Raw genomic sequence first — 51,534 nt, 5'->3', positions numbered from 1 at the left:
GTCCTCCTAGATAGTGAATTTTAGGGTTATGACCCTGTGCATAATTCCATCTTACGGGGGCGCTTCACTTTTTTCAAAGCGGAAAATTAACGCTCTACAGGAATGCTTCGTCACACATATCTAAGGGGTGGAGGTCGGTCTTTCTAACGGAACGGGTCTGAGCCCTTTTGCGTAATGTATCCCGATACTCCGTGCTTTCTTTTGTCATCCTGCGAATACACCAAATCACGTAGAATGTGCTTGGATTAAGCGGCTAAAGTAAAGACTTTATTGGGGTTGTAGACTTCATTCTGCGTGTCAAACCGACTAAAAGGCGGGCCAGCTTGCCGATTAGCTTCATAATAGACTTCATTTTTTTAAGTTTCTTAACCTCGACATTTTGTTGATGTATCGCCTTAAACTCAGGGTTCGTCATAACCATACACATCGTGATTAAATAGAGGAAGTGCCTAAGACGTGGGCGGCCCCGTTTACTTAGTTCCATTTGACCCTTCCATTTTCCAGAGCTCGCTTCAGCTAAATTTAAACCTGCGTGACGCAATAGAGAATTCCCGTGAGCATACCCGCTAAGGTCACCTGACTCTCCTAGAACGCCTGCTAAAGCAATAGCACTTATGCCAGTAATGGCAAGGATTTTGCCTGTATAGGGGATCCGTTCGAGAACGCTTTTGACCTCATCTTCAATCTTCTGAAGCTGTTTATTCGCTAAGTCGTATTCCTCAAGAAGATGTTCAAGGTGGAGTTTGTAAGCGTGTGTTGCTTGTTTGGAACCAACAGTTCGCTTGGCAAGATCGATGAGCGACTGAGCTCTACGTACACCTGAGTGCCGTTTCATGGAATTCTTCCATCCTGCAATAACATCAGCTGTATTTAGCTTACATAAATCCTCGGGGAGAGGAAACAGTCGAAGAGTTGCCAAAGCACCCTTACAAGTTAAGATCTTAAAGACTTGCCTTAGTTCAGGAAACACAATGTCGACCCAACGATGGATCTGATTCACCGCACTTACAAGCCGTTTAACGACGGTTTCTCGATTTGCCATTAGGACCCGCAGTTCTTCGTATTCTGTGGAATGGAAGCGGACAGGGGAATAGTAGCCGTTTTTCATCATATCTGCGATAACGAGCGCATCCTTTTTGTCACTTTTAGATGGTGTATTGTCGCGGTTTTCCTTGTTCTTTTTAACTAAGTGAGGGTTAACGAGTACTGCTTCAATTGCTTTTTCCTTCAGCCAATGGGCGAGGCTGAACCAGTAGTGTCCTGTGGGCTCCATACCGACGATTACCTCAACTAACTTGTACGAGGCTAACAAGTCACTAATCCAGCGAGAGAGAGATGTGAAACCCGACTCATCATTACTAAATTCCAATGGATTACCAAGAGCAATGCCGCGGAAGTTAACAGCTCTAGCAACATGAGTCTCCTGAGCGATATCTACACCAACAACAAGGTGATTAGCGGTAATGTTTTCAATGAGTTGATTTTGCTTTGCTTGTGCTTTAAACTTCATAGTAAAGCGACCTCCTGATGTGGGATTTTAAGGGCTGTAGACCCGTTGTATACTCCCATCGTACAGAGGCGCTCTTTTTTATTCAAATTCCAAATTATTCGTTCCACAGGAATTCTAACGGATAACGTTACTTAAATTGGGATCGCCGGCTGCCGCGTGGTAACTCTTACTCCATAAAGGATTTTATAATCAAATGTCGAAATTATTAAAATAATTTTCTAATCAATATCGACTTGAGGTAGGTGTAGTTATATGTTTCAGGAATGGTATGATTCTCTTGAAGGTGAGAAAAAGGTTAAGGCTGATGATTTAATTGAGAAGTTCACTGCTTTAGGTTGTCCAGATCCACTTAATTGGACAAGATCAGAACTTGAAGAAAATAATCCATCACTTGCAGAATTCCGATTCTTAGCATTTCTAAAGAAATCTCTTACTTATTATGATCAAAATCAAGAATCAATTGTTCAGGGGTTATCCGAACGGGGCATGCCATTAATCAAAAATACCATAAAGAAAATGGTAGATGCAGGCATTCCAAATAATGAAATAACAACACTATTAAAATACTATACATACGCTGGCATGTCAGAAGTATTTGACAGACTTGAACATTATTACACAGATAACTTGCCTGATTATCCTACCTGGGTAATGCAAGAGACTGATCCTAACGGTGAACCAACGGGAAGACCGATGTATGGTCTTTATGGAAATCAATGGTTCCTTGAGCCTCACAACGATAAATAATGTTAACTATCTATTAATACTCAATACACTTGGGATTCAACTAACGAGAGTACTATAGCGTCATCACTTCAGGCTGCCGGTATTTATTGGCGGCCTATTGAAGTAACGGGCAGTAGAGCGTGGTAGGAGTTTGTGTTCCATCGCGGTTTGAAGCGATACGAAACATATAAATTCCAACATATGGTATAATGGGGGGCGGTAGTATATTGATGAGAGAGCAATTTTATGGATAGGAGGGCGTTCAAGCATTGAAGAATATTAAGTTAAGGACAGCTTGGATAATACCTAACATATTTATGTATATTGCTTTTGTAGTGATTGGTGTATTTGTACTTATTAATGCTTCGGCATTGAATGACATTAATCGTATGGGTATATGGATTGTAATAATGATATTGCTACTTTTTGTTGCTCTTTTTGGTACTTTTAGAATTATATCATGGATAAAACAAGGGAAAATATAGATAAAACATGGATTTCATTCAACTATCGGGCAGGATAGCTCCAGTATTCAGGTCCTGGCGTGAGGTATTGCGAATTATTTCTAAAGTATAGACAAGGGTTAATTTATTGGTTATTGAATTATTAGTACGATCGTGCTAAGTTTTTATCCATGAGTACTAAATTCGGATTGAGGCTGTCCGCTTCATTGCATATAATGAAGGTACCACCCTTCGGGGAGATCGTTAAGGGAGGCCGCGATGAACGAGACCGCATTTGACGAACCATTATTTGCAAGCTTGAAGCCGGGCTTAACCTCGTTCTGTTACCGAATGCTAGGCTCCATGGACGATGCGGACGATGCCGTTCAGGAGACGAGTATTCGGGTCTGGCAGAGCTGGAGCACGTTCAGACAGGATTCCTCGTTCAAAACTTGGGTCTATCGGATTGCCTCCAACCTGTGCTTGGACAAGCTGAGACAATCCAAACGCCGCGCGCTTCCCGTTGACCTGTTCGACCCGGCCGTCGCCATCGTCGAGCCGCGCGACACGCTGCCGGACTCTGCCTGGATCTGGCCGTCTCCCGACTTTGGGAGCAATCCGGAGGATCGGCTCGTCCGCAGAGATACCCTTCAACTGTGCTTCATCGCTCTCCTGCAAACCTTGCCTCCGCGGCAGCGCGCGGTACTCATTTTGAAGGATGTATTTGAATGGTCCTCCAAGCAGATCGCGGAAACGTTGGCGATGTCGCCGGCAGCGGTGAACAGCGCCTTGCAAAGAGCCCGAGAGACGATGGACCGGGCGCAGCTTCGCTCGGATGAGCTCAGCAGCATGGACGTTCAACCGGAGCAGCAGCTGCTGTCCCGGTATGTGGAGGCCTTCGAGCAATTCGATATTGCTGCACTCGTCGCGTTGTTCCACGAGGAAGGCTGCATGTCGATGCCGCCCTTCGAGATGTGGATCCGCGGCAAGGAAGATTTGTCCGCCTTCTATTCGCTTACTCGCTGGCATTGCGAAGGTTCGCGATTTGTGCCCATTACGGTGAATGGCGGTTATCCGGCGTTGGCCCAGTATATGCCGGGCAAAGAGGGCTCTGGCCTGGTACCCTGGGGCATCCACGTCATCGAAACCAAAGAAAATCAAATCCTGCACGTTCAAAACTTCATTCATACGCCATTATTTTCGCGATTTGGGCTGCCTGAGCGAATTGACCAATGAATTTCGTCATTGGCTTACGTCTATATCATTGAGAATAACCAAACGACGAATATCATGAGAGAGGTGTCTATTTAAAATGGAAACGAGTCAACCGACGAAAGTAACCGTGCAAGCCGTCATTCAAGCCCCTGTCGAGAAGGTATGGCGCTATTGGACCGAGCCGGATCACATCACGAAGTGGAATCAAGCGTCCGAGGACTGGCATGCGCCGAGAGCCGAAAACGATCTGCGGGTCGGCGGCAAGTTTCTGACACGGATGGAAGCGAAGGATGGCAGCATGGGCTTTGATTTTGGCGGCGTCTACGATGTCGTGAATCGGCATGAGGCGATCGGCTACACCATGGAAGACGGAAGAAGAGTGGATATTGCTTTCGTCGATCAAGGGAATGAGACGAAGGTCATTGAAACGTTCGACGCGGAAAGCTCCAATCCCGTCGAGTTCCAGCAAGCAGGCTGGCAAGCGATCATGGACAATTTCAAAGCCTATACCGAACAAAACTAATCATCGCGAAGAAGACGACGGGGAAGATGCCCGGCGTCTTTCTTTTTGAACCCTAGTACGAGCGTGCTCTCCGTTAGCCTTAACCTTGTGCCGCATCCATGTTCATGTAGTTAATGGCCCACAGATGGCCGTCCAAATCCACGAAGCCCCAATGATACATGAACCCATGATCTTCAGGTTCAGCGTGCAATTTCCCGCCCAAGGAGACCGCGGTATTCACGATTTCATCGACCTTTTCCCGGCTCTCGAAGGCCAATGCGATCGTCATCTGCGCATACTTGCTCGTATCGACGGATTCCTTCTCCGTGAGCGTATTAAAGAATGCTTGATTGATCAGCATGACCTGCAGGTTGTCGCCGATCACGATGGCTACCGAATTCTCGTTCTCGGGGAATTGCGGGTTGAGCTCGAATCCGAGTCCGGTGAAGAACGCTTTCGATTGTTCTACGTTTTTTACAGGCAGGTTGAAGCTCGTGAATGCGGACGTTAATGCCATTTTCAAAACACCTCTTCGTCAAATTAGTTTGTGTTCATTTATGCCTTCGTTTATATAGACGACAGCCGATCCGGGAATTCATCGGTCTCATGGATTCGGAAGCGTAAATTTTGAAAAATAACTTGGTATTTAGTTCGGATACCCGCCATTCCCGTAAGGTTGCTTATTCTTATTATGCAGGTTAAAGATTGAACCTCTCTAAAAAGGAATTCGTCTGAATATATGACAATTAAAGGGTGGGTATCGAGTGACGGAATGAGGAACGGTATGGAAATTAATGATAAAACCGAAGTGCGAAAGAAAAAGTTCGAAACCGTCGCCATTTCAGTATTAGGTTAAATGTCTTTTTCATGCTTACATTTCTCCTGTTCTCTTCACTAATCGTACGTTTTGCTTATCTACAGTTCGTCGAGGGTCCGAGTCTCTAGGAACGCCAGACAAGCATGATCACGAAGGGCGTATCCATCCCGCCCATCCGCGGCAATATTTACGATTCGGCGGGACAGCAGATCGCATATTCGATCTCAACTCAGTCCCTATACTTTACTTTCAAAACAGGCTTTAAGCAAGAAGCGGCGGAGGCGCTGGCTGCAAAACTCGTGCAGCTGTTTAACGAAAAAGGCGAAGCGAATTCCAAGCCGTTGACGACTGAGGAAGTTATCGAGGCTATGGACATCAAAGGCAGAGCGCATCTGCCATTCCAACAACGACGGATCAAATCGGGACTGTCAAAAGAAGAGATCGCCTATCTTAGCGAGCACCGCGACGAGTATCCGGACATGGAGATCGTGGAGGAGCGCATCCGCCAGTACAGTCCCGACCGGGTCGCAGTTCAATTGGTCGGCTATATGAACAAGATGAAGGGAGCCAAGGAGAATCTGGACTTTTACAAAGAAATCAACGCGGATCAATCGGATCCCACGCTTAAGTATTTGGATTCCGAGGAGGTCGGCTACGACGGCATCGAGTTGATGTATCAGAAGGAGATGCGGGGGCTTAACGGTTATAAATCCTATCAAATCGACAGCATGAGCCGGATCGTCGGCGACATGAAGCTGACCAAGCCGGTCAAGGGGCAGAATCTGTATCTAACGATTAATCGCAAGGTGCAGCTCACCGCGCAGCAAGCCATTCTCGGTCAGATCGCGACAACCCGGTTAATTACACAGCCTGCCGGCGAGATCCTGCAGGCTGTTCAGCTAACTGGGAACTTTAGCTCAATAGATATCAGAAGAAGGCTTCCAACGGTATAGAACGGCAGCCTTCTCAGCTTAACGGGCAGGTTAGCGTGGAATACGCGGTGAACTACACCACAAAAAATGGATCGTAAAGAAGACACTACAAACTGGTCTTGTTAAATGATATTCTTGTGACAGAATACTGAGAGAGTGAGTGATGGTTGATGATTATTAAAAACTGGGAAAGGGTGAGTGACTCACAAAAGAGGAGGTAATGGTTTTGTACAATAATGTAGAACTAATGAACATTCAAGCTGGGGTTCTATATGTTCATGATCAAACTGGACGTATCACGATAATAAATGAGCGTGTGTGCCAGCCAGCACCCCGATTTTTTTGGGGGCAAACGGATAATGGCCGAGTAATAAAATTCCGAAACGATGTTTCAAACAACGTAGTCCGTGACACCGTGAAAATAATGGATAGGTATGATCCAACTGAGCAACTGGCCAATGTGATTAGTGTATTAGAAATGGATAAGAAAATTAGCCGAATTTGGATTGGTCCTGCTTACACATTTAATGAAATCGATACGGATTACATTGATGCTACTTTGGTCACCGAGGATAATAAATTCTACTTGGAACATGGATTTTCCTCACTATTGTCGGAACTAGAATTTCGAGAACCTTGTTATATGGTGATGGAAAACAACATGGCGGTATCAGTATGCTTTAGCGCAAGAAGTAGCGACAAAGCTGCTGAGGCTGGTGTGGAGACATTGGAGGGCTATCAAGGAAAAGGATATGCAATTCGTGTAGCTTCTTCCTGGGCACAAGCTATTCGTCAATCTCAAAGAATACCTTTATATAGTACATCATGGGATAATTACTCTTCGCAGTCCGTTGCAAAACGCCTTCAGCTTCACCTTTATGGAACGGATATTTCTATATATTAGGATCTACAAACCGTAGTTTATTTGAAGAATAGATCACACCGCTAATGGATAATAACGTTAGTTGAACGATCCAGAGGGAGCAGTTCTGCTGTGGCAGCTGCTCCCTTTTCGCATTAAAGTAACGGGCAGGATAGTGCGGAAAGATATTTTTTTGAAACATATCGATAGGAGGTTTCGTCTTAAACTTAAAGTACTTCACACATTTAGGGGTTGAGTTGATTGAAGTTTAAAATTTGGATGTCTTTACTTATAGTTAGTCTTATTTTTCTTGTTTCCCCAAAAAATGATGTGAATGCATTATCTTGCGCTAAGGTAGATGGGCATAAGGAGAAAATGGAGACTTTCGGAGGAGCAATATATGGTGAAGTAATTCAGATTAAGGGAGATATCAAGCAAAAGGGTTTTATTGGTCCCAAGGAGTACGTTAAATACATACTGGTTGATGTTGAAAGAAGCTGGAACATTGAGGTCCCCTCACAAATAATTGTGGCAACAGATTATTCTTGGGGATTTCCATTTGAAAAAGGAAAATCATACTTACTTTATGCACAAAATCTCAATGGAGAGTTAGTGAATAGTCCCTGTGGTCCAGTTAAAGAAATACAATCACTTAACCAGATAGACAAGCAATTTGGTGAGGGAATTACTCCAATAAATCAGGTGAATATGGAATTTAAAATGTGGTTTATGACGGATAAGGACTATGATGTTTTGATCTTGGGTGGCATGTTGATATTGTGTCTTCTTGTGACTATATTCTATTTCAAAAGACGCCGAAGAATGAAGGCAAATGATAAATGACATATAATAGGGAAGTGCCTTTTTTGCCCAGTTTCGTACGAAATGTAAACATTGGACTAAGCAAACGCAGAACTATAACTTAATAAACAACTAAGACGCGGCTGCCGGCACTGTCGGCAGCCGCGTTATGCTAACGGGCAGAATTGTACAATTTTTACATTTATAAAGGATATTTAAGGTAGATAGCGAAAAGGGTACATCTTAGAGCTTTCCAAATTGAGGTGAAAAATGTCAAATATTAAATTCTTGAAGATTTGCTCATTAATTTTGCTCATACTCTTATTTTTGTCAGCCTGTCTTAATAAGAATAACATTACTGCAAATGAGCAAGAGGAAGTTAAAGAAACTATTACTAAATATTTAGAAGCCGTTATCAACAAAAATTTTGAGACAGTGTATGACTTAACAGAAAGTAATCAAAAAAAGTACGATTTATTAGATAATTTGAAGGAAAAACAAATGGGTATTAAGAGCCTGGAAATTAGCAATTTAAAACCGTATCACGGGCTTGATTTAAACGATAATACCCCGACCAGATTGTTTAAAGTTGAATTAAACATCACTCCAAATGATTATGGTTCTTGGAATGATGGGATAAATCCACGGTTTATTTGGGGGTAAAAGAAGGTGGTGTATGGAAGATATCTGGTTTTGCCGAATCCCCATCAGGGGAAATAAACGATTATCAAAAAGAACTTCAAGAATCTGCTTTCTCTTTTGGCAGAACGAGAGTTCAATCAACATGAGAAGGCAGTGGACCATATTGGATTAGCTGTCTATTTTCATTAAATTCCAGAATATGGTATATGACAATCTTACTCTGATGATTGGATAATTTTTATTTGATTTAAAGATTTATTGACATTATTGCAAAGGCAGAGTTGCTTAAGGAGGAATCCTGTGAGTATATTGTGGGATAACATTGAAAATATTTATACCCCTTTATCCGAAGAATTAAAAAAGGGAGATCAAGTAATATTGAAGATTCAATTCGATTCTCCAATTGATGAATTTAATAAAGTTATACTCAATAGTTTAATTAATTGGTGGTTTTATCCCTCTAAAGGGAAAAACATCAGACCTTTTAAACAGTTGAAAGTGAGCGTAACCGAGAATTTTTTTGAAGCAAGCATATTAATTCAAAAAAAAGATAAAGAGGTAGATGAATTCAAGCTATTTTGTCAGGATTTACTAGATATTTTGAATACTGATAATATTCATGTGAAGTCGTGGGAAATGAGCAAAGTAGATGCTAGCACTGAAGAAGATGAAACGATGAATGATAACCAAGATATAACTGTTCCCAGTTTGAACAAAATAGAAAGAATTGCCCTGCAATATGATTTTTCTTTAAATATGGATATTGACCCACATAGCGGTTTTGAGATCTACAATGAAAAAACACTGAGTGGATTTTCTTCAATGATGACAGAAGATTTCAGTCTTTTTAGTATAGATGTGTTTAATCCAAGCGATGATGAAATGGTCAATGTTCTTAACGAAATATTGGAGTGTTACAATTTACCAGTCGCACAACTCAAGCCAGATTTCATTAAATTTAACACTGACAAAAGAGAGATCATAACAAATTATAATAATTATTGGGTTCATTATATACCAATGGAAAATGAAGAGAATGTTTTGCTTATGCGTTATAGAAAGTTCGTTTAATTTAAAGGTGGTCTTTAAATGAAAACTTGTGTTAAGGGCGTACTAAGCTAACGGAAACAATAGTTCAATAAAACTGCGAACCAGCGGTCAGTCTAGGACTTTATTTTTCAGTCCATGACTGTCGCTGGTTTTCTTTTTTAGTTAGTCTAATATTAATTATCCGGATTCTGACGGTTTACAATTAAGAAATCCGCATAGGATCAACAAATCCAGTCTAAAACTTTATTATCCTCGGACACTTATTTGTAGTTAAGCTTACGGGGACGATTTATGTCCAAAGCAGTCTGATTCAAAGGTTTTTGAAGTGCGATTACCTACGCAATCATTCATGAATTTAAGAAAAATTTTATAAATACCTTACTTTTTATTTAAACAGTTTTCCTTATCCTAATTGGACGAAGAGGTAAGGATGAAACTGAAATGAAGAAGTAGTTTTTTTGGGTTATCCTCATTTTGCTGCTCAGTTTATAAAGCCCATCACTCCAGAAGCCGTAGTCGATTCGGAAGTGAATCTATCTGTTTCAGCATACGGAGCTGTTTAAGGATATCGTTTGAGTGTTGGCTGATAATCGTCCCTATGAGCTGTCAAGTAACAATATAGATTGTATTATAGTGACCGCAAACCTCGAGCAAGCATAAAACTCAAAAGTGAGGACAAGAAAAATGAAACTAACGAAACTAATGAATCGCATTGTGCTGCCAGCACTGTTTGTCTTGTATATGCTTACTTTATTTAGAATCATTTTATTTAAGTACGGTTCGATTGATACGGACTTTCTGTTGGATCGACTGCAGAAAAATCTAGAGAACCCTAACCCTGAGTATAGTATGCATCGAATGCTGTATGGTAATTTTATTCCGCTTAAAACAATTTCCGTTACCGTTCTAACTCCGTCAATACATGAAGTAATCAATTTGGTCGGGAATATCTTGGCATTTATGCCGTATGGAATTTTTATTGTATTATTGTCTAAAAGCAAAATGATTTCGCTTATTGGAGTATTTATCCAATCACTGGGATTGAGCTTACTCCTGGAATGCTTGCAGGTCTTTTTTTCCATCGGAAATTTTGATGTGGATGATCTGATCCTGAATAGCTTTGGAGGCCTACTGGGGTACGGTATTTTCCGGTTGTATGGCAAGTATGTAGGAATTAAACGATTGTAAGGCTCTTGTCTTAAGTTAATAAACTCACACAGAACGATAGTTAAACATGCGGAGGGTTGCCACATGGCAACCCTGCTCCGTTAACGGGCAGGATAGTTGAATGATTTCGCGAATAACTTAAGTCATGACGAATTTACGAAGTTCGCAAAAAAGACGTTAGCCGAAAGAAGTTCTTAGTTTAGGAGGAGTCTATATGATATTAGAAAAAGTTATAAATAGAATTGTAATACAAAGTGAATATAAGGATTTTGTTGATAAGTATATAGATAATATACTTACCGAATTTAAAGGTAAGATTCATAGCATTTATATGTGTGGCTCGATTCCAAAAGGAACTGCTAAACCTTTTAAGTCAGATGCAGACTTTACTATTGTATGTGTAAATCCCAAAGATATTGATTACGAAAGATTGTCAAATATTAAAGACAGGCTTTTGGAAGAATATCCAGTAGTAACTAAGATTGATACGATAATTTGCTCGATTGACGATGTATTAAGTAAACCAAATGAGTGGGGTTTTTGGGTAAAGATAATTTGTGTTTGCATATATGGTCATGACGTTGGTGAAAAAGTACCACCGATAATTATTTCTCCAGAGTTCATTTTAGACTTAAATACAGAGACCAAGGAGGAAGTAGATCGTATACATAGTTTACTTTCTAATGCTAGTGATAACACAATGAAAACTAGATATATTAAAGGTTACTCTAAGAGATTAATTCGTGCATTATACTCTTTGGTTTTAGAAGATACAGGTGTATGGCATGATGACATTATTAAGATGAAGAATGCCATATTAAACTATTGTGAGATTGACTCCGCTTTAGTTGATTATCTGTATGCTTGTTACTTGGATAGTAATGTACTTGTTGAAGAGTTTCTGGGAATTGCAGATGAAGTATATAGCTATTTTGAGAACGCCTTAAATGCAATGGCTGCTTCCAGAACTTCCTTCGGCTAACACCATATTGACGCTCCGGGTCACTCTGAGAAGCGAGTGACCACATCCAGCCCCCTAAGCCCGTCGGGACGTCACTGCATTAGGTGTTCGGCAAGCCTCACAACTATAAGCAGCGACTCTAATTAAAACATAAGACTATTGAGCTAACGAGGAACGATAGTTGAATAACACACATTAGATGAGCAGGCACTGCGGTGGCCTGCTCATTTTATTAAGCTAGCTGGCAGGGTAGCTTAATAACAAAGGAGAAATTGATTGATAACATCATAAAAGCGAGGACCCCGCGAATTATATCGCAGAGTCCTCTTATAGTGGGAAGCGGTTTATTTCAAAAATGCACTTCTAATGCTAAGTCTTACTCAAAAAGTATCGAAGCAGAAATCTCGATCTTTTTATCCTTCTTAGTGTTTTCATGGTGAATCAACAACCTTTCGAAAACTAAAATTGAATTCCGTTTTTCGCTGGTTTTTAATACCACTTCCCACTTATCGTATGTTTACCCTTTTCCTAATATTTTGAATCAATAAGGGTAATATGGCTCTCAGAAAATAAAGTTTTAGATTGACTTGCTTGATTAAGCTAAAGGGGAACGAATGCTGAATCACATTAATAGCATTATCTAATAGGAGAATATAATGAAAAATATCTATTTGGCTGGAATTTTTTCGATAATATTTCCTGGAACTGGTCAATTATATAATGGTCAAATTTCAAAATGGCTTAGGCTTACAAGTCTTCAAATACTTTTCATAGCAATCTTTCCTGTACTATTTAGAATAGTAGGAATGATTTCTGGTTATCTATTTGCGATAGGCATACTAACCATTATTTTGCTGCCAGTTGCATTCATTCCTATATTATTACTAATAGCCGGGTTGGTTCTTGCACCGAGATATTCAGCATTCAAAGATGCTATTAAAACAGATAATCAGACTACAAAATTGAATAAATATTTCAACAGAAAACAGCAACTAATAATTGTTAGTCTAGTGACAATTAACGAAATAATATTATCAGTACTCATTTATGAATACTTTTGGCGTATTACTGAACATATGTTATGGTAATTCAATATAAGAATATTGTGTGCAAGGGCTATTGAACAAGTGGGAAACGACAATAAGAACATGTGATGGCAACGGAACCGTTTGGTTCCGCTGCCTTTTCTCAAGTAACGGGCAGTATACTTCCAATATGTGTTAATATGTAATATGGAAAATAGTTCAAGAATTCGCTAACCGCATGAAAGAAATAAGACCGTAAAGTTGATCTAATATCCGGATGATGGTCACAGCTTAAAAGGTCAGTACCAAAATGAAAATGGTAAAGAGATTGACAGTTTATTAACGGAATATGGTTTGTCTCAGATATCCAAAAACCCGCAATAGTAGGTACCATCACAGATTAAGCTAACAGGGAATGATATTAAAAAATGGAGGGTAAAATGGAATTTAAATCAACTAGAGTTAAGTACCTACTTAGTAAAGTAAAGTTAATCCTTTTATTAGGCTCGATGTTATTTTCGTTTGTTCCACTTGCAAATGTTCAAGCAGGAACAGGATTATATAAAGATGTTAATCCTGGTGATTGGTATTTTGAAGATGTGAAATGGGCTACGGAAAACCAAATGGTGAGCGGATATGACGACGGTACTTTCGTACCTGATGCCAAAGTTACAGAAGCGGAATTTTTAAAAATGTTAATCGCATTGTATAAGGGAGATATTACTCAAAAAGCTGATCCTCATTGGTATGATGCATATTATAGATTCGCTGAGGCCAATAAATGGAATGTATATGGAATCTTATCGTATAAATCCCTATATTATCCATTTAATAATACTATTAAGGCAGTTGCCGATACGCCGCTAATTCGGCTTAAATCCGCTATGATTTTATTAAATGCAACTGGTCAGGAAGCGGATGCACCGGATGAATTGATCTGGGCACTATATAACAGTAATCTTTCAAATGGAAAAACTAGCAAGAGTGTTTATGGTTTTCAACCTCACGATCTGCTAACTCGAGCGGAAGCAGTTTCTTTTATAAGGAACTTTAAAGAAAAAAACGCAAGACATGATCTATTGTCAGTAAGTCAAATCATTCAGGCAAATCGTGATTTGTCCATAACAAGGATAATAAATACACTTAGCGAAATGACCGAAGAGTTTGGATATACATTTGAACCGCAAAGTAAATTATTAAACAGATACGTGAAAGAAGAAGGAAATATTGAAAAGGGTATAAAGATAGCAATAAATGAAGATCCATCTAAAGATATATATCTTCATGTATCAGCGCAACCTCATCAGCGGACAGTACTTCATATTGATAATTTGAATGATAAAAGCGCTCCAATAATGAGGGAATTATTAAAAAGAGTATTAGATGATAACTATAAAAGTTCAATTCTTGAAGCCTATGATATGATGCCAAAAGCAACTCCCCGAAGTATGGATATAAATATTCCGTACAACTATTCGCGTGTATATTTCAGCACTACGTCTTTTCAATTAAGTCTAGACGAATCAGATAAAAAACCTAACGGTTATGAAGGAAACTAGTAACAGATATCATTCGATTCACACAGTTTATATGAATAATGCTGACTCTGTAAATATTATTGTATATTGAGCTAACGGGAACTATAGTTCAGGAGCTGCATTAAGTAGCTCCTTTTTTGATTTCATTGAAGTAACGGGCAGGATAGTTAATTTACTTGGCGAATACCTCAAATATGGAAAGTTCTCAAAGAGGGGAAATACTATGACATCATATAAGTTTAGACCATATTTGAGTGTATTAGGATTTTGTTTATTTATTTTCACGATATTGGTTAATATTGCTTTTAGGTTAGCAACAGACCAAGGTTCAAAAATGCTTTTATCAACTTTTAGCGCAGTCTTATTAGTCTTTACCTTGCTGTGGGGGATTATGGGTGTTATTGAATTAATCTCATTAATCAAAAAAACAAGTAGGATGAAAGCCGATTATATAAATGAACAAATTGGTAGAGAAGATTATCGTAGGGGGGAAATTAGTTTTAAAGTTTGTTTCCTTGTAAATGTAAGTTATCTTGTTATTTTTTTATTTCAACTTTGGTATGTTATCAATAATTGGGATATGTTAAATGTATAAAATCATAAAAAACTCTTGTCCGATTGCAGTAAATCGTTAAACTAACGGAAACGATGGCGGAATAAAAGACAGTCAAAGACTTTAATTACTAGGGTCTTTGACTGTCTTTTTTGAGTAAATTTTGGTATATCACCTTCAAGATATGAACAGATTCTTCTGTGTTTTATAAATACAACTTTTTCCATATGTGTGCGTATATAGATACAAAAATCTATGGAGGTTATCACATGAAAAAATTTATTATGGGTGTAGTTGTAGGGGGAATTCTTTCACTAACTTCAGTTGTTGCAGCTTCTGATTCAATACAGGCATATTTATTTCCAGCATTTTTCACAATCAATGGTCTAAATGCCCCCTTAGACAAAGAATATGCTGTTCTTAATTATCAAGGGCACGCTTATGTCCCTGTCCGATTTTTGGCTGAGCAGCTAGGGGCTTTTGTTGATTATTCAGATGAAGGGATGTACAAGAACATTACCATTAATCATTTTCCTTCAAATGTAGCCATACTTACAGATGAAAAATATTCCAATATTCACTTTGGTTTGCTCGATTTGTACTTAGACGGCGGATATACGGGCATAAGAGGATTATTAGCTTTAGATCATGAGATGGATTCGAAAATCAAAACCGAACATGACATTGAGTTTAAACTGCATTTTTATGATGCGAACGATAAGTTGATTGGGACGGCATCAGGCACGTCAAAATCTGGTGGCTCTAACCAAAAGCAAACTATAAGCACGGGCGAAATTAAGTATGTTATGGCTGGCGAAGTCGGGGATTTCTCTAAATATGAAAGAGTGGGTTTTGAAGTCACAGCCTACAAATAATCCGCCTTGTCATTGAACTAACGGGCAGATTAGTTCTAATAGAGGTTTTGGGGAAAGTTGGAAGAATAAATTATTAAAAATCTATGTGGAGGGTAGGTTAAATGGTTGAATTGGACAAATTTGCCCCGAGAAAAATACATATAATAGGCTCCGTTGGGAGTGGTAAAACAACATTAGCCAGAAATCTATCAAATAAACTGAGTATTCCACATTACGAATTGGATAATGTTGTTTGGAAGAGACATAAACCGAGAGACATTAAAAGAACTGAGGAAGAAAGAGATCAACTTTTGAGTACTATTATTCATTCAGATACTTGGATTATAGAGGGTGCTCATTATAACGAATGGGTGTTCCAAAGTTTTCATAATGCCGATTTAATTATATTTTTGGATACTGATAATTCGAAACGAAAGTATCGAATTATCATAAGATTTATCTTACAGTTACTCAGAATAGAAAAATCAAACTATAAACCGACTTTTGAAATATTCAGGAACATGTTTATCTGGAATGATAATTTTGAAAATCGCATTAAACCGAAGGTTATAAATAAATTAGGACAATATTCTTCTAAGTCCATAACACTAAAAGATTCAATCGAAATTATAAGCTCGTTAAACTAATGGATAACGTTAGTTCAATATCAACAAAAGAAGGCAGCCGACCTAGTGATCGGTTACCTTTTCTCAACTAACGGGCAGGATTCTTCAAGTGATACATTGAAATATAAAACGAATATTTAGAAGTTTTATGCTAGAAGGGTGAAGAAATGGTGCTTTCCAAAGAAATACTATATTCATTTAATCTTAGTGGGGATATTGTACCATTGAGTGGCGGACAGAATACATCAATAAGAGTCAGTAATGCTGTATTAAAACCTGTGGATGACATACATCATTCTGAATGGTTACTGAGTATTATTTACAATATAGTCCCTCAAGGTTATAGAGTATCAAAGCCTATTAGAAGTAAATACGGTACTTTTGTAAATAGAGGATGGGCTTGCACTCAGTATGAGGTAGGTAAGGATGTAAAAGGGCGAATAGAAGAAAAACTTCTGGTATCGAAGTTATTTCACCGTGACCTATCTTCCATTGATTTTCGGAACTTCCCTCATACTGATAATCCTTGGTCCAAGGGTCATCGTATAGCATGGCAAATAGATGAATTGCCAGGGGAATTACCGAGAGAAACACAAGAAATTATTAATAAATTACTAAGTAGGGTACGCCTAAAAGAGCAATATAAAGTGCAGATTGTTCATAGTGATTTGTCGGGAAATATTCTTTTTGACCATGTTTTGAGTCCTTTAGTAATTGATTTTTCTCCAACAATTGCTCCAGTAGAATATGCAGAAGCCATTTTAGTTTGTGATTGTATAGCATGGCAAGGAAGCAATATTTCTGAGATAGATCTGCTACCAGATAATGAACTATATAAAGAAATGATTATTCGAGCTATCATTTTCCGTTTATCTGTTTCCGCTATATTTTCAAAAGGTGATTATCTTAAATTTTGCTAAGAGTATCAGGCATTCAAATCCATAATAGAGTATATAAAGTAGCATTCAACTATTGAACTCCCTCGGAAACTTTAGCTGAATAAAGACAGACAACAAAGCAGGTGCTATGGCGACCTGCTTTGTTCATTTTATTAAGGACAGGTTATTCTAATCTCTCCGTCGAATGAATGTAATGTGTTATTTCAAAATTATGGAGATGATTTTTTGAAACTATATGTTGTGAGACATGGTCAGACAGAATGGAACTATGAAAATCGAGTTTGTGGAATAACTGATGTCCAGTTAACGGATAAAGGTGAAGAACAAGCAAAAGAACTTTCTAAAATAGTATATGAGAAGCAAATCGACATCATTTTAACTTCACCGTTGTCAAGAGCAGTTAAAACAGCTGAAATACTTTCAAGAGCCATTAATAAAGATATTGTTATTGACCACAGACTTGTTGAGCAAAACTATGGGGAATTTGAAGGAACTAGTCGCGACAACCAAAATTTTAAAGAAGCTAAAAGGCATTTTTCGAATAAGCTTTCAGGTGGGGAGTCAATTTTACAATTATCACAAAGAATTTTTAATGTTCTTGATGAAATTAAAGAAAAGTATTTAAATCAGAATGTCTTAATTGTGACCCATGGTGGTGTCTGTAGGGTAATTAATGCTTATTTTAATGAGCAGACCAACGATGAATTTTATCATTTTCATATAGGGAATTGTGATTTGAAAGAATATCACATTAATAGATGAGATAATTTTGGATTCAACTAACGGATAACGATAGCTAAATGGAGGCTGATCGCATGAGCTCGCATCACCGATTGGATACGAATGTGCCCGGGCCGCTGTACGTCACATCCGCCTGTATTGATTGCGATACGTGCCGCCAGCTCGCGCCGAGGATATTCACCGAAGCTAAAGGATTCTCCACCGTTGCCCACCAGCCTGAAACGGGACTCGAGCAGAAGCAGGCACTGCAAGCCTTGCTCGCTTGTCCGACAGCGGCTATAGTGAGCGAGGAGAAGAGCGACATCGCCGAGGCAATGGCCGACTTTCCGTTGCTGCTGGAGGACGGTGCCCATTATTGCGGATATACGTCGCCCAAATCGTTTGGCGGCAGCTCGTATTTTATCATACGGCCGAACGGCAATTGGCTTATCGATGCGCCGCGCTTCGTGCCGTCCTTGGCTCGAAGGTTCGAGGAAATGGGCGGCATCGACACAATCTTCCTCACGCACCGGGACGATGTGGCGGATGCGAAGTTGTATGCGGAGCGGTTCGGCGCGAAGCGCATCATCCATGCGATCGAGAGGGAGGCTCAACCCGACGCGGAACATGTGATCGAGGGCTTCGAGGATGTACAGTTGGATAACGAGATGAAAATCGTCGTCGTTCCGGGCCACACACGTGGCTCGATGGTGCTGCTGTATCGGGAACGGTTTCTGTTCACGGGTGACCATTTGGCATGGGACCGGCACCGAGGGGTGCTGGAGGCGTTCGAGGATTATTGCTGGTATTCCTGGGAAGAGCAGGGGCTTTCTATGGAACGACTTGCTGCTGAAACTTTCGAATGGGTGCTTCCTGGTCACGGGGAACGGGTGAAGCAGCCGCCGGAGGACATGAAAAAGGCGATGCAACAGCTGGTCAACGAGATGCGGGGGCGATGAGCGGCATGAAGACCCCAATAATACTTCAGAGGAACTGTGACAGCAACCGGTATAAGAATACGGTGCTCGAGGCTGCAGGGGAAGATCCCGCCGCAAGGGGCTCGACGTATTTCTTGCGACGCTGAAGTCTATCAAGCATTCCCAAACCTTTAAACTGTGTTACGTTAGTTCATTCCGCTAACGAGGAACTTTAACATAATAATGACCTAAAGGCAGTAGGCCAAATAAGAGATATACTGCCTTTTCCGTACACATCAAAAACATCAGATACATTAAAGTTGATTCTAATTTAGTCTTAGTCTTTGTAGGTTACAAGTTGAGAGGATTTGTTTGCTTGTTGCTGCCAGAAGGAAATTACGTCCTTTGTATCAGCCACCATTCCAAAATATGTGTCAACGGTTTTTAAGGTCATATCGTGTTCTTCTTGAGAAAAAGCAGCACAGGCATCTTTCATGAACACAATACGATAATCTAACATAAAACCGTCTCTTGCGGTTGATTCTACACAAAGGTTTGTACTAACACCTGTCATTATAAGTGTTTCGATCTTTAATGTCTGCAAAACAGATTCCAGCCTTGTGTGAATAAAACCGCTATACCTATGTTTCTTTACAACAATTTCACTAGATAATGGAGCAACCTCGAAAAATTCTGCTCCCCAGCTACTCGTATGGCAAATAGGGTTTATGCCATCCTTAAATCGAGAAAGCCAAACTTCCGAATCGGTTGCTTTCTCATGATTTGTCTGTAGAAAAATAACGGGAATTGTATGTACTCGTGCTGATTCTAACAGGCCGAGCAAATTAGGAATCATTTTCTTTACAGAGCTAACATCAATTCCGGTTTTGGCTATCACTCCTTCAGGATGACAGTAATCATTTTGCACGTCCACAACGATCACAGCAGTATTTTCTGTTCTAAGTTCTCTTTCAATTTCTCCAACGCATTCACCTTCTTGTAAATTATTATCCTTGATAAATCAAAGCATCCATTTTAATGCTTATTTTTTCCATTTAGATGCAATTATTATTACAAGAGCATTAAAAATGAATGACGTTGTTTTATATACGGATTGCATTCTTATTTATGAAGAAATAGAGCTGCCGGCATTACACGGCAGCTTGTTGAACTAACGGGCACTTTAGTGAAGTAACATATCAGAGGAATCGCAGATCTGGTTGTTGCTATGCATCCTGTGGTGATTTATTTAACTCAGCCGAGTGTGGAGCAAAAGGGTTGGATTTCTTCCATCCGTCCAAGACCTCACTTCGCGTCTGAACAAAATATTAGGTTTATGGAAAACCGAAGCGGATCGAATAGGTTAAAGTTAGATAAAGTACCGATAACGAAGTAACGGCTGCCGCGTAGCAGCCGTTATTTCGTTATCGGGCAGCATATCTATAATAAGGAATGAAATTACCGAAATGTGACTACTTAATTTAATATTAAAGCCCAACAAACTCGATCATAGTGAAATCAAGAATATACTGCTCATATTATGGCAAAATAATAAAAACAATAAGGAGAGATTCCCTTGAAAAGAACGATAGCTGATTCCATCGTGGAATCCCTTCTGAACGCCGGCGTTAAGCGAATTTACGGCATTATCGGCGATTCGCTTAATGCCTTGCTCGATGCGATCCGTCGTTCCGGAAAAATAGAATGGATCCATGTCCGCCACGAAGAGGTTGCAGCTTTCGCGGCTGGCGCGGATGCCACCCTCAGCGGAGGAATCGCCATTTGTGCGGGTAGCAGCGGACCTGGTAATTTACATCTCATTAACGGATTGTACGATTGCCATCGAAACAGGGTGCCAGTGCTTGCGATTGCCGCTCATATTCCGAGCAGTGAAATTGGCAGCGGCTTTTTTCAAGAGACTCGTCCGGACATGTTGTTTCAGGAATGCAGCTTCTTTTGTGAAGTCGTAACCGGACCGAGGCAAATACCTCGAGCGGTTACGATGGCGATGCAAACCGCGACGGCAAGGTCTGGAGTGTCTGTCTTAGTTCTTCCTGGTGATGTAGCCGCTTTCGAATACGACGAAAGCCCGGTTCCAGAACGCGTCATCCATTCCACCCGGCCAATTGTCTGCCCTTCTACAGACGAATTGAAGACGCTTGCCGACTACTTAGACAAAGGCAAGAGGATCACCTTGCTGTGCGGTGCTGGCTGCTCGGGAGCTCATGCTTCGCTCATGAAGCTATGCGAGAAACTGCAATCCCCGATGGTCATAGCGCTGCGAGGAAAAGAATATCTTGAATATGACAACCCGTATTCCGTCGGATTAACCGGTCTCATCGGATATTCATCAGGATACCACGCCATGATGGAATGCGATGTCCTACTCATGCTGGGTACCGATTTTCCATACCGGCAATTTTATCCGCAAGAAGCGACCATCCTTCAGGTTGATTTGGATTCCTCCCGACTAGGCCGGCGAACGCCGCTCGCATACGGGGTGTGCGGAGACGTAAAGACGACGGTCGACATGCTGTTACCCTTTTTAATGGAACCGCACTCCCCTGATCACCTGCAGCACTTTGCAGCACATTATGCCAAAGTCCGCGAGGAACTGGACAACCTTGCAGCTCCTGGTCGAGCTCCTATTCATCCGCAATTCCTCATGAAGGTAATCAGTGATCTCGCAGATGAGGATGCCATTTTGACTTGCGATGTTGGTACGCCGACTGTGTGGGCTGCCCGATACTTGAGCATGAATGGAAAAAGAAGGCTACTTGGCTCGTTTAACCACGGGACAATGGCGAACGCCATGCCCCAGGCGATTGGGGCTCAGGTTGCGCAACCGGGACGCCAGGTCATATCGCTGTCTGGGGACGGGGGACTCACTATGCTGCTCGGAGATCTATTGACCCTTCGTCAGCATAAGCTCCCGATCAAGATCGTTGTCTTTAATAATGGCGCGCTTGGATTCGTGGAATTGGAAATGAAAGCAGCTGGCTTTTTAGAATTCGGAACGGAACTCGACAATCCAAACTTTGCGGCACTTGCTCAAGCCATGGGAATCGAAGGAATTCGCGTCGAGGATCCGAATGACTTGAAAAGCGCCGTTCGCCGAGCCCTCGAACACAGCGGTCCGGTAGTGCTGGACGTCGTCGTCAATCGTCAGGAGCTGGCGATGCCGCCGAAAATCAACCTCGAGCAGGCTCGCGGATTTACGATGTGGATGCTGAAAGCCGTTTTGAACGGGCAAGGCAACGAAGTCATCGAACTGGCGAAAACCAATCTCCTTCGGTAATAAATAGGAGTACTTGGACTCCTACAACTGACTGGTCACACTGCCTTAGTCGCAAGTTTAAAATAGCTAAACTAACGGAAAACGTTAGTTGAAAAGGATATCGCGGCAGCCGACCAAACAATCGGCTGCCGTTTTCATTAAGCTAAAGGGAGGATCGTTGAATCACTTCGGGGAAGCCTTCCATATATTCCCGCCAATCAATATTTGCACCACTTTCAACTGATCGCACTCGTTTTTTTATCAAAATAAAACCACTCTATCGGATTGTTTGAGCAAGTCAAGAAAGAGCGATTTATCGTTTGAATCCTGTATGCCGCCGCGTCTGACGGTCGAATCCGCCGGCTTTCGCGTGCCCGCCGATCGTATCGCGATTGGGCATGAGCATCTCCTTTGCAGATCCGTTTTTACTGACACCGTCTTAAGTTGCTCCGAATATTCTATAGCTATGAATAGTTGTAAAAGGGGGCAACGGTTATCAAATATTACGATCCCAAGTATGGATTCAGCATGCGTATCCCTGATTGGTGGAAACCATATTTGGTTATCAAAAGATCGGGCCGATCTGGCGATGAGGCATACGGCGTGCAATTTCTGTTCAAGTATCGCGGCAAAGTGTATACAGACATTTTCACCGTAAGTATGTACCGTATGACCCGAAAGCAATGGCGCGACAAAGGCTATGAAGACTCGCCCTCCATCGTCCTCTACGCGGGGAACGGGCGCCTATTCGCCTATTACACGCCGGAGGAGCCTCCCGATGAGTTTTTCGACAACAAATCAAAGGACGGCTTCAACAAAAAATACTCCAAGCAGCTAAACCTTCTTAGGCGCATGATCAATGACGATGTCCCCAAGATCGCGAAGACGTTTAAGCCCGCTAATTACAAGCCCCGTAAAATAGTTAAAGCCCGCTGAGCATCAGCGGGCTTTGTTGCTTAGTTATTAAATACGTATCTATGAGCACGCAGATGGATAGCTCAATAAATACAAAGAAACGGCAGCCTGCATATTGGCTGCCGTTTTCTCAACTAACGGGCAGTTTAGTGGAATAGAGAAGGCTTAACTCAGCTGGGGGAGCGCATTGCTGGTAGCGATGAGGTCAAGGGTTCTACGGTTCTGGTGCAAAGTTCTAATCCATGATAGCATTATTGAAATGAATTCATGGGATGGGGCAATTACGTTGGAAACAGAATTAGATTTGTTTAAGTGGAAGCAGTATGAATCTCAAGTTATCTTGCTAACAGTAAGATGGTATTTGAAATATAGCCTAAGTTATCGTGATCTAGTGGAGATGATGGAAGAACGAGGTCTTGGGATGGCTCATACAACCATCATGCGATGGGTTCATGAGTTTGGGCCAGAATTAGACAAGCGAATACGTCCCTATTTAAAGTCGACAAATGATTCCTTCCGAACTGATGAAACCTATATTAAAGTCAAAGGGCAGTGGAAATATCTTTACAGAGCAGTAGATTCAAAAGGAAACACGATTGATTTCATGTTGTCTGAAAATCGAGACGCTCTCGCTGCCAAACGATTTTTCAAGAAAGCATTGACTTCAACACACAATCAATCGCCTCGTGTGATCACTGTCGATAAAAACCCAGCTTACCCTATTGCAGTTCAGCAATTAAAGGACGAGAAGGCTATGAAACAAGAAACATTACTACGGCAAAAGAAATATCTTAACAATATTATTGAACAAGATCATCGGTTTATAAAGAAAATCATAAAACCAATGCTGGGATTCAAGTCGTTTGAAACTGCAGAATATACAATTGCGGGAATCGAAGTCATGCATATGCTAAGGAAAGGGCAGGTCGAATGCGTTCATTCGTCTGTCCTTTCCTTAGTTGAATTAATCAACAAATTGTTTGGTTTGACAGCATAATCAAACAACGAAATCGCGGATATCTTTGATCAATTTTAATTGTTGCACCAAAACCTTTTCGTTTAAGTAGTGCATCAGATCACTACCATTGATTGAGTTGGAAATTTTTATATTCTCAATTACCGACCAAATTGATTCGTAAGGCCTTTTCCATTCCTCGCGCCAAATAATAGTGCCCATATAAATATCCTCCTTAAATGAGATTCTGGATATATTTATTACCAACATATAGCACCAGATATACATGCATTTCTTTTATTAAAGTGATTTTTATGTCGTGAAAATTTGAATCTCCTTGATTTCTGGGGATTTTCTTGTCGTGAAAATTCGAATCTCCTTGATTTCTGGGATTTTCATGTCGTGAATATTAATCTTTTTTATGATGTCGGGATTTTCTTGTCGCTAATGGGGCTATTTTCTTGTCGTTGTACTGTTCTTTTTCTTATTTATAATAATTATTAAAAAGGATTGACTTTTATTATTATTTATTTATAATAATTATTATCTGATATGGATTCTCATTGGAAAGCAGTCACTATGGGTTGAAAGGAGTGCACAGCGATGTATGATGTCATTATAATTGGAGCTGGACCGGCGGGAGCCTCAGCTGCTATCTATACAGCAAGAGGAAATCTGAAGACACTCGTGATTGACAAGGCACCGAATACAGGAGCTTTGGCTATTACTCACAAAATTGCGAATTACCCGGGTGTAATTGGGGAGCTGTCAGGTAAAGATTTGCTTGATACGATGCGGGAGCAAGCCAAAGGCTTTGGGGCGGAGTTCATCCAAACAACAATTACAGCTGTAGATGTGGAAGGCGATACGAAGTATGTATTTACGGCTGACGGTATCTATGAAGGCAAGTCGATCGTTATCGCGACGGGTTCCAAAGGACGCAACCGAATGCTGCCCGGGGAAGAAAATTTGTTAGGGCGTGGCGTTAGTACATGTGCAACGTGTGATGGAGCCTTTTTCGATGGCAAAACAGTCGCTGTCATTGGTGATTCAGAGGAAGCCTTAGAAGAAGCACAAGCGTTAAGTAAATTTACGGAAAAAATTCACTTCATAGTTCCACGACCTGAACTGCAAGGCGTTCATCACGTTCCAGAATTGCCGGGCACTGACTTTCTCTACAAAGCCAAACCGCTTGAAGTGCTTGGAGACAAGCACGTAGAGGGAATTAGAATACGCACGAGTTCTGGTGCAGAGGAAGTACTCCAAGTGGATGGTGTGTTCGTCTTCCTATCCGGCAGTAAGCCTGGCACAGATTTCTTACAGGATCAGGTTCCGCTGGACGCGGATGGTTTTATGATTCTGGATAGCTCGATGCAATCATCTATTGCAGGTGTATTCGGGGCCGGAGAAGTCAGACGCACACCGGTGAAGCAAGCGGTTGTTGCAGCTGCTGATGGAGCTATCGCGGCCATGGCGGTTGATAAATTTATTAATAAACGGGCTCAACTGATCCCGCAGTACAAATAATCTTATACCCCACAAGGAGATGAATTCCGATGTCTAATGTCATTGTTTATTCCAGTACAAATTGCCCTTATTGCCAACAGTTGAAAAAGTATTTAACGGAACAAAATGTCTCCTACGAAGAAAGAAACATTGATCTGAACGATCAATTCGGACAAGAACTTCATGATTTAGGCTTGATGTCCTTGCCAGTGACTGTCATTGGTGAGCACAAAATTCTGGGTCTCAACGTTACTAAACTCAAAAAAGCTTTGGCCGAAATCGCAAGCTAATAACATACCATATAAATAGATAGAGGAGAGCTAACCATGACACAATTAACCGTACAACCCTCACAATCTTTTGCTAAAATAGGGCTTCCTGCGCCTTCATTTTCATTGCTTTCAACGAAGAATATGGAAACCTTAGAAGAGAAAATAGCGCTTGAAGATTATAGAGGAAAATGGCTTGTTTTCTTCTTCTGGCCATTCGACTTTACGTTCGTGTGTCCAACCGAAATTACAGCTTTCAGTGACAATTACGAGCAGTTCCTTGAATTGGATTGTGAAATCGTTGGAGCTTCTGTCGACAGTGTGTATACACACAGAGCTTGGACTCAAACGCCGCGCGACCAAAACGGCATCGGTCCTGTGAAGTTCCCGTTGGTCAGTGACTTCTCCAAAGAAACAGCGCGCGCATATGGCGTGTTAGACGATGAAAGCGGCGCCGCACATCGCGGATTATTCATCATTGATCCGGAAGGCGTACTGCGCTACCAAGTGGTCACGGATATGAATGTTGGGCGCTCTGTAGATGAGACGCTGCGTGTGCTGCAAGCACTACAGGCTGGTGGGCTTTGTCCAGCGAACTGGAAGCCAGGCGATAAAACACTTTAAGCCATAATTGTAAAAACGAGCCTCAATCGACTCTCACTCGATTGGGGCTTTTGTGTGTATTCGAAGTCTGTTTTGAAGTATAATAGAAGAACTATATAGGTGAAGACAGAGGAGTTAGATGCATGATGCAGTCCATATCGGACAAACTGTTTATGGGTTCTTTGATTTTACTCATGATTTCCATTGTGGTTAGCGGAATTGGCTTTCAATTCGTGAATTGGCGCACACAAGTGACAGATGAGTTAGATGGGGAGACGCAAGAAAGCGGCTCTCGCAAGAAAGCCGTATTGGACCGACAAGATAAGAGCTTGGGACGTGTGCTTCGTTCCTACTTATTTTGGATCGCGATAGCAGGCATTCTAATATCCATTGGACTTTCTTGGTTTAGCTCTAAATAAAAATATAAGGCGTATAGCCCTCGGGATGAGTGTTATACGCCTTTGTTGTATCCTATTTTAGCCGGAATCATGATCTAAACAATTTCTTCTACGCAGGAGCTGCAGACCAGCTTGCCTTTGAAATAGGTCATATTCTCGAAATTACCGCAGAATACGCAGGCTGGCATATACTTCTTGAGTGTAATGCGCTCCGGATCGACATAGACCTCGATCGCGTCACCGATATCGATATGAAGTGTTCGTCGCAGCTCAATCGGCAAAACAATCCGGCCTAACTCGTCTACTTTTCTCACTATTCCCGTCGATTTCATCTGAAAGCCTCCTCTTTATTTCATTAGACTTCGATCATGTATGTTGTATAAACAATTCCACATATAAACTTGAATTCCTTTTATTTACTTCAAACATTTTAGGCAATTATCTGATTAATGAATGAAAGTGGACGTCAAAAAAAGGGCTTACACATGTTTCATTGAACACGTTTAAGCCCTTTATACATATAAGAATCTAGTTTTTGTTCTCCTGTTGTTGTTGTTGTTGTTGTTGGTCTTTGGAGATTTGCTCTTTAAGCGCCGCATTTTTAATAGCCAACTGTTTGGATAATTCAACTTGTAAAAGGTTGATTTTATTAATCTCATCCTTTAATTTACTGAGTCGAGACATCTTGCTGCTTAAATCACTGGGTGAAGTACTTATTTTTATATCCCTTTGTAATTGATTTATTTTTGAAAGTGCTTTTTCCTTTTTTTTCTGTTCGTCGATACTTCTTTGTTGAGTTTCAGTAATTTCTTTTTTTAAGCGATTTATGATAGATAAAGTGAAACTTATAGCCATTCAAACACCTCTTAGCAGTTTAGTGTAGCTTCACACCATTCTACACTAAATACATGGCTCGTGCCAAAAGGGGATAAAAAGAGGGGGAGTGAAGCGGGGCAGCAGCTATGAATCGCGCATGGAAGGAACTACTCAATCAGCTTTACATCAACAATGACTTCCAAATCTTGCTGACCGGCACCGCGATAGACGCCTTTGACGGGAACGATATCGTTGTAATCGCGGCCGTGTCCGAGCTTAATATAGCGCCAATTGACCTCGCAGTTGTTCGTAGGGTCGTAGCCGAACCAACCCGTTCCCGGAATCAGGCACTCCACCCATGCGTGTGAGGCTTGGGTGAATTCCGTGCTGCCTCCTTGTAGATCGCCAACAAAGTGATAACCGCTAACGTACCTAGCAGGAATCCCTTTATCTCGGCAAATGGCAATCATGAAATGAGAGTAGTCCTGGCAAACACCACGCTTAAATTGAAGCATTTCTCCAACGGTGGTCTGCACGGAAGTGGCTGAGGGGTCGTAGGTGAAGTCGCGATGAATCGTTGTGTAGATCGTATGCAGTAATTCGTATAGGCTAATATCTTGATCGGAAATGGCATCTGAGTAAGCTTTAAGTTCAGGGGTCAAACCCGTATAACTGGTAGGCAGTAAATATTCCGCATGCTGATTTTGAAAGTCATCGCTAAATCTCATCGCTTTCTCCTCTAAGGGAGATGCGACGCCTGACGGGATGTTATCGTTGTCGTTCGTGACGACAGTGGACACCATTTTAATCGTTAGCTCGCGATGAAGTTTATTGACGGTAAAAGCATGTACGCGATTATGAAAAAAATCCGAGTACGTAAAGAAAGCTGAAGCAGGCTCCGTGGTGATGGCATGGTGATAACAGGCTTGACGATTGTCAGTGAGAGGCGTTAAACGAACTTCATTGACACTGTCCTGCGCTGTATCGGTGTAGGAATAGCGTGTGATATGCGTAATCTCCAGCTTTTTCATGCGATGACCTCTTCCCGGGAGGGAAAAAAGACTTTTGACATCCTTAAGCCCATCACGTTACAGGATTCCCGAAGTGCACTTAACGTCATTTCCAATTTGCCGGATAAAATATCATCTTCGTCCATGCAAGCAAGGTTAGCCTTTACTTTTCCTGCGAGCTTAGCCAGCCTAAGTATAGCAAGGTTTAAATCGGGGTCCTCCATTTGAATGCCCTGCAAGGAACGCTCCAAGGATTGGAAAGAGAAGCTAACCGAGCGTGGAAATGTTTCATGGAGCATCAGAAATTTAATTATGCTGCTTAGATTAACTGTATCTGCATGCTCCCTGCGATACGACTCATAACCGCTAACCGACTTCAATACGGATAGCATAAGCGGGTAAGAAGAGAGCTCTTCCCTAGCATAATCATGACATAACGACTGGAGTAAGCGCAGCAAGTTCTCGGCACGCTCCAAATATCTTCCGGCTTCCACGAAGTGCCATTCATTTTGACGCGGCATGACGGATGTGGCCGCCCCTTGAAACATAGACAAGGTGTCACGAATGAAACGATAGAACAAATGAGGCGAATCGTTTGTGATATCCCGAACTTCTTTTTCTTTTAGCCACAAATATAGGCCATTCATAATATCCCACAGCTCTGCGGGCATTTTCTCGCGAATATTACGAAGATTGGAGCGGGCATGGTTGGTACAAGCGAGCAAAGAATTCGAATTATTTTTATCGAGAGTAATATACTGGAGGACATGCTGCTCGGTGAAGCTCCCGTACTGCTCCGTAAATGCGGCACGATCGCCAATCGTATCAATTAATCGGCTCCACGATTGATCGCTGCTAGTCTCCTTCTCCTCGCGAATATGATAATACACGTCGATTAGCCTCGCGTGATTCTCCGTTCTTTCCGTATACCTTCCGATCCAGAATAAAGCTTCCGCTGTACGTCCCATCATCACCATGAACGCTTGCCTCCAATCAATATTTGTTTCTCTATGAATGAGTGACCCAAGTGTCTTTACATCCCCCGCCTTGCGAGGAGTTCACGACGAGTGAACCTTCTTTAAGCGCTACCCGCGTAAGTCCGCCAGGTATAACCTGAATGCTCTCGCCAGCGATGACGAATGCCCGAAGATCGATATGCCGCGCAGCCATTTGGCCGTCCATCATGACAGGAGCTCTGGAAAGTTGGATCGTTGGTTGAGCGATATAACGATCTGGATTCGCTATAATTTTAAGCCGGAAATCAGCCAACTCACTCTCAGAGGACGAAGGTCCAATGAGCATGCCGTAACCACCGGAGAGCGATGTCTCTTTGACGACCATTTCATCTAGATGCTGCAGTACGTGATCGCGTTCTTCCGGTCTAGAAAGGATATAAGTAGGCACATTATTCAGGATAGGTTCTTCATTCAAATAGTAACGAATCATGTCTGGAACATAGGCATAAATGGCTTTGTCGTCGGCCACGCCAGTTCCAGGGGCATTCACGATGTTAATATTACCTGCACGATAGGCATTCATGATCCCCGCGACACCTAACATCGAGTTCGGATCAAAAGCGAGCGGATCCAAGAAATCGTCGTCGATTCTGCGATATAAGACATCGATTTGGCGGAGTCCCTTGATCCCGCGAATATATACCTTATGATCAATGACGACGAGATCGTGTCCTTCTACAAGCTGTATGCCCATTTGCTGCGCAAGGAACGTATGTTCGAAGTAGGCTGAATTGTAGCAACCTGGGGTGAGTAAGCCAATGACAGGATCGGATTTGCCCGAAGGGCTTAGCCTGCGTAAAGCGGATAGAAACACATTTAAGCTATGCTCAATATCTTGGATCGAATGGCTAAAAACGAGCTCAGGGAATAAGTGCGTCATGATGGAACGGCTTTTGTACAAATAGGAGAAGCCTGAAGGTGATCTCAGATTATCCTCCAGAACGAAATATTCTCCATGCTCGTCGCGAATTAAATCGATACCTGATACGGTTACGTACACATCATTCGGGATGGATAGACGCATCATTTCAGGTCTGAAATAGCAGTTGGAAAGAACCATTTTCCTAGGGATAATACCATCCTTTAAGATGCATTGGTCATGATAAATATCCTTGAGAAATAGATTAAGCGCCTTAACGCGCTGCTGAAGCCCTCGTTCTAGCTTGAGCCATTCATCCCGAGGAATAATTCGTGGGATCGGATCGAAAGGGATGGTTCTTTCCAATGCTTCTGCTTGATCCGGGCTGTAGAGTGTAAACGTAATCCCTTCTTCCATCATGCGTTTCATGGTGGCCGTTTGGCGCTTGCTCAAATTCCCCGCCTTCATGGACATGAACTGAAGGAATACATTTTGATAATGTGATCTTACCGAGTATGAATTCACAAACATCTCATCAAAAAAAGGACGGGGATCATAGGGGGTGGTGACCAGATTCTCAGGTTTGGACATCGCAGCTCCTGGTTTCTTAGCTATACTTCGAGTGGAAGCTACGTTAGGATAAGGGCCCGAAGCAGAAACCAGGCCTCCTTTCTGATCTAAGTTCTTATTATGTGTTAGAAAATATGACGCGGTTTGATGAAGAATTATTCGTTTTTCTTACATTGTAAATTTATCAGAAAATTATGTCAATATACATGACACATAAATTAACTGACAAGAAATGCGTAAATAGATCAATTGTTAGAAAGTTTCAAGAATTTTCTGTTTTTATCTTGATTTACGTCGAAATCAGCTATAGAATGTCGAATAAGTAGATGTTATATAAAGTCACAATAAAGTCACACGCGAAATGTGAATATAGGGGGTTGGGGTATGTTTGATTGGCTTGGATTTCGAAAAGGTCTGCCTTTGTGGTGGTCGTATCGTCTGAATCGTCACCTCAAGGAAGATGTGGAACATATTTTCGAAGGGATTGCGCATACGAGAATTGAGATTTTACGAAGCTGGGTAGAGGCCTATTGGTCCAATTTGGATCGACTGCTCGAGCAGCTCTCTGATTCTGAAACTGGACCTACAGGCTTTACACAGGATGATTTGATGGTTCAACGGTTGATGGTAGCCGCGTCAAAGAGCGGGGCCGATTTTTCGGAGATTTTCATAGTAAATGAAAAGGCAGAAGTGATATACTCCACGTCCCCCACTCATGTTGGGAAGTCTTATGGTTCAGGAAGTGATCTTACAAAAGGGCTAGAGGAAGCACGTAAAGGCAAGAAATGCTTATTCGGACCTTATTCTGATCCTCTTACATTAAAGCTTGGCCCAAGTACTTCGCCGTTTCACGATGCTATGACACTCGCATTTATTACTCCTATAATGGTTAACGGAATATGGAAAGGGGCCATTTGCGGACGTGTCCCGAACGATGTGCTCGGCGATCTGATCCAGCGTGAATCAGGACATGTATATCCGGACTCCGGAGATAATTATTTATTTATGGCGAAGCCTGTGTTGAATAAACAGATTGCCCCAGGCACAGCGTTATCTCGAAGTCGTTTTGAGGATCTAACCTTTACCCACGGTGACAATTTAAAAGATGGCGTGCGAACAGATTACGGCATTGTCGGTGTAAAGGAGCATACGGAGCTTGAGCTCATTTTTACGGATCCGGCAACGGGACATCTTCATCCGGGGGTTGCGGGAACGATTGCGAAGGGACATAATTTATTCGTAGAGTTTCCAGGTTATTCCGATTATCGGCATATTTCTGTCATTGGCAAAGGTGTTACCTTCCAGCTTCCGCACTGCCCTGATGTTTGGGGGATGATGTGTGAAGGCGATCTAGAGGAGGTATACCGGATTCGCAGTATCGACTGGAAATTGCTCAAGCTGCAGCTGCGGTTCATTGTAGGATTTATATTACTCTCTGCAGGGGGCTTTTGGTTGCTGAATGGACAAGTTTCTAGTAGCTGGGGATCCGTAATTATGGCTGCTGTAAGTCTTGTATATGGGGGAATAGGCGCAAGCATTATAAGGCAAAAAGGCAGCAGGCCGATTGTAAGGCAGCTCGCGCAAATGAATAAGTTCATCCGCATTAACGCAGAGGGCAGCGGAGATTTGACACAGCGCCTACAAGTGCAGGAGTTCGCTGGCGATGAGACGCGGGAATTGGCGAAGTGGATTAATAATATGATCGATTCCCTTGAGGGTATTATGCTGCAGGTGAAACAAGCAGCGGCTGAAGTTCAGCTAAGCCAGGAACGAATGAATGAATCAACGGGTTCAACAGAACAATCAACTGGACGAATGAGCACCAAGATTCATGATATGATTCGTTCACTGCGCGGTCAGCTCAAGGACATCGATGTTGCGAAGGATGTAACGCAGAATATGAGCGGGACACTGCGCGAATTGGAAGAGAAGGCTTCGGGTCAAATTGCTGTGGCGCAGGATGAAGTGGATCGTATTGGCGAAAAGATGAATCATATTTCTGCGAAAGTAGCGGAAACGAATCGTACCATTCAAACTTTTTTGCAAACGACGCAAGAAATCCCGAAGCTGCTCAAGGTTATCGAAGAGATTTCCGCTCAGACGAATCTGCTTTCCCTGAATGCTTCTATTGAAGCTGCGAGGGTAGGCGAGCACGGAAAGGGGTTCGCTGTTGTAGCCGGAGAGATTCGCAAGCTGGCTGATTTGACCAAGAAGTCGACAATGGAGATCAATGACACCATTGAGCATATTGAACGTCATGCGAATGAAGCCTTCATCTCGATGGAAGAAGGTACCAAGGTTGTTCTGGAGGGGACGCAAATTGTGGCGGCGGCGTCTGAAATTCTCAGCAGCGCGAACGCGCACGACACCATGAAGACACAAGTGGTGGATGAAGTGGTGGCGCTGATGGAGAAGGTAGCGGCGGTAAGCATGGAGAATCGCCAAATCTCGGCGGAGGTTGAGCGTACCGTGCAAGAGCTTCTGCAGGATATGCTTCACGTGCGCCAAACGACGGGGGATGTTGGCGCAATTACGGAGTCGCTGCTCCTGCTTGTAAATCAGTTTCATTTAACGGAGAGCCGCATTCGATAACGGTTTGTTTCTAAGACATTTCCTGCGCATGTTAGCTAACCCATCCTGCATACAATGATAATGCGGAATGGGTTAGCTTTATTATGCTTACGAAGTAAGTTTTCTAACGAAAACTCGAAGGAGGATGTCTAATGAATGACCGTTTGAGCATTCGAACGAATAGGGAGTACATGATGGATCCCGGCTATTTTCCAATGCTCGTAGAGCGTCTGAAGGAGGAGCATGTGCAGATGCGCGAGCAGCTCTCCGAGATCCGAACGATGGCTGCTTCCTTGTACTCCCTCGAGGATTGCTCAATAGGAATGTGTAAGCTGATTGAACTTCAAGATCTGATTCTTTCCCTTGTTGAAGAGCTGGAACAGCATTCGGAATGGGAAGAAAAAGAATTATTTCCTCTTCTGCAATCTTATTTACAACCAACAACAGCGCTGTCTGTCTCTCGTTCCATGACTGTACTAGAGCAGGATCATGACTTGGCGAAAAGAGTGGTGCAGGCTTTCGTTGACGGTGTGAATGCGATGAAAGTGCCGATAGATGAGGAGTTTTTACATTTGATGGCATCGGAACTAATGACAGCTTGCTTAATACTGCTCAAACATTTCACCTTAGAAGAGGAGCTTGTGTATCCGCTCACCGATCGTATCGTGGAACAATTAGCTTAAGTACATAAAAAAGGGTCCTCTCAAGTCATTTGACTTGTAAAGGACCTTTTTTTTGACCACATAACGCTGTCGCTCATCACGAAAAGGCCTCGATAGAGGTTTTCTTATAGGGCTTTTGTTGATTACCTACTTTCTTCGCAAATAGAAGCTCCCAAGGGCTCTTATTTCTCTGAGTAGCTAGCTTTTCACCATATCAACGACAAATAAGAGCCTCTAAAGGCTCTTATTCCGCTCCATTAGCCACTTTCTTCGCAAATAGAAGCTCCCAAAGGCTCTTATCTGTCCCAATTCCGGAACATAACAACAAAATAGCGAATCGACGTTCTTCCTGTATTCGAATTTAGGCGTTTTCGGCAAAATAGCGTACTCACGTTCTGCAAAAGCTGCTTCTCCCCCTGGTAGGTCGCTGTAACTTTGCAAGCTTAATGCTTAAGCCTCAAGCGTACTCATCGTTTTCTCTTCGCATTCCTTAGAACAGAAGCTATTGTGCTTCTCTTCACAGGCTTCACAGCAGATATGCTTCAAGTGGCAAGCATCGTTCGCACAGTTGATGTAGCGATCTTCTGCTGTTCCGCAGTGGTAGCATTTGCCTACGACGATATCTTCGTCTGTCCGATTGATGGGGACTGAAATCCGCTCGTCGAAGACGTAGCATTTGCCATCGAATAAGCGGCCTTGAACATCTTCATCTTTCCCGTAGCTCACAATACCGCCATCCAGCTGATAAACCTCTTTGAAGCCTTCCTGTAAAAGGAAACCTGACAGCTTCTCACAGCGGATACCGCCGGTACAATAAGTGAGAATGGGTTTGTCCTTATATTCCTGGAGATTATTGCGAATCCATTCCGGGAATTCCTTCGTAGTCTCAACCTCTGGACGAATAGCACCTCGGAAATGTCCGATATCGTACTCGTAATGGTTGCGTCCATCAAGAACGATGACATCTTCGTGCTGGAGCTTCTCGTAGAATTCCTTTGGCTTCAGATGTGTGCCGGTTAGTTCGTTCGGATTCACATCTTCTTCAAGCCGGAAAGTGACGAGTTCCTTTTTAGGACGAACAAATAACTTTTTGAAAGCATGCTGTTCACTTTCATCTATCTTGTAGATCATGTCTTTGAACAGTGGCATTTGACGCATCATGGCCATGTAAGCATCGGTTTGTTCAACCGTTCCGGAAAGCGTCCCGTTAATGCCTTCGGGAGCGATAAGGATACGGCCTTTAATTCCTAGCTTTTTGCAATAAGCCAAATGTTCCTGTGCCAACGCTTCGTGATCTATTACAGTAACAAATTTATAATACAACAAAATGCGATATGGAGCGCCTTCTACTGTCATGATTAACTTAACCACCTATACGTATAAATTGCATGCTTAATCTGAAAAAGCATAAGCATATAGTGACATAAATCAGCACATTTTTCAATCTAACAGCAATTTTTGGATGGTATGAAAAACTTCCTCCAGAGCAATAGCAACCGATTGAAGTTGGTTCTGGATCATGCTGGCATTTGATTCGTCGGGCCCAGCATGATGCTCTAACATTTCTTCTAGGGCAGTTGCCGCGGCGAATACCCGATTCGCTGACAGGTTGCTAGAAGAGCCTCGGAGTGCATGCAGCTGATTTATGGCTTCGGCATAGTCCCCTTTCTGAATCGCAAGGGTTAATTGCGCAACAATAGGAGCGGATTGACTATGAAATTTTCGCAGCATTTCGTGATAGATCTCGGTTTTTCCGCTAAGCCGTCCGAGTGCTTCTTCCATATCAAGTCCTGGGACAGCCATCCTATTCTTCTCGCTAAGAACAGCATCGACAGCTGCGAACAATCGGCTAGGAATGATAGGCTTGGAGATCACTTCGTTCATACCAGCGCGAATACAATCTAATCGCTTTTCCAAAGTAGAGTCCGCGGTTAAAGCAATAATAGGAATATGCATCCATTTAGGCTCAAGACGAATTCGTTTGGTTGTCTCAATGCCATCCAGAACGGGCATATGGATATCCATTAGAATCAAGTCATAATCATTATTCTCTAAGTCATTTAATGCTTCGAAACCGTTGGAAGCCAATTGAACGTCACAATTCAACCTGCTTTCCAGCAGCGAACGAGCGACAGTCTGATTAATTTCGTTGTCTTCGACTAGCAGAATGCGTTGAAATTTTGTCATTGTTTCCGCTGTTTGTATGAAGTCTGTCGTAGATATGAGCTCCTTCTCGGCATGGGTGCCTGTTAGTGTTTGTAACGTTTGGTACAGTACGATCCGTGAGATCGGTTTGACCAGAATGGCATGCGGAGCCGATGGTGCAGGCAGCTGCTCCAGGGCATCTCTGCCCGATAAGGTTGTGTAAATAATCGTTAAAATGTTCATTCGATTGCAGGCTTCAAGCATGCCCAGCCATACTTCCTCTCCATACATATCAACAGCTTCCATATCAAGCAGGATCACATCTACGGGAATAACATCAATGGCATTCCTTGCTTCTTTCCAAGAATAAACGCCATTCGCTTCTGTACACATGGATTGAAGGGTATGAGCAAGCACTTGGTTCAGACCAGGGTGATCTTCCACAATTAATGCGCGCAGCGGGAGGACTGCCTGAGACTTCATAGGTTGCAAGGACAACGAGAAAGGCAAGCTAATCCGGAATTCACTGCCGAGCTCTGGTTGGCTTGACACCTCGATGGTGCCGCCCATATTCTCAATGATGTTCTTGGAGATAACAAGACCGAGTCCCGTTCCCCCGAATTTCCGACTCGTTACTTCATCTACCTGAACAAACGGCTGGAAAAGTTTGGATAGGTGCTCTTCATCCATCCCGATGCCTGTATCGCTGACGGTAAAGCCAATTCTGACTTCTTCCTCACGGAGCTGTTCAACGTTAACACGCAGCGTGACTGTTCCTTGCTCAGTAAATTTTATCGCATTGCTAGTTAGATTCAGCAAGACTTGATACATGCGTAGTGAATCCCCAATGAGTCCAAGCGGCACATTGTCATGGATATCACAAATAAAATCAACCGGCTTGTGGCCGAGCAGTACGCTAAGGGTTTCACAAACACGGTCAATGGTCTCATCCAACTGGAACGCATGATGTTCAATGGCTAGCTTGTCCACCTCAAGCTTCGAGAAGTCCAGAATGTCATTAATAATATTGGATAGGGACACCGAGGATCTCACTATTTTGCTTATATAATCCCTCTGAAGCGGTGACATGAGCGTTCGCTCCATCAAGTAGGAGAGTCCGACGATGCCATTGAGAGGTGTCCGAATTTCATGACTCATACGAGCCAGGAAAATTCCTTTAGCCAAATTGGCTTCATCCGCTTCTTGTTTCGCTCGAATGAGCTCCTCTTTGGAATGTACTTGGTCCGTAATATCTCGCGTAATGGCTGAGAAATATCGCTCTCCTTTGTCTGCGGGGCAATGGGGTACGATGATAACGGAAATGAATATTTGCCGTTGTTCCTTCGTTAGGACCTCTGCTTCAAATTCCCAGAATCCTTCCCGAATAGCTGTGTTCAGACCCTCTTCAAAATTGATGTCATTCTGGATATCTACGTACTCACTGAAATGTTTGCCAACGGTTTGCTGTTTATCTAATCCAACGGTGCTCTTGCATGCTTGATTCATATAAAAAATAAAGCCTTTCTCATCAAATGAGAGAATGGAATCACGTGCGCTTTCTACAATCGTTAACAGCCTCTCCCTAAACTCATTGCTCTCTTTAATATCACTAATGTCTCGAGCGATGAATACGAACCCTTTCAGCTCGCCATTCGGATTTGTAATGCTGCTGACACTAACCTGAACGAAGAAACGAGTGCCATCTTTGTGATGCCAAGTCCATTCAGAATCCTCTTTTAGGTGACGTAATGAACGAATCACGAGAGCTGTACAATCAGCTGGCACATATTCCCCAAGCTCTGATGAGTATTGCGCGGCTCTTTCTATCAGTTGTTCTTCATCCAACCACAGAAGGGGCGTTGCTTTCTTATGAACTTCTGCTAAAGAATAGCCAAGAAGCTGTACAGCTCTGCTATTGAGATGATTAACGGTAAAGGAAGGATCTGTCACGATCATGGCATATTGATTGTGATGAATAAAAGCTTCGAACGGCTCGAATAGTTCACGTAAGTTTTCTATCATGCCATTCACAGAATGGGCAAGAGCACCAAGCTCATCCTTGCTTTTGAAAATAAGCGGTTTTATGTAGAAATTACCCGCAGCGACGGATTCTGTGACATGGAGAATTTGCTTGATGCGTTTAATAATCAGAGTATTAGCAGTCAAGTATATGAGGATAAAAATGACCACGGCCGTCATCACAATTAATCCGATAGTCGACCAAAGTAAGGGGCTCGTGGGAGCCTCGAAAGCTGATAGGGGCACGGAATAAGCGAGATACCAGTCTAATTTAGGTACACGCGCATAGAACCACCGAGCTTTTTGGCCGCCGTTATACGATTCATCCAGAAATCCTTCGTTTGTCTGCAGCGCTTTTTGAAAGGCTGGCACAAGTGAAGGGTATTCGGTGAAAATATTAAGGTTCAAAATTTGAGATGCATCGGTATGATACAGGATGAGTCCCTCTTGGTTCACGATAAGTATTTCGCCCTTTTCCAAAGGGGTATGAAGATGCTCGAAAAAGGTTTGTTCCGCATCAAGAGAGATATTTATGATACTCGTCACTTCGTTTTTCTCATTGAAGACTGGTGCGGTAATGGAAAAAATATATTTGTCTGTTAGTTTACCGATTTCTGGATCAGAGATAAATGTTTTCCCATTTAGTGCCTCTTGGAATCTTCGTTCCCCTGTTACATAAAGCGTTTGTCCGGAAGTGAGAGTCATATAGCCGTTGAGATCTATAATTCCCATGGAATAATAGCGATTAGCGCCTGTTTTTAATTCTTGGGTCAAAAATTGGAGCCGTTCCTCAAGTGTCCCATGCTTCATAACATCTACACGACTAATTAGCTCCACTTCTGCCAAACGAATGGATAAGAAATCGTATAAATTTTGTGCGGAATTGGAAACGGAAGTTATCGATTGCTCTTTCATTTGGTGAATCAATTTATCTCTCGAGAGCCGATAATTTGTAATCCCGACGACAGTTAGGGAAATACAAGTGATAAGAACTAGCAATGAGACAAGTTTGAAACGTAAAGATGATAACATGAGTAACCTCCGTGAAGTTTAAAACTATTAGCAAATCTAACAGTTTCACAATGAGTGTAAGGTAAGAAAATTAATGAATAAAGATTATGATGATTGCAGTAGATGAATTGAGTATACATCATAGTTGGATCATTCATTCATTATTTGGGGGGATTTGGCAACATGCGGCTTACAGTGCGAACAAAAATGGTTACGGTATTCACAATCATCTTTCTGATGATTGGAGGTTTAAGCTGGACAGATATGAGTCGAATGGGCGCGTTGAAGGACAATACGAAAAAGCTTGCTGAAAATTGGATGATGGGCATTCAAATTATTGAAGAGATCCACTATAACTCGGAGCATTTATTAGCAATCTACTATCAGAAGAAGCTAGAGCCAGATGTTAAAAAGCATGAGCCACTTGATGCTGGCATGGCAGCATCAATCGCGAGTATTGATAAATTGTTAGCAGATTATAAGGAATCCCTTGCTGGGGAAGAAGATGCCAATTACTTTAACGAGCTTAATAAGAATTGGGAAGATTTCAAAGCTTCTTTTATGAAAAATAAACAGAATGCCGCTGATCCTAGTAAAGGAAAGGAAGCTGTAGAAAGCCTTCAGGTGATGGCAACCGCTTTTGGAAAAGCGCAAAAAACGATGGCGGATATGGTCGTGTTTAATCAAGAGGGAGGAAGAAAAGCGGAGCTGGAAAGCTTAAATGTATACAAAACAAGTGTGAACACATCCCTAATCGTTCTTAGTGTCATCATTGCATTCATGCTAGTTACTTGCTACATACTTGTTAGAAACATTTCCTCACCCGTTCGTAAAGCATCACAATCCTTAAATCGGATAGCGAATGGAGATCTTACCGTTGAACCTATTCTAGTAAAAAATAAGGACGAGATTGGCGATTTAGTCGGTTCTGTTAATCAAATGGTTAACCATTTGCGTAAGTCTGTAGAGCAAATGATGCAAGCCTCGAATAGCGTAGCAGCATCGTCTCAGCAGTTGTTTGCCAGCTCCGAGCAGAATACATCTGCCTCGCAGCATGTTGCAGAAGCCGTTCAGGATTTCGCAACTGGAGCTGATAAACAAGCCCAAAGTTCGATAGAATGCAGCAGAGCGATGGAAGAAATGGCTGTAGGTATTCAACGGATTGCAGAAACAACATCGGAAGTATCTGATTATCGAATTCTGCAACGCAGATTGCTGAGCAAGGGACCCATTCGATGGAGCGTGTGGTTAACAAGATGCAGGCAGTGAGTCATTCTGTGGATGCTGCGAACAAAGTCATCAATGAGCTGGAAAAACATACTCAGAGCATCGGTCAAATCTCGACGTTGATTGGAAATATTGCCTCGCAAACCAATCTTCTTGCTTTGAATGCAGCGATTGAGGCTGCTCGTGCAGGAGAGAGCGGCAAAGGTTTTGCGGTTGTAGCCGGTGAAGTTCGAAAGTTAGCGTCTCAGACGGATGATTCTATACGTGGTATATCCGAACTCATATCGAACATTCAAAGAGATTCTGCTCGTGCCGCTCTAGTTATGAATACGGGGTTGTCAGACGTACAGGAAGGTCTTAAAGAGGTAGGGATCGCAGAGCTAGCATTCGGTCAGATCGTCAATGCATCGCAAGAAGTTGCCAGCAAGATTCAGGAAACGGCTGCGGCGGCTCAGCAAATGGCTGCAAGCTCGGAAGAAGTTTCGGCAACTGTAGCTAGTGTAGGTTCTGTTGCGCAGCAAACTTCGGGGACAGCTCAGTCGGTTGCGGCTGCAACGGAAGAGCAGCTCGCGTCCACAGAAGAGATCACAGCTTCTGCTGAAAGCCTTGCTGGTATTGCTCAAGATTTGCATCAAGTTGTAAGTTCATTCCGAATTTCATAAAAGAATGTTGACGTTCAGACTTTCTTTAACGTTGGCGCGTCTAGTTATCGTGAAGGTTAATTCAACCGAAAGATACTCACGATAATGAATGAGGAGTGAACATGAAATGAAAAAAAATCCTTTTAACATGTTGAAACTTGGTGTAGTCGGATGTGCATTGCTGTTAGGAGTTAGTGGTGCCGTATTCCCATTAACAGGTATGGCATCAGCGGAAGCAGTTACCGTAGTTCCAATACTTTCACCAGTTGCATCTGAGTCAACTTCACCAGTTCAAATGAAAGAAGTAGATCTCACATCTAAAACACAGGATCTAAAAACTAATATTAAAGTGCCGCAGCTTTCAGGCATGTTGGATACGAAGTATCAAGAGCAAACGAATGATATCATTTTATCCCAAGCGAACAAAGATTTGGCGAATTGGGAGAAAGAGGCTGCGGAAGCCGCTGCTGATGCAAAAACGAATGGATTCACATATCGCCCCTACGAGCTGACGATTCAATATGTGTTGAAATCGGATGGTTCGAGCAATCCGGCGGGTGTTGTCTCACTTGAAGTTATAACGTATGCAGCTACAGGTGGCACAGGTATGCCGCGAGTTGATACGTATAATGTGCTAAATCGCGAACAAGGGCAGCGTGTTACTTTGCAGGATCTGCTTGGAGATAACTTCAAGGAGAATGTAAATGCCGGAATTCAGGCCAAAATCAATGAAAAACCTGAGAATTATTTCAAAGATGCATTTAAAGGCATCAGTGAAGAGCAAACCTTTTATGTGGAAAAAGGCGAAGCGGTCATTGTGTTCCCGAAATATTCGATCGCGCCAGGCTCCACAGGTACTCCGGAATTCCGTTTTAATTTGCCAGAGAAATGGCATATGACACCTAAACCCGTTGCCCCTATCCCAGTAGAGAAAATGAAGCTAGATTTAGCGGCAAGCGACAGCCTAACCAATGCCGAAGGCGTGAGTCTGGTGCCATTACGCAAAGTAGCAGAAGGACTTGGCTACGAAGTGAAGTGGAATCAAGAGACATACGCTGCCGAATTGAAAAAGGGTGCTGGGTGGACGAGTGTTTCTGTGGGTCAAGACAGCTATTTCTATGCGAAAATGGCTCCGGTTACGCTAGGGACAGCTCCAGTTATTTTGAACGACATGCTGTATGTACCTTTGAAATTCGTAACGGACATCCTGCGTGCAGATGCGAAAACGGGAAATGCAGGCGCCATTCATTTTGAACAATAAGAAATTAAAACATTAGCCTCTAGCTGCCTATTTATTTGGGTGAGCTGGAGGCTTTTCCATTTCACCATACTGAAAGCGTTTGCGTATACTATTGCATCTCGTAAAGTAGGAGGTGGCAGTAGACGATGTATTTGAAAAACTTATTGTCCGCTTGTATGGGTCTTTGGTTTCTGGTGAGTCCCTGGGTGTTCGGCTTTGAAGCTCATACGAATGCGCTTTACACCTGCGCTCTGCTAGGCAGCTTACAATTCGTGGCATCTCTGATGGCCCTAGGGAAAACCGGGAAAAAAGTTTGGCAAAATTGGCTTTGTTTTATTATTGGTGCTGTTTTTATTGTCGTTCCCAACGTATATCATTTGGATTTAATGGCCTTTTTTTCATTTGTCGTGTTGGGCTTTATGACCATACTGGTCAATTACGCCAATCTATATGCCGATCATCAATGAAGTAGTCGCATGCGAAAACGTGAGATTGCCATGAGGTTAGTTTATACTAGTCATATAGTGATAGGTAGGATGGGAGGATCATATACCGGCATGTTAAGTTCATTAGAATTAATAAAAAGGTATCGGGCAGGGGAAACAAATGCCGCAGACCAACCTAAATGGTTAACCTATATCGTTTCGGCGGAGGAGCGCATCGTTAACTTCGAGCGGATTCAGTCGATCCAGGAGCTGGCACAGGCGAACCCTGTGCTTGATTATGTTGAGCGGACATTACATATTTTGGACGGGCTTGAGTTGTCCTTTTGGAAGAAAGATTTACTAGAAGAGGTGTTGATCTGGTCTGAAGTCGCGAAGGGCGGGACTTCAAGAGACCGTTTCATGTGGCAAGAAGCAGGTATTCATCTTTACGTCCATAACCTTGGTTCGGCCCAGCTGTATAAGCTCGATAAAGGAAATCCAAGCGATAAGTCAACAGTCATACATACGTTAATCTACACTCATGGGCTAATTGGTCAAACCATCCGTGGCGAAGTTCCGCTTAAAGAACATACACCGTTAATTCGTTTGATGATGAATAACTTGCTTTCAGCTGATGAATTAAGAGGCTTGCTCTTGCCGCTGAATCAATGCATTATTGCAGGTGTTTCAGAAGAACTCTGGCAATCCGTTCGTAATGAAGTTGAGACAATGATTGAGCAGATCGTATCGGATTCTTTGGAAAAAGAGCCTGCCATAAAGGATCGCCTTGCCAGACTGCGGGGAAACACGATTCAAAAAGGAGAAAATTTCGATGCCGAGTATGGGAAGCTGCTGGACGAAGCTCCATTAGATGCATTAACGGCCTTTTTAGATGGTAGAACGCTGTGGTTCGTAGAAGCGGCGCTGCAAGAATTCTCTTTGGAGCAGTTGGTGAAAGTTTTCCTGATTATTCAGGTTTCAAGTCAGACTGATTCCATTCAACATATTAGCTTCGAACCTTTGATGAATACGATGTATTACGATTACAAGGGCAGCAAAAAGGTAAACGTGTATAAGAAGAGGATGATTGAGAAATATTTGGGTGAGCTTTCTTGGAATGATTTGATGAGGGATCCGTTGGAATTATCTCAAAAGTTCAAACCCGATGGTAAGTGGGGCAATGCCCATCTGAAGCACCTTATTGATCGAAAGCCGCAGCTCCCGGACACGATATTCTTTACCTTCCAATTTTCTCCTGCTGCTGAGAAACTGATTGAATTTTGTGTAGAGGCAGAGAAATCTCCTCTCTATGAAAAGGCGGTTCTGCTACTGTTCGATCTGTTCGAATTACGCAGAGATGCCTATGATCGGTTTCATAACGAGGAAGAATACTTAGCTACGATGAACCAAACGGCTGACTATAAGAAGATGATGCTGGATTACGTTGTTGGGAAGCGGGTTGTCGATATCGGACCTGGCGGCGGGGTTATGCTGGATCTCATTGAGCAGTATTTGCCGGACAAGCATCCGATTGGGATCGACATTTCGTCGAATGTAATTGAAGCGCTGGAACGCAAAAAGCAGCTGGAGGGACATCGGTGGGACGTTATGAAGGGGGATGCACTTGATCTCAAACAGTATGTAGAGCCGGGCTCAATCGATACGGTTATTTTCTCTTCGATCCTGCACGAATTATATTCTTACATACCCTTTGACGGAAAGAAATTCAACCATGCTACGGTTGCTGCAGCGCTGCGAAGCGCTTTTGATGTCCTCGCACCGGGAGGACGAATCGTTATCCGCGATGGTATTATGACGGAGCCTGCTGAGCAGAAACGGACCGTTCAATTTCTGCAAGATGGGGCGATGGCTTGGCTGCAGCGGTATGCGAAGGATTTCGCAGGGCGAACGATTCAGTATGAAGTCGTAGCTAAGGATGAGGTCATCATGCCCGTGAATGATGCGATGGAATTCCTTTATACATATACGTGGGGAGAAGAAGCTTATGTGCATGAAGTTCAGGAGCAATTCGGTTACTTTACCCCGAGCGAGTTTATTGCGTTCATCCTGGATACATTAGGTAATGAGGCCAAAATCGTGGAGAGCAAACACTTCCTACAGGAAGGGTATACGGAGGCGCTGGCGGATAAAGTAAGGATCATGGATCAAGATGGAAACGTGGTTCCGCTGCCGGATAGCACGTGTTTGATTGTGATAGAGAAGTAGCAACAGACCGGCCTGTGAATGCCTATTGCAAAAGAATTTTAATTATGTCATAATGAAATTATCAAATTGACAATATGAAGCGAAATGTGATTAAGCAGGTGATCTAATGAACATCCCAATAGAGAATGAAAGCAATTACCAAGCGAGTAAATACCGCACACCTGACGGCGCGCCTACGGATATCGTCATCTTTACGATTACCTCAGAAGGAAAAGGATCCGTGAAGAAGTCACTTCCTACTCGGGAGCTGCAAGTATTATTGATTCAAAGAAAGCAATGGCCGTTCGAGGGTCAGTGGGCACTTCCTGGGGGCTTCTCGATGGAAACTGAAACGATCCAAGAGTGCGCACGGCGTGAGCTAATGGAGGAGACGGGTGTTTCGGACGTACACATTGAATATTTCAATGTGTATAGTACGCCGCAGCGCGATCCTCGGGGGTGGATGATCTCGCATGCGTTCTTCGCACTCGTGCACGAACGCCATCTTGAGAAACGTCAAGCCGCGGATGATGCAGCTGATGTTCGCCTTTTCCCTATCGATGAGGCGCTGGCGATGGATCTCGCTTTTGACCATGAAATCATAATGAAAGATGCTCTTACTCAAATTCAGCAGAAGATGCTGACGACGACGATTGCCAGAGAGTTCCTGTCCGAAGAATTCACGATGAGTGAGCTGTATCAAGTCATTCAAACGGTCGTTCCGACGTTTAAGGAACGGAATTTCATTCGTAAAATTACTTCGACCCAAAGTCGCAAAGGGATTATCGAGGAGGTTCTGGATCGTAACGGACAGGGCAAAATGTCTAACCGTTACTCCCAGCGTTCTGCTCAGTTGTACCGATTTACCGATTATGTGCCTCAGCTGTCTATTTACAGCTAGGCCTCTCTTTTCTATTTTGATATTGTCTTAATAATAATATCAAATATACAATATAAAGGAGTGTTTAGGATGAGAGCTCTTATTATCATTGATTATACAGTGGATTTTGTTGTTGGGAAGCTTCCTTGCGGGGAACCAGGCGTTGCGATTGAAGCGAGAATCTGTGAAATTACTGAGCAATTTTTGGCCCATCAGGACTTTGTGGTTATGGCTGTTGATCTCCACGACGAACAAGATCCTTTCCATCCAGAGACGAAGTTGTTTCCTCCACATAATATTCGCGGCACGGCGGGGCGCGATTTATATGGCAGGTTGAAAACTGTACATGAGCATAATAACAGCGCGATTTATTGGATGGACAAAACAAGATACAGCGCCTTCTGCGGCACCGAGTTGGAGCTTAATTTAAGGGCAAGAGGAATTCGTGAGCTGCATTTGGTTGGCGTTTGCACGGATATTTGTGTCCTGCATACAGCGGTGGATGCTTACAACAAAGGCTTTGAAATTGTTGTTCATGAGGATGCAGTCGCTAGTTTTAATCAAACGGGCCATGAATGGGCCTTACAGCATTTTCAAGGTACACTTGGGGCGAAAGTCGTTCGAGGTTAAAGTGGCAGCTGAGTTGGGTGCAAAGGTATGAATCGGACAGAAATCACGGAGAATGAGGAGATGGTGAATATGCGGAATCTTAAGCAAGAAGCGATTCAAGCTTCATTATTTGTGCAGGGGAACATCGACGTGACTTACGAAATCGATCGTCGAGTAAAATTCCTCAAGGCGTATCTGGTTCATACAGGAGCCAAAGGCTATGTGCTTGGGCTGTCTGGAGGTCAAGACTCCACATTAACAGGCAAGCTGGCTCAAATAGCGATCGATGAGCTAAATGCAGAAGGCGGCACTGAAAGCTTTCAATTCATGGCTGTAAGGCTGCCATACGGTATCCAGAAAGATGAAGATGATGCACAGGAAGCAATTCAGTTTATTCAGCCTAGCCGTGTTGTTACGGTCAACATACAACCGGCTGTAGACGCGTCCGTACGGCAGTTTGCCGAAGCTACAGGTGAGGTTTTAAGTGATTTTCACAAAGGGAATGTGAAGGCTCGCGAGCGTATGAAGGTGCAGTATGATTTGGCCGCGCACTATCAATTGCTTGTTTTGGGGACGGATCATGCGGCTGAGGCGATTACCGGATTTTTCACGAAACATGGAGATGGTGCATGCGATGTGGCTCCGATCTATGGCCTTAATAAGCGGCAAGGCAAGCTGCTGCTGAAGCAGTTGGGGTGCCCGGAACATTTGTATTTGAAAAAGCCTACGGCAGACTTGGAAGATTTAAAACCAGGTCTTCCGGATGAAGAAGCACTGGGACTCACTTACGATCAGTTGGATGACTACTTAGAAGGAAGCCCCCTGCTCGCTCCTGCCGTACAGAAGATTGAGGAGCGCTACGCTGTTACCGAACATAAACGCAAGGGTCCAGTAACATGCTATGACAATTGGTGGAAAGGATGAATCCTATGAAATACGACAACTTGACGCTGCACACAGATAAATATCAAATTAATATGATGTACGCGCATTGGCTGCAGGGCACTTATCAGCAGAAGGCTGTTTTCGAAGTATACTTCCGTAAGCTGCCTTTCGGGAGCGGATATGCGGTCTTCGCTGGTTTGGAGCGGGTGATTCAGTACATTCAAAACCTGCATTTTGGCGATGAAGAGATCGCCTACTTGCGGACACAGGAAGAGAATTATCGGGAAGATTTTCTGGAGGCGCTGCGCGCGTTTAAATTCGGAGGAGACTTGCAAGCTGTACCGGAAGGTACACTTGTCTTCCCGAATGAGCCGCTCGTACGCGTAGTGGCGAGCATATTCGAGGCGCAGCTGGTTGAGACGGCGATTCTCAACTTCGTGAACTACCAGACGCTTATCGCGACGAAAGCTTCGCGGATCAAACAAGTTGCGCCGCGCGATGTGCTGCTGGAGTTCGGCACAAGACGCGCCCAAGAGGCTGACGCCGCTATCTGGGGCGCAAGAGCGGCCTATGTCGCAGGGTTTCATGCGACATCCAACCTCAGAGCCGGGATGCTGTTCGGCATCCCGACCAAAGGCACGCACGCTCACGCATGGGTGCAGGCCCACGACACGGAAGAAGAAGCTTTCCGTGCCTATGCTGAGGCGCTGCCGGAGCAAGTGACGCTGCTCGTTGATACGTACGATACGCTGCGCAGCGGCGTACCGAACGCGATCAAGACAGCGCGCCTGCTGCAGAGCCAGGGTAAGCGCATGAACGCCATTCGCCTGGATAGCGGCGATTTGGCGTATTTATCCCAGCAGGCAAGGCGCATGCTGGATGAAGCGGGCTTTCCCGAGGTGAAGATCGTCGCATCGAATGATCTGGATGAGAACATCATCGAGGGGCTGAAAGCCCAAGATGCGAAGATCGACGTCTGGGGCGTCGGCACCCAGCTCATTACTGCTGCGGATCAACCCGCGCTGGGCGGGGTTTACAAGCTGGTGGCCCGTGAGAAGAACGGCGAATTCGTGCCGGTCATTAAGATCTCGGGCAATCCCGAGAAAGTTACCAATCCGGGCTTCAAGGAAGCCTACCGGATCATCAACAAGAAGACAGGCAAAGCGGAAGCCGACTATTTGGCTCTTCAGCATGAAGTCGATATCAAGAAGGGTGAACGAATCAAGCTGTTCGACCCCATCCACCCTTATATCTACAAATATATTGATGACTATGAAGCAATTCCACTGCTCCACCCCATCTTTCTCCAAGGGAAGCTTGTCTATGAAGAGCCCGCATTGGATGAAATTCGAGATTATCATGCGCAGCAGATGCAGTCCGTATGGCCGCAGTATTTGCGTAAGCTTAATCCGGAAGTTTATCGTGTGAATTTAAGCGCGGCATTATGGAAGCTGAAGATGGATTTGATTCATGAGCATCAAGGGTAGCTATCGCACAATTATATGATCTTATTTCCAGATGTTATGATTGTTATGTGCGTACTCTACCAAAGAGCCGTCATAAAATTATATTCATGATGGAGGTATTATCCTAATGTCAACGCAATCTAATCAAGCATTTACAGACGGAGTCACACTAAATAATGGCATACACATGCCATGGCTGGGACTAGGCGTTTATAAGACCAAAGAAGGCCAAGAAGTGATTGGCGCAGTGAAAACTGCTCTTCAATTGGGCTATCGTAGTATAGATACAGCGGCCATTTATAAGAATGAAGATGGCGTTGGACAAGGTCTTCGTGAAAGTGGTGTGCCGCGTGAAGAGATTTTCGTGACGACCAAGGTTTGGAATGCCGACCAGGGCTATGAATCTACCCTGCAAGCGTTCGATGCTAGTCGTAAGCGGCTTGGTCTCGAAATGATCGATCTTTATCTAGTTCACTGGGCCGTACCTGCCACGTACAGAGAGACTTGGAAGGCGCTCGTTCATTTGTACAAAGAGGGATTCGTCCGAGCTATTGGTGTAAGTAATTTTCAGATTCATCATTTGAAACAAGTTATTGAAGATACAGGTGTTGTTCCAGCCGTGAATCAAGTCGAGTTCCATCCGGAGCTTGCGCAAAAAGAGCTTCTCGCATTCACTCGTGAGAATAACATTCAGCTAGAAGCATGGAGTCCCCTCATGCAGGGGAGACTCGATCATCCCGTACTGACGCAGCTTGCTGCCAAATACGGAAAATCTCCGGCACAAATTGTGCTGCGCTGGGATATTCAGAATGGCGTTGTGACCATTCCGAAGTCAGTTACAGAGCACCGAATTCGGGAGAATGCGAATATTTTTGATTTCAAACTAAGCACAGATGATATTGCCCTCGTGGATTCGCTAAACGAAAACAAACGCATTGGTCCCGATCCTGACCATGTAACTTTCTAGTTTTAAGTTGAGGAATTTCCTGTTTGGTACAGGGGTTCCTCTTTTTTTTCGAATGGTACCCTTCCCTTTCGTTTCATTGCAACAACGCGATCATCTGATACACCTCACGATGATCGCCGGGGAGCAAGTAATTGGCGACTTTGAGCTGGGAGGATCCATCGCCGTCTAGGAAAAGCCCATCCACCAGCTGCCCATTGCCAACCTGCTCTTGGACGGCTGAACGGAATTGCTCCCCAGTGCATGGCGTTGGAGCCACGACTAGATAAACGTTGTTATTCCTGTCGTAGACGATACCTGATCGCATGCGCTTCTCGTTAATGACGGGCATCTCTTCCGCTATCGCTTGCTCCGCCCATCCGTCTGGATTCGTAAGTCCCATGCTCACGCCTCCCTGCGCCCAGTAATGAGCGCGATCCATCACCTTCAGCTCGTCCGCATGTTCAACGACTTGAATGGTGAAGGTTTGAGCCTTCTCATCCCATACGAGTGTTCCCCGCTTGCGGTCAATATTAAACCAGCCAGAGCCGTAATCGCCAGGTTCCCCTTTGACGGGATGATCATTAATGACAGCGATGCTAAGGAGATAGCCCTGCCAGAAAAACCCGCCGTTAATCCCATTTTCCTGCCTTTCTGTCACATTGCCTGTAATTGCTCTCAGCCCTATGTTCTGTGGCGGAGTCCGTATACTATGGAGCGTGACTCCGTTGCTAGCTTGGTGGATGCTATATTCGGAAACAGGGAGGTTTGGTGGTGGTTTCACCCTAGCATGAGTTCCCCAGATGATGGTCCATATAGAACTAGTAATCATAATAAGGAGATAGATAAGTAGGTGGGCTGCATTCATTTTTACAAGTCGTAACCTATACATGGGGCAACTCCTATTCTCTTAAATCAGATCCTTTCTATGAGTCTATGAAATTTAATTTCGAATTATGCTTGTAAATAAAAAAACAGTTGAGCGAGAGAATATGGATCCCGTGCAACCGTTTATTTTTACAGAATTTATATGCTTTGGGGTAAGCGAAGCTTACCCTTATTTATTTGAGTTGGGAGAAAGGTTGAAATACATGAACTTGAAGGATATTTGATTGGATTATATCCAATGATGTCTCATGACATCTGCGGTTGGGGTTAGTTTCATTGGATTTATACAGTAGAATATGTGGAAATAGCTCAGAAGAGCTGGTTTTGGAGCGTTCTGTTGGATTAACTCCAATGAAAGCGAGCAAATAAGGTGAATGAGCCTGATTTGATTGGATTTTATCCAATGGAGCAAATGAGGGGAGATTGTCGGTTATGTGTATATAAGATATTAACCGTAGGGAAATTGAAGGAGCGCTATCTCGTAGACCGGATCGCGGAGTATGTGAAGCGCATTGGGCCGTAAGCCAAGGTGCAGATGATAGAGGTGCCGGACGATAAGGCACCGGAGAGCATGAGCCCTGCTGAGGAGCAGCAGGTGCGTATGAAGGAGAGCAATCAGCTGGCCTTCGTGATCTGCGGCTTGCTGGAGCTATCGAGCGAGCTGCCGCACCAGCTGATGCGGTTGGTGCTGGCGGGGCAGGTGTATCGCGTGATGCGGATAAATCGCGGGGAACCGTACCATAAGTAACGGCAAGTTTTTATT

Annotated in this window: 49 protein-coding genes and 2 pseudogenes; 39 read left to right on the top strand and 12 right to left on the bottom strand. The window is 43.1% G+C overall.

The genetic code is table 11. The features are described 5' to 3' along the window. Positions 1–245: 245 nt before the first annotated feature. Positions 246–1,510 (bottom strand): annotated as a pseudogene (locus tag AC58U0_RS09950) (IS110 family RNA-guided transposase). Between the two features lie 252 nt (positions 1,511–1,762). On the opposite strand from AC58U0_RS09950, the gene AC58U0_RS09945 reads away from it, so the two are divergent. From AC58U0_RS09945 to AC58U0_RS09930, 4 genes are all read left to right on the top strand, one after another. Next, complete coding sequence (locus AC58U0_RS09945) at positions 1,763–2,257, top strand: hypothetical protein (RefSeq protein ID WP_497378833.1); 495 nt, start codon at positions 1,763–1,765, stop codon at positions 2,255–2,257. Positions 2,258–2,505: 248 nt separating this feature from the next. Continuing rightward, entirely contained in the window at positions 2,506–2,721 is a 216-nt protein-coding gene (locus AC58U0_RS09940) for a hypothetical protein (RefSeq protein ID WP_497378832.1), read from the top strand. 237 nt (positions 2,722–2,958) lie between these two features. Then, complete coding sequence (locus AC58U0_RS09935; RefSeq protein WP_497378831.1) at positions 2,959–3,915, top strand: sigma-70 family RNA polymerase sigma factor; 957 nt, start codon at positions 2,959–2,961, stop codon at positions 3,913–3,915. 76 nt (positions 3,916–3,991) lie between these two features. After that, the gene (locus tag AC58U0_RS09930; protein ID WP_028548475.1) at positions 3,992–4,417 is read left to right on the top strand and encodes an SRPBCC family protein; all 426 of its coding nucleotides are present in this window, start codon (positions 3,992–3,994) and stop codon (positions 4,415–4,417) included. A gap of 79 nt (positions 4,418–4,496) precedes the next feature. Here the strand turns inward: AC58U0_RS09930 and AC58U0_RS09925 are convergent, their stop codons facing one another. Then, positions 4,497–4,913, bottom strand: coding sequence for a VOC family protein (locus AC58U0_RS09925; RefSeq protein WP_007729208.1), 417 nt, complete (start codon positions 4,911–4,913; stop codon positions 4,497–4,499). Positions 4,914–5,356: 443 nt separating this feature from the next. Here AC58U0_RS09925 and AC58U0_RS09920 point away from each other — a divergent pair, with 443 nt between their 5' ends. The 15 genes from AC58U0_RS09920 to AC58U0_RS09850 all read left to right on the top strand — a co-directional run bounded on the left by AC58U0_RS09920 (position 5,357) and on the right by AC58U0_RS09850 (position 18,802). Continuing rightward, entirely contained in the window at positions 5,357–6,166 is an 810-nt protein-coding gene (locus AC58U0_RS09920; protein ID WP_497378830.1) for a hypothetical protein, read from the top strand. 205 nt (positions 6,167–6,371) lie between these two features. Further along, positions 6,372–7,049 carry a GNAT family N-acetyltransferase gene (locus AC58U0_RS09915; RefSeq protein WP_497378829.1) on the top strand — a complete coding sequence of 226 codons (678 nt, stop codon included), beginning with the start codon at positions 6,372–6,374 and terminating at the stop codon, positions 7,047–7,049. Between the two features lie 219 nt (positions 7,050–7,268). Continuing rightward, complete coding sequence (locus tag AC58U0_RS09910) at positions 7,269–7,850, top strand: hypothetical protein (RefSeq protein ID WP_497378828.1); 582 nt, start codon at positions 7,269–7,271, stop codon at positions 7,848–7,850. A gap of 228 nt (positions 7,851–8,078) precedes the next feature. Continuing rightward, positions 8,079–8,471, top strand: a complete 393-nt coding sequence (locus tag AC58U0_RS09905; RefSeq protein ID WP_497378827.1) for a hypothetical protein — start codon at positions 8,079–8,081, stop codon at positions 8,469–8,471. A gap of 279 nt (positions 8,472–8,750) precedes the next feature. Next, complete coding sequence (locus AC58U0_RS09900; RefSeq protein WP_497378826.1) at positions 8,751–9,521, top strand: hypothetical protein; 771 nt, start codon at positions 8,751–8,753, stop codon at positions 9,519–9,521. Positions 9,522–10,184: 663 nt separating this feature from the next. Further along, complete coding sequence (locus AC58U0_RS09895) at positions 10,185–10,688, top strand: VanZ family protein (RefSeq protein WP_497378825.1); 504 nt, start codon at positions 10,185–10,187, stop codon at positions 10,686–10,688. Positions 10,689–10,881: 193 nt separating this feature from the next. Further along, positions 10,882–11,649, top strand: coding sequence for a nucleotidyltransferase domain-containing protein (locus AC58U0_RS09890; RefSeq protein WP_497378824.1), 768 nt, complete (start codon positions 10,882–10,884; stop codon positions 11,647–11,649). Between the two features lie 635 nt (positions 11,650–12,284). Then, on the top strand, positions 12,285–12,716 hold the full coding sequence (locus AC58U0_RS09885; RefSeq protein WP_497378823.1) for a hypothetical protein: 432 nt from the start codon (positions 12,285–12,287) through the stop codon (positions 12,714–12,716). 377 nt (positions 12,717–13,093) lie between these two features. Next, on the top strand, positions 13,094–14,212 hold the full coding sequence (locus AC58U0_RS09880) for an S-layer homology domain-containing protein (protein ID WP_497378822.1): 1,119 nt from the start codon (positions 13,094–13,096) through the stop codon (positions 14,210–14,212). Between the two features lie 202 nt (positions 14,213–14,414). Continuing rightward, positions 14,415–14,786 carry a hypothetical protein gene (locus AC58U0_RS09875; RefSeq protein WP_497378821.1) on the top strand — a complete coding sequence of 124 codons (372 nt, stop codon included), beginning with the start codon at positions 14,415–14,417 and terminating at the stop codon, positions 14,784–14,786. A gap of 227 nt (positions 14,787–15,013) precedes the next feature. Beyond that, positions 15,014–15,619, top strand: a complete 606-nt coding sequence (locus AC58U0_RS09870; RefSeq protein WP_497378820.1) for a stalk domain-containing protein — start codon at positions 15,014–15,016, stop codon at positions 15,617–15,619. Between the two features lie 101 nt (positions 15,620–15,720). Further along, positions 15,721–16,245 (top strand): P-loop NTPase family protein, encoded by a 525-nt coding sequence (locus AC58U0_RS09865; RefSeq protein ID WP_497378819.1) that lies wholly within the window; start codon positions 15,721–15,723, stop codon positions 16,243–16,245. 146 nt (positions 16,246–16,391) lie between these two features. Beyond that, complete coding sequence (locus AC58U0_RS09860) at positions 16,392–17,144, top strand: hypothetical protein (RefSeq protein WP_497378818.1); 753 nt, start codon at positions 16,392–16,394, stop codon at positions 17,142–17,144. 204 nt (positions 17,145–17,348) lie between these two features. Continuing rightward, positions 17,349–17,885: a histidine phosphatase family protein gene (locus AC58U0_RS09855; RefSeq protein WP_261300488.1), complete on the top strand. Its 537-nt coding sequence runs from the start codon at positions 17,349–17,351 to the stop codon at positions 17,883–17,885. Positions 17,886–17,938: 53 nt separating this feature from the next. After that, a complete protein-coding gene (locus AC58U0_RS09850; protein WP_497378817.1) occupies positions 17,939–18,802 on the top strand; it encodes an MBL fold metallo-hydrolase in 864 nt (287 codons plus the stop codon). Positions 18,803–19,097: 295 nt separating this feature from the next. Here the strand turns inward: AC58U0_RS09850 and AC58U0_RS09845 are convergent, their stop codons facing one another. Further along, the gene (locus AC58U0_RS09845; RefSeq protein WP_497378816.1) at positions 19,098–19,703 is read right to left on the bottom strand and encodes a cysteine hydrolase family protein; all 606 of its coding nucleotides are present in this window, start codon (positions 19,701–19,703) and stop codon (positions 19,098–19,100) included. 633 nt (positions 19,704–20,336) lie between these two features. Between AC58U0_RS09845 and poxB the strand changes: the two genes are divergently transcribed. The 3 genes from poxB to AC58U0_RS09830 all read left to right on the top strand — a co-directional run bounded on the left by poxB (position 20,337) and on the right by AC58U0_RS09830 (position 23,949). Continuing rightward, positions 20,337–22,058 carry a ubiquinone-dependent pyruvate dehydrogenase gene (gene poxB, locus AC58U0_RS09840; protein ID WP_497378815.1) on the top strand — a complete coding sequence of 574 codons (1,722 nt, stop codon included), beginning with the start codon at positions 20,337–20,339 and terminating at the stop codon, positions 22,056–22,058. Between the two features lie 537 nt (positions 22,059–22,595). Next, positions 22,596–22,973: a hypothetical protein gene (locus AC58U0_RS09835; RefSeq protein ID WP_054024922.1), complete on the top strand. Its 378-nt coding sequence runs from the start codon at positions 22,596–22,598 to the stop codon at positions 22,971–22,973. Positions 22,974–23,238: 265 nt separating this feature from the next. Then, positions 23,239–23,949: an IS6 family transposase gene (locus tag AC58U0_RS09830; RefSeq protein ID WP_497378814.1), complete on the top strand. Its 711-nt coding sequence runs from the start codon at positions 23,239–23,241 to the stop codon at positions 23,947–23,949. Here AC58U0_RS09830 and AC58U0_RS09825 read toward each other — a convergent pair whose 3' ends face one another. Beyond that, positions 23,950–24,129, bottom strand: a complete 180-nt coding sequence (locus AC58U0_RS09825; protein ID WP_497378813.1) for a hypothetical protein — start codon at positions 24,127–24,129, stop codon at positions 23,950–23,952. 381 nt (positions 24,130–24,510) lie between these two features. Between AC58U0_RS09825 and AC58U0_RS09820 the strand changes: the two genes are divergently transcribed. From AC58U0_RS09820 to AC58U0_RS09805, 4 genes are all read left to right on the top strand, one after another. Further along, positions 24,511–25,434: an NAD(P)/FAD-dependent oxidoreductase gene (locus AC58U0_RS09820; protein WP_497378812.1), complete on the top strand. Its 924-nt coding sequence runs from the start codon at positions 24,511–24,513 to the stop codon at positions 25,432–25,434. Between the two features lie 29 nt (positions 25,435–25,463). Next, entirely contained in the window at positions 25,464–25,703 is a 240-nt protein-coding gene (locus AC58U0_RS09815; RefSeq protein ID WP_029196850.1) for a glutaredoxin family protein, read from the top strand. A 36-nt stretch (positions 25,704–25,739) separates the two neighbouring features. Then, positions 25,740–26,306 carry a peroxiredoxin gene (locus tag AC58U0_RS09810; protein ID WP_060647013.1) on the top strand — a complete coding sequence of 189 codons (567 nt, stop codon included), beginning with the start codon at positions 25,740–25,742 and terminating at the stop codon, positions 26,304–26,306. Between the two features lie 122 nt (positions 26,307–26,428). Beyond that, the gene (locus tag AC58U0_RS09805; protein WP_057307133.1) at positions 26,429–26,704 is read left to right on the top strand and encodes a hypothetical protein; all 276 of its coding nucleotides are present in this window, start codon (positions 26,429–26,431) and stop codon (positions 26,702–26,704) included. Positions 26,705–26,778: 74 nt separating this feature from the next. Here AC58U0_RS09805 and AC58U0_RS09800 read toward each other — a convergent pair whose 3' ends face one another. The 5 genes from AC58U0_RS09800 to AC58U0_RS09780 form a co-directional block, all read right to left on the bottom strand. Next, positions 26,779–27,015 carry an AbrB/MazE/SpoVT family DNA-binding domain-containing protein gene (locus AC58U0_RS09800; protein ID WP_047677188.1) on the bottom strand — a complete coding sequence of 79 codons (237 nt, stop codon included), beginning with the start codon at positions 27,013–27,015 and terminating at the stop codon, positions 26,779–26,781. A 196-nt stretch (positions 27,016–27,211) separates the two neighbouring features. After that, on the bottom strand, positions 27,212–27,538 hold the full coding sequence (locus AC58U0_RS09795; protein WP_497378811.1) for a hypothetical protein: 327 nt from the start codon (positions 27,536–27,538) through the stop codon (positions 27,212–27,214). A 128-nt stretch (positions 27,539–27,666) separates the two neighbouring features. Further along, positions 27,667–28,530 carry a transglutaminase family protein gene (locus tag AC58U0_RS09790; RefSeq protein WP_497378810.1) on the bottom strand — a complete coding sequence of 288 codons (864 nt, stop codon included), beginning with the start codon at positions 28,528–28,530 and terminating at the stop codon, positions 27,667–27,669. Further along, positions 28,527–29,486: an alpha-E domain-containing protein gene (locus tag AC58U0_RS09785; RefSeq protein ID WP_497378809.1), complete on the bottom strand. Its 960-nt coding sequence runs from the start codon at positions 29,484–29,486 to the stop codon at positions 28,527–28,529. Before AC58U0_RS09785 ends, AC58U0_RS09790 begins: the two co-directional genes overlap by 4 nt. A 31-nt stretch (positions 29,487–29,517) precedes the next feature. Continuing rightward, a complete protein-coding gene (locus AC58U0_RS09780) occupies positions 29,518–30,975 on the bottom strand; it encodes a circularly permuted type 2 ATP-grasp protein (protein WP_497378808.1) in 1,458 nt (485 codons plus the stop codon). 363 nt (positions 30,976–31,338) lie between these two features. Between AC58U0_RS09780 and AC58U0_RS09775 the strand changes: the two genes are divergently transcribed. Together AC58U0_RS09775 and AC58U0_RS09770 are read left to right on the top strand one after the other, a co-directional pair. Then, on the top strand, positions 31,339–33,546 hold the full coding sequence (locus AC58U0_RS09775) for a methyl-accepting chemotaxis protein (protein ID WP_497378807.1): 2,208 nt from the start codon (positions 31,339–31,341) through the stop codon (positions 33,544–33,546). 131 nt (positions 33,547–33,677) lie between these two features. Continuing rightward, positions 33,678–34,208 (top strand): hemerythrin domain-containing protein, encoded by a 531-nt coding sequence (locus tag AC58U0_RS09770; protein ID WP_057307139.1) that lies wholly within the window; start codon positions 33,678–33,680, stop codon positions 34,206–34,208. Between the two features lie 429 nt (positions 34,209–34,637). On the opposite strand, the gene trhO is transcribed toward AC58U0_RS09770, so the two are convergent. Beyond that, a complete protein-coding gene (trhO, locus tag AC58U0_RS09765; RefSeq protein ID WP_497378806.1) occupies positions 34,638–35,543 on the bottom strand; it encodes an oxygen-dependent tRNA uridine(34) hydroxylase TrhO in 906 nt (301 codons plus the stop codon). A gap of 84 nt (positions 35,544–35,627) precedes the next feature. After that, a complete protein-coding gene (locus AC58U0_RS09760) occupies positions 35,628–39,383 on the bottom strand; it encodes a response regulator (protein WP_497378805.1) in 3,756 nt (1,251 codons plus the stop codon). A 162-nt stretch (positions 39,384–39,545) separates the two neighbouring features. On the opposite strand from AC58U0_RS09760, the gene AC58U0_RS09755 reads away from it, so the two are divergent. From AC58U0_RS09755 to AC58U0_RS09710, 10 genes are all read left to right on the top strand, one after another. Then, the gene (locus tag AC58U0_RS09755; RefSeq protein ID WP_497378804.1) at positions 39,546–40,631 is read left to right on the top strand and encodes a methyl-accepting chemotaxis protein; all 1,086 of its coding nucleotides are present in this window, start codon (positions 39,546–39,548) and stop codon (positions 40,629–40,631) included. Continuing rightward, positions 40,598–41,251, top strand: coding sequence for a methyl-accepting chemotaxis protein (locus tag AC58U0_RS09750; protein ID WP_497378803.1), 654 nt, complete (start codon positions 40,598–40,600; stop codon positions 41,249–41,251). The genes AC58U0_RS09755 and AC58U0_RS09750 overlap by 34 nt, the downstream gene beginning before the upstream one ends. A gap of 106 nt (positions 41,252–41,357) precedes the next feature. Next, the gene (locus tag AC58U0_RS09745; RefSeq protein ID WP_497378802.1) at positions 41,358–42,491 is read left to right on the top strand and encodes a stalk domain-containing protein; all 1,134 of its coding nucleotides are present in this window, start codon (positions 41,358–41,360) and stop codon (positions 42,489–42,491) included. Between the two features lie 125 nt (positions 42,492–42,616). After that, positions 42,617–42,937 carry an SPW repeat domain-containing protein gene (locus tag AC58U0_RS09740; protein WP_057307146.1) on the top strand — a complete coding sequence of 107 codons (321 nt, stop codon included), beginning with the start codon at positions 42,617–42,619 and terminating at the stop codon, positions 42,935–42,937. Positions 42,938–43,027: 90 nt separating this feature from the next. Beyond that, positions 43,028–45,121 carry a class I SAM-dependent methyltransferase gene (locus AC58U0_RS09735; protein ID WP_497378801.1) on the top strand — a complete coding sequence of 698 codons (2,094 nt, stop codon included), beginning with the start codon at positions 43,028–43,030 and terminating at the stop codon, positions 45,119–45,121. A gap of 106 nt (positions 45,122–45,227) precedes the next feature. Further along, a complete protein-coding gene (locus tag AC58U0_RS09730) occupies positions 45,228–46,001 on the top strand; it encodes an NUDIX domain-containing protein (protein WP_497378800.1) in 774 nt (257 codons plus the stop codon). A gap of 69 nt (positions 46,002–46,070) precedes the next feature. After that, a complete protein-coding gene (locus AC58U0_RS09725; RefSeq protein ID WP_497378799.1) occupies positions 46,071–46,610 on the top strand; it encodes a cysteine hydrolase family protein in 540 nt (179 codons plus the stop codon). Positions 46,611–46,637: 27 nt separating this feature from the next. Then, entirely contained in the window at positions 46,638–47,513 is an 876-nt protein-coding gene (nadE, locus tag AC58U0_RS09720) for an NAD(+) synthase (RefSeq protein ID WP_497378798.1), read from the top strand. A gap of 5 nt (positions 47,514–47,518) precedes the next feature. Continuing rightward, a complete protein-coding gene (locus AC58U0_RS09715; protein WP_497378797.1) occupies positions 47,519–48,961 on the top strand; it encodes a nicotinate phosphoribosyltransferase in 1,443 nt (480 codons plus the stop codon). Positions 48,962–49,067: 106 nt separating this feature from the next. After that, a complete protein-coding gene (locus AC58U0_RS09710) occupies positions 49,068–49,907 on the top strand; it encodes an aldo/keto reductase (protein ID WP_497378796.1) in 840 nt (279 codons plus the stop codon). A gap of 73 nt (positions 49,908–49,980) precedes the next feature. Here the strand turns inward: AC58U0_RS09710 and AC58U0_RS09705 are convergent, their stop codons facing one another. Beyond that, on the bottom strand, positions 49,981–50,775 hold the full coding sequence (locus tag AC58U0_RS09705) for a hypothetical protein (protein WP_497378795.1): 795 nt from the start codon (positions 50,773–50,775) through the stop codon (positions 49,981–49,983). A 408-nt stretch (positions 50,776–51,183) separates the two neighbouring features. Between AC58U0_RS09705 and AC58U0_RS09700 the strand changes: the two are divergent. Next, positions 51,184–51,519: pseudogene (locus AC58U0_RS09700) on the top strand (23S rRNA (pseudouridine(1915)-N(3))-methyltransferase RlmH). Positions 51,520–51,534 lie beyond the last annotated feature (15 nt).

This window comes from Paenibacillus sp. J31P190, assembly GCF_059692075.1.
Note: the sequence above shows the minus strand (reverse complement) of the source record. Positions and strands in the feature narration are given on the sequence as shown.

What these genes read in the sequence shown, in the direction of transcription:
- AC58U0_RS09825 (WP_497378813.1), bottom strand. Translation starts at nt 24,129, where the DNA reads ATGGGCACTATTATTTGGCGCGAGGAATGGAAAAGGCCTTACGAATCA.
- AC58U0_RS09895 (WP_497378825.1), top strand. Translation starts at nt 10,185, where the DNA reads ATGAAACTAACGAAACTAATGAATCGCATTGTGCTGCCAGCACTGTTT.
- AC58U0_RS09745 (WP_497378802.1), top strand. Translation starts at nt 41,358, where the DNA reads ATGAAAAAAAATCCTTTTAACATGTTGAAACTTGGTGTAGTCGGATGT.
- AC58U0_RS09890 (WP_497378824.1), top strand. Translation starts at nt 10,882, where the DNA reads ATGATATTAGAAAAAGTTATAAATAGAATTGTAATACAAAGTGAATAT.
- AC58U0_RS09770 (WP_057307139.1), top strand. Translation starts at nt 33,678, where the DNA reads ATGAATGACCGTTTGAGCATTCGAACGAATAGGGAGTACATGATGGAT.
- AC58U0_RS09755 (WP_497378804.1), top strand. Translation starts at nt 39,546, where the DNA reads ATGCGGCTTACAGTGCGAACAAAAATGGTTACGGTATTCACAATCATC.
- AC58U0_RS09775 (WP_497378807.1), top strand. Translation starts at nt 31,339, where the DNA reads ATGTTTGATTGGCTTGGATTTCGAAAAGGTCTGCCTTTGTGGTGGTCG.
- AC58U0_RS09780 (WP_497378808.1), bottom strand. Translation starts at nt 30,975, where the DNA reads ATGTCCAAACCTGAGAATCTGGTCACCACCCCCTATGATCCCCGTCCT.
- AC58U0_RS09875 (WP_497378821.1), top strand. Translation starts at nt 14,415, where the DNA reads ATGACATCATATAAGTTTAGACCATATTTGAGTGTATTAGGATTTTGT.
- AC58U0_RS09850 (WP_497378817.1), top strand. Translation starts at nt 17,939, where the DNA reads ATGAGCTCGCATCACCGATTGGATACGAATGTGCCCGGGCCGCTGTAC.
- AC58U0_RS09860 (WP_497378818.1), top strand. Translation starts at nt 16,392, where the DNA reads ATGGTGCTTTCCAAAGAAATACTATATTCATTTAATCTTAGTGGGGAT.
- AC58U0_RS09805 (WP_057307133.1), top strand. Translation starts at nt 26,429, where the DNA reads ATGATGCAGTCCATATCGGACAAACTGTTTATGGGTTCTTTGATTTTA.
- AC58U0_RS09740 (WP_057307146.1), top strand. Translation starts at nt 42,617, where the DNA reads ATGTATTTGAAAAACTTATTGTCCGCTTGTATGGGTCTTTGGTTTCTG.
- AC58U0_RS09790 (WP_497378810.1), bottom strand. Translation starts at nt 28,530, where the DNA reads ATGAAAAAGCTGGAGATTACGCATATCACACGCTATTCCTACACCGAT.
- AC58U0_RS09760 (WP_497378805.1), bottom strand. Translation starts at nt 39,383, where the DNA reads ATGTTATCATCTTTACGTTTCAAACTTGTCTCATTGCTAGTTCTTATC.
- AC58U0_RS09710 (WP_497378796.1), top strand. Translation starts at nt 49,068, where the DNA reads ATGTCAACGCAATCTAATCAAGCATTTACAGACGGAGTCACACTAAAT.
- AC58U0_RS09870 (WP_497378820.1), top strand. Translation starts at nt 15,014, where the DNA reads ATGAAAAAATTTATTATGGGTGTAGTTGTAGGGGGAATTCTTTCACTA.
- AC58U0_RS09730 (WP_497378800.1), top strand. Translation starts at nt 45,228, where the DNA reads ATGAACATCCCAATAGAGAATGAAAGCAATTACCAAGCGAGTAAATAC.
- AC58U0_RS09715 (WP_497378797.1), top strand. Translation starts at nt 47,519, where the DNA reads ATGAAATACGACAACTTGACGCTGCACACAGATAAATATCAAATTAAT.
- AC58U0_RS09930 (WP_028548475.1), top strand. Translation starts at nt 3,992, where the DNA reads ATGGAAACGAGTCAACCGACGAAAGTAACCGTGCAAGCCGTCATTCAA.
- AC58U0_RS09725 (WP_497378799.1), top strand. Translation starts at nt 46,071, where the DNA reads ATGAGAGCTCTTATTATCATTGATTATACAGTGGATTTTGTTGTTGGG.
- AC58U0_RS09865 (WP_497378819.1), top strand. Translation starts at nt 15,721, where the DNA reads ATGGTTGAATTGGACAAATTTGCCCCGAGAAAAATACATATAATAGGC.
- AC58U0_RS09785 (WP_497378809.1), bottom strand. Translation starts at nt 29,486, where the DNA reads ATGGTGATGATGGGACGTACAGCGGAAGCTTTATTCTGGATCGGAAGG.
- AC58U0_RS09935 (WP_497378831.1), top strand. Translation starts at nt 2,959, where the DNA reads ATGAACGAGACCGCATTTGACGAACCATTATTTGCAAGCTTGAAGCCG.
- trhO (WP_497378806.1), bottom strand. Translation starts at nt 35,543, where the DNA reads ATGACAGTAGAAGGCGCTCCATATCGCATTTTGTTGTATTATAAATTT.
- AC58U0_RS09925 (WP_007729208.1), bottom strand. Translation starts at nt 4,913, where the DNA reads ATGGCATTAACGTCCGCATTCACGAGCTTCAACCTGCCTGTAAAAAAC.
- AC58U0_RS09735 (WP_497378801.1), top strand. Translation starts at nt 43,028, where the DNA reads ATGTTAAGTTCATTAGAATTAATAAAAAGGTATCGGGCAGGGGAAACA.
- AC58U0_RS09945 (WP_497378833.1), top strand. Translation starts at nt 1,763, where the DNA reads ATGTTTCAGGAATGGTATGATTCTCTTGAAGGTGAGAAAAAGGTTAAG.
- AC58U0_RS09800 (WP_047677188.1), bottom strand. Translation starts at nt 27,015, where the DNA reads ATGAAATCGACGGGAATAGTGAGAAAAGTAGACGAGTTAGGCCGGATT.
- AC58U0_RS09905 (WP_497378827.1), top strand. Translation starts at nt 8,079, where the DNA reads ATGTCAAATATTAAATTCTTGAAGATTTGCTCATTAATTTTGCTCATA.
- AC58U0_RS09810 (WP_060647013.1), top strand. Translation starts at nt 25,740, where the DNA reads ATGACACAATTAACCGTACAACCCTCACAATCTTTTGCTAAAATAGGG.
- AC58U0_RS09795 (WP_497378811.1), bottom strand. Translation starts at nt 27,538, where the DNA reads ATGGCTATAAGTTTCACTTTATCTATCATAAATCGCTTAAAAAAAGAA.
- AC58U0_RS09880 (WP_497378822.1), top strand. Translation starts at nt 13,094, where the DNA reads ATGGAATTTAAATCAACTAGAGTTAAGTACCTACTTAGTAAAGTAAAG.
- AC58U0_RS09820 (WP_497378812.1), top strand. Translation starts at nt 24,511, where the DNA reads ATGTATGATGTCATTATAATTGGAGCTGGACCGGCGGGAGCCTCAGCT.
- AC58U0_RS09750 (WP_497378803.1), top strand. Translation starts at nt 40,598, where the DNA reads ATGGAGCGTGTGGTTAACAAGATGCAGGCAGTGAGTCATTCTGTGGAT.
- AC58U0_RS09705 (WP_497378795.1), bottom strand. Translation starts at nt 50,775, where the DNA reads ATGTATAGGTTACGACTTGTAAAAATGAATGCAGCCCACCTACTTATC.
- nadE (WP_497378798.1), top strand. Translation starts at nt 46,638, where the DNA reads ATGAATCGGACAGAAATCACGGAGAATGAGGAGATGGTGAATATGCGG.
- AC58U0_RS09815 (WP_029196850.1), top strand. Translation starts at nt 25,464, where the DNA reads ATGTCTAATGTCATTGTTTATTCCAGTACAAATTGCCCTTATTGCCAA.
- AC58U0_RS09920 (WP_497378830.1), top strand. Translation starts at nt 5,357, where the DNA reads ATGATCACGAAGGGCGTATCCATCCCGCCCATCCGCGGCAATATTTAC.
- AC58U0_RS09885 (WP_497378823.1), top strand. Translation starts at nt 12,285, where the DNA reads ATGAAAAATATCTATTTGGCTGGAATTTTTTCGATAATATTTCCTGGA.